At 74.9% G+C, this 56195-nt stretch carries 56 protein-coding genes and 2 pseudogenes (2 of these 58 only partly in view); 29 read left to right on the forward strand and 29 right to left on the reverse strand.

The window, feature by feature from the left end:
• The 4 genes from WHI96_RS03795 to WHI96_RS03810 form a co-directional block, all read left to right on the forward strand.
• A protein-coding gene (locus tag WHI96_RS03795; protein WP_345647113.1) for a reverse transcriptase family protein crosses the window boundary here: on the forward strand, positions 1-700 show its 3' portion. The gene continues 572 nt to the left of window position 1, outside the view; 700 of the gene's 1272 nt are visible here — the last part of the coding sequence; the start codon falls outside the window, past its left edge; its stop codon occupies positions 698-700.
• A gap of 189 nt (positions 701-889) precedes the next feature.
• On the forward strand, positions 890-2044 hold the full coding sequence (locus WHI96_RS03800; protein ID WP_345647116.1) for a Cmx/CmrA family chloramphenicol efflux MFS transporter: 1155 nt from the start codon (positions 890-892) through the stop codon (positions 2042-2044).
• Positions 2045-2072: 28 nt separating this feature from the next.
• Complete coding sequence (locus tag WHI96_RS03805) at positions 2073-2210, forward strand: hypothetical protein (protein WP_345647119.1); 138 nt, start codon at positions 2073-2075, stop codon at positions 2208-2210.
• A gap of 78 nt (positions 2211-2288) precedes the next feature.
• Positions 2289-3581 (forward strand): HNH endonuclease signature motif containing protein, encoded by a 1293-nt coding sequence (locus WHI96_RS03810; RefSeq protein ID WP_345647122.1) that lies wholly within the window; start codon positions 2289-2291, stop codon positions 3579-3581.
• 22 nt (positions 3582-3603) lie between these two features.
• On the opposite strand, the gene WHI96_RS27805 is transcribed toward WHI96_RS03810, so the two are convergent.
• The 9 genes and pseudogenes from WHI96_RS27805 to WHI96_RS03850 all read right to left on the reverse strand — a co-directional run bounded on the left by WHI96_RS27805 (position 3604) and on the right by WHI96_RS03850 (position 11947).
• Positions 3604-3927: an NUDIX hydrolase gene (locus WHI96_RS27805; protein ID WP_425571631.1), complete on the reverse strand. Its 324-nt coding sequence runs from the start codon at positions 3925-3927 to the stop codon at positions 3604-3606.
• Between the two features lie 30 nt (positions 3928-3957).
• Positions 3958-4287: pseudogene (locus tag WHI96_RS27810) on the reverse strand (NUDIX hydrolase); the annotation flags it as partial.
• Positions 4284-4670 carry a VOC family protein gene (locus WHI96_RS03820; protein WP_345647124.1) on the reverse strand — a complete coding sequence of 129 codons (387 nt, stop codon included), beginning with the start codon at positions 4668-4670 and terminating at the stop codon, positions 4284-4286. The pseudogene WHI96_RS27810 and the gene WHI96_RS03820, both read right to left, overlap by 4 nt.
• Positions 4671-4808: 138 nt before the next feature.
• Positions 4809-6131: an extracellular solute-binding protein gene (locus WHI96_RS03825; RefSeq protein WP_345647127.1), complete on the reverse strand. Its 1323-nt coding sequence runs from the start codon at positions 6129-6131 to the stop codon at positions 4809-4811.
• Entirely contained in the window at positions 6128-6955 is an 828-nt protein-coding gene (locus tag WHI96_RS03830) for a carbohydrate ABC transporter permease (protein WP_345647130.1), read from the reverse strand. The genes WHI96_RS03825 and WHI96_RS03830 overlap by 4 nt, the downstream gene beginning before the upstream one ends.
• On the reverse strand, positions 6952-7359 hold the full coding sequence (locus WHI96_RS03835; protein ID WP_345647133.1) for a carbohydrate ABC transporter permease: 408 nt from the start codon (positions 7357-7359) through the stop codon (positions 6952-6954). The genes WHI96_RS03830 and WHI96_RS03835 overlap by 4 nt, the downstream gene beginning before the upstream one ends.
• 462 nt (positions 7360-7821) lie before the next feature.
• Positions 7822-9216 carry a glutamate decarboxylase gene (gad, locus tag WHI96_RS03840; RefSeq protein ID WP_345647136.1) on the reverse strand — a complete coding sequence of 465 codons (1395 nt, stop codon included), beginning with the start codon at positions 9214-9216 and terminating at the stop codon, positions 7822-7824.
• A 33-nt stretch (positions 9217-9249) separates the two neighbouring features.
• Positions 9250-10641, reverse strand: a complete 1392-nt coding sequence (locus WHI96_RS03845; protein ID WP_345647139.1) for an acyl-CoA synthetase — start codon at positions 10639-10641, stop codon at positions 9250-9252.
• Between the two features lie 25 nt (positions 10642-10666).
• Positions 10667-11947, reverse strand: a complete 1281-nt coding sequence (locus WHI96_RS03850; RefSeq protein WP_345647142.1) for an ArsB/NhaD family transporter — start codon at positions 11945-11947, stop codon at positions 10667-10669.
• A gap of 119 nt (positions 11948-12066) precedes the next feature.
• On the opposite strand from WHI96_RS03850, the gene WHI96_RS03855 reads away from it, so the two are divergent.
• Positions 12067-12816 carry an IclR family transcriptional regulator gene (locus tag WHI96_RS03855; protein ID WP_345647145.1) on the forward strand — a complete coding sequence of 250 codons (750 nt, stop codon included), beginning with the start codon at positions 12067-12069 and terminating at the stop codon, positions 12814-12816.
• A gap of 76 nt (positions 12817-12892) precedes the next feature.
• On the opposite strand, the gene WHI96_RS03860 is transcribed toward WHI96_RS03855, so the two are convergent.
• A complete protein-coding gene (locus WHI96_RS03860; protein ID WP_345647148.1) occupies positions 12893-15700 on the reverse strand; it encodes an aconitate hydratase in 2808 nt (935 codons plus the stop codon).
• Between the two features lie 319 nt (positions 15701-16019).
• On the opposite strand from WHI96_RS03860, the gene WHI96_RS03865 reads away from it, so the two are divergent.
• Entirely contained in the window at positions 16020-17387 is a 1368-nt protein-coding gene (locus WHI96_RS03865) for a C40 family peptidase (protein WP_345647151.1), read from the forward strand.
• Here WHI96_RS03865 and WHI96_RS03870 read toward each other — a convergent pair.
• Entirely contained in the window at positions 17371-18279 is a 909-nt protein-coding gene (locus WHI96_RS03870; protein ID WP_345647154.1) for a LysR family transcriptional regulator, read from the reverse strand. The genes WHI96_RS03865 and WHI96_RS03870 overlap by 17 nt on opposite strands.
• Before the next feature lie 72 nt (positions 18280-18351).
• Between WHI96_RS03870 and WHI96_RS03875 the strand changes: the two genes are divergently transcribed.
• Together WHI96_RS03875 and WHI96_RS03880 are read left to right on the forward strand one after the other, a co-directional pair.
• Positions 18352-19248 (forward strand): EamA family transporter, encoded by an 897-nt coding sequence (locus WHI96_RS03875; RefSeq protein ID WP_345647157.1) that lies wholly within the window; start codon positions 18352-18354, stop codon positions 19246-19248.
• Positions 19245-19607, forward strand: a pseudogene (locus WHI96_RS03880) (VOC family protein); the annotation flags it as partial. The gene WHI96_RS03875 and the pseudogene WHI96_RS03880, both read left to right, overlap by 4 nt.
• 30 nt (positions 19608-19637) lie before the next feature.
• Here the strand turns inward: WHI96_RS03880 and WHI96_RS03885 are convergent.
• Positions 19638-20216, reverse strand: a complete 579-nt coding sequence (locus WHI96_RS03885) for a hypothetical protein (RefSeq protein ID WP_345647302.1) — start codon at positions 20214-20216, stop codon at positions 19638-19640.
• Between the two features lie 302 nt (positions 20217-20518).
• On the opposite strand from WHI96_RS03885, the gene WHI96_RS03890 reads away from it, so the two are divergent.
• The gene (locus WHI96_RS03890) at positions 20519-22096 is read left to right on the forward strand and encodes an HNH endonuclease signature motif containing protein (protein ID WP_345647160.1); all 1578 of its coding nucleotides are present in this window, start codon (positions 20519-20521) and stop codon (positions 22094-22096) included.
• 7 nt (positions 22097-22103) lie between these two features.
• On the opposite strand, the gene WHI96_RS03895 is transcribed toward WHI96_RS03890, so the two are convergent.
• On the reverse strand, positions 22104-22502 hold the full coding sequence (locus WHI96_RS03895) for a VOC family protein (protein WP_345647163.1): 399 nt from the start codon (positions 22500-22502) through the stop codon (positions 22104-22106).
• Positions 22503-22745: 243 nt separating this feature from the next.
• Between WHI96_RS03895 and WHI96_RS03900 the strand changes: the two genes are divergently transcribed.
• Positions 22746-24356, forward strand: coding sequence for an ATP-binding cassette domain-containing protein (locus WHI96_RS03900; RefSeq protein WP_345647166.1), 1611 nt, complete (start codon positions 22746-22748; stop codon positions 24354-24356).
• Here the strand turns inward: WHI96_RS03900 and WHI96_RS03905 are convergent, their stop codons facing one another.
• A complete protein-coding gene (locus tag WHI96_RS03905) occupies positions 24357-25028 on the reverse strand; it encodes a TetR/AcrR family transcriptional regulator (protein ID WP_345647169.1) in 672 nt (223 codons plus the stop codon).
• Positions 25029-25123: 95 nt separating this feature from the next.
• Between WHI96_RS03905 and WHI96_RS03910 the strand changes: the two genes are divergently transcribed.
• From WHI96_RS03910 to WHI96_RS03945, 8 genes are all read left to right on the forward strand, one after another.
• Positions 25124-25876: a sulfite exporter TauE/SafE family protein gene (locus WHI96_RS03910; RefSeq protein WP_345647172.1), complete on the forward strand. Its 753-nt coding sequence runs from the start codon at positions 25124-25126 to the stop codon at positions 25874-25876.
• A 40-nt stretch (positions 25877-25916) separates the two neighbouring features.
• Positions 25917-26210 (forward strand): hypothetical protein, encoded by a 294-nt coding sequence (locus WHI96_RS03915; RefSeq protein ID WP_345647175.1) that lies wholly within the window; start codon positions 25917-25919, stop codon positions 26208-26210.
• The gene (locus tag WHI96_RS03920) at positions 26207-27283 is read left to right on the forward strand and encodes an AAA family ATPase (protein WP_345647178.1); all 1077 of its coding nucleotides are present in this window, start codon (positions 26207-26209) and stop codon (positions 27281-27283) included. Before WHI96_RS03915 ends, WHI96_RS03920 begins: the two co-directional genes overlap by 4 nt.
• Positions 27280-28194: a DUF58 domain-containing protein gene (locus WHI96_RS03925; protein ID WP_345647181.1), complete on the forward strand. Its 915-nt coding sequence runs from the start codon at positions 27280-27282 to the stop codon at positions 28192-28194. The genes WHI96_RS03920 and WHI96_RS03925 overlap by 4 nt, the downstream gene beginning before the upstream one ends.
• Positions 28191-29180 (forward strand): VWA domain-containing protein, encoded by a 990-nt coding sequence (locus WHI96_RS03930; RefSeq protein ID WP_345647184.1) that lies wholly within the window; start codon positions 28191-28193, stop codon positions 29178-29180. Before WHI96_RS03925 ends, WHI96_RS03930 begins: the two co-directional genes overlap by 4 nt.
• A 52-nt stretch (positions 29181-29232) precedes the next feature.
• Entirely contained in the window at positions 29233-29943 is a 711-nt protein-coding gene (fabG, locus tag WHI96_RS03935; protein ID WP_345647187.1) for a 3-oxoacyl-ACP reductase FabG, read from the forward strand.
• A gap of 71 nt (positions 29944-30014) precedes the next feature.
• Positions 30015-30791, forward strand: a complete 777-nt coding sequence (gene fabI, locus WHI96_RS03940; RefSeq protein ID WP_345647190.1) for an enoyl-ACP reductase FabI — start codon at positions 30015-30017, stop codon at positions 30789-30791.
• Positions 30792-30834: 43 nt separating this feature from the next.
• The gene (locus WHI96_RS03945) at positions 30835-31893 is read left to right on the forward strand and encodes a ferrochelatase (RefSeq protein ID WP_345647193.1); all 1059 of its coding nucleotides are present in this window, start codon (positions 30835-30837) and stop codon (positions 31891-31893) included.
• Here the strand turns inward: WHI96_RS03945 and WHI96_RS03950 are convergent, their stop codons facing one another.
• A complete protein-coding gene (locus WHI96_RS03950; RefSeq protein WP_345647196.1) occupies positions 31894-32535 on the reverse strand; it encodes a class I SAM-dependent methyltransferase in 642 nt (213 codons plus the stop codon).
• Positions 32536-32677: 142 nt separating this feature from the next.
• On the opposite strand from WHI96_RS03950, the gene WHI96_RS03955 reads away from it, so the two are divergent.
• Positions 32678-34243: an alanine/glycine:cation symporter family protein gene (locus tag WHI96_RS03955; RefSeq protein WP_345647199.1), complete on the forward strand. Its 1566-nt coding sequence runs from the start codon at positions 32678-32680 to the stop codon at positions 34241-34243.
• Positions 34244-34261: 18 nt separating this feature from the next.
• On the opposite strand, the gene WHI96_RS03960 is transcribed toward WHI96_RS03955, so the two are convergent.
• The 5 genes from WHI96_RS03960 to WHI96_RS03980 all read right to left on the reverse strand — a co-directional run bounded on the left by WHI96_RS03960 (position 34262) and on the right by WHI96_RS03980 (position 38381).
• The gene (locus WHI96_RS03960; protein ID WP_345647202.1) at positions 34262-35275 is read right to left on the reverse strand and encodes an MsnO8 family LLM class oxidoreductase; all 1014 of its coding nucleotides are present in this window, start codon (positions 35273-35275) and stop codon (positions 34262-34264) included.
• Positions 35276-35919: 644 nt separating this feature from the next.
• Complete coding sequence (locus tag WHI96_RS03965) at positions 35920-36552, reverse strand: alpha/beta hydrolase family protein (RefSeq protein ID WP_345647205.1); 633 nt, start codon at positions 36550-36552, stop codon at positions 35920-35922.
• 2 nt (positions 36553-36554) lie between these two features.
• Positions 36555-37574, reverse strand: coding sequence for a site-specific integrase (locus WHI96_RS03970; protein ID WP_208820836.1), 1020 nt, complete (start codon positions 37572-37574; stop codon positions 36555-36557).
• Between the two features lie 4 nt (positions 37575-37578).
• Positions 37579-38250 (reverse strand): class I SAM-dependent DNA methyltransferase, encoded by a 672-nt coding sequence (locus WHI96_RS03975; RefSeq protein ID WP_345647212.1) that lies wholly within the window; start codon positions 38248-38250, stop codon positions 37579-37581.
• Positions 38251-38252: 2 nt separating this feature from the next.
• The gene (locus WHI96_RS03980; RefSeq protein ID WP_345647215.1) at positions 38253-38381 is read right to left on the reverse strand and encodes a hypothetical protein; all 129 of its coding nucleotides are present in this window, start codon (positions 38379-38381) and stop codon (positions 38253-38255) included.
• Between the two features lie 465 nt (positions 38382-38846).
• Here WHI96_RS03980 and WHI96_RS03985 point away from each other — a divergent pair, with 465 nt between their 5' ends.
• A complete protein-coding gene (locus tag WHI96_RS03985; protein ID WP_345647218.1) occupies positions 38847-39146 on the forward strand; it encodes a hypothetical protein in 300 nt (99 codons plus the stop codon).
• 187 nt (positions 39147-39333) lie between these two features.
• Here the strand turns inward: WHI96_RS03985 and WHI96_RS03990 are convergent, their stop codons facing one another.
• Positions 39334-39555, reverse strand: a complete 222-nt coding sequence (locus tag WHI96_RS03990) for a hypothetical protein (RefSeq protein WP_345647221.1) — start codon at positions 39553-39555, stop codon at positions 39334-39336.
• 391 nt (positions 39556-39946) lie between these two features.
• On the opposite strand from WHI96_RS03990, the gene WHI96_RS03995 reads away from it, so the two are divergent.
• Both WHI96_RS03995 and WHI96_RS04000 read left to right on the forward strand, forming a co-directional pair.
• Complete coding sequence (locus WHI96_RS03995) at positions 39947-40990, forward strand: coiled-coil domain-containing protein (protein ID WP_345647224.1); 1044 nt, start codon at positions 39947-39949, stop codon at positions 40988-40990.
• 79 nt (positions 40991-41069) lie between these two features.
• Positions 41070-41603, forward strand: a complete 534-nt coding sequence (locus WHI96_RS04000) for a hypothetical protein (protein ID WP_345647226.1) — start codon at positions 41070-41072, stop codon at positions 41601-41603.
• A gap of 2 nt (positions 41604-41605) precedes the next feature.
• On the opposite strand, the gene WHI96_RS04005 is transcribed toward WHI96_RS04000, so the two are convergent.
• Positions 41606-43186, reverse strand: coding sequence for an alpha/beta fold hydrolase (locus WHI96_RS04005; RefSeq protein ID WP_345647229.1), 1581 nt, complete (start codon positions 43184-43186; stop codon positions 41606-41608).
• 143 nt (positions 43187-43329) lie between these two features.
• Between WHI96_RS04005 and WHI96_RS04010 the strand changes: the two genes are divergently transcribed.
• Both WHI96_RS04010 and WHI96_RS04015 read left to right on the forward strand, forming a co-directional pair.
• Positions 43330-44481: a sensor histidine kinase gene (locus WHI96_RS04010; RefSeq protein ID WP_345647232.1), complete on the forward strand. Its 1152-nt coding sequence runs from the start codon at positions 43330-43332 to the stop codon at positions 44479-44481.
• Positions 44478-45152, forward strand: a complete 675-nt coding sequence (locus WHI96_RS04015) for a response regulator (RefSeq protein ID WP_425571627.1) — start codon at positions 44478-44480, stop codon at positions 45150-45152. Before WHI96_RS04010 ends, WHI96_RS04015 begins: the two co-directional genes overlap by 4 nt.
• 19 nt (positions 45153-45171) lie before the next feature.
• Here the strand turns inward: WHI96_RS04015 and WHI96_RS04020 are convergent, their stop codons facing one another.
• Entirely contained in the window at positions 45172-46374 is a 1203-nt protein-coding gene (locus WHI96_RS04020; RefSeq protein ID WP_345647238.1) for an FAD-binding oxidoreductase, read from the reverse strand.
• A 71-nt stretch (positions 46375-46445) separates the two neighbouring features.
• Between WHI96_RS04020 and WHI96_RS04025 the strand changes: the two genes are divergently transcribed.
• Entirely contained in the window at positions 46446-47330 is an 885-nt protein-coding gene (locus WHI96_RS04025; RefSeq protein ID WP_345647241.1) for a LysR family transcriptional regulator, read from the forward strand.
• A 14-nt stretch (positions 47331-47344) separates the two neighbouring features.
• Here the strand turns inward: WHI96_RS04025 and WHI96_RS04030 are convergent, their stop codons facing one another.
• On the reverse strand, positions 47345-48139 hold the full coding sequence (locus WHI96_RS04030; protein ID WP_345647244.1) for an Rv1486c family protein: 795 nt from the start codon (positions 48137-48139) through the stop codon (positions 47345-47347).
• A gap of 145 nt (positions 48140-48284) precedes the next feature.
• Between WHI96_RS04030 and WHI96_RS04035 the strand changes: the two genes are divergently transcribed.
• From WHI96_RS04035 to WHI96_RS04045, 3 genes are all read left to right on the forward strand, one after another.
• Positions 48285-49124 (forward strand): DUF3097 domain-containing protein, encoded by an 840-nt coding sequence (locus tag WHI96_RS04035; RefSeq protein ID WP_345647247.1) that lies wholly within the window; start codon positions 48285-48287, stop codon positions 49122-49124.
• A gap of 112 nt (positions 49125-49236) precedes the next feature.
• Positions 49237-49686, forward strand: coding sequence for an NfeD family protein (locus tag WHI96_RS04040; protein WP_208820850.1), 450 nt, complete (start codon positions 49237-49239; stop codon positions 49684-49686).
• A gap of 88 nt (positions 49687-49774) precedes the next feature.
• A complete protein-coding gene (locus tag WHI96_RS04045; RefSeq protein WP_345647251.1) occupies positions 49775-51028 on the forward strand; it encodes an SPFH domain-containing protein in 1254 nt (417 codons plus the stop codon).
• A 396-nt stretch (positions 51029-51424) separates the two neighbouring features.
• Here WHI96_RS04045 and WHI96_RS04050 read toward each other — a convergent pair whose 3' ends face one another.
• The 5 genes from WHI96_RS04050 to WHI96_RS04070 all read right to left on the reverse strand — a co-directional run bounded on the left by WHI96_RS04050 (position 51425) and on the right by WHI96_RS04070 (position 55068).
• Entirely contained in the window at positions 51425-52177 is a 753-nt protein-coding gene (locus tag WHI96_RS04050; protein WP_345647254.1) for an energy-coupling factor ABC transporter ATP-binding protein, read from the reverse strand.
• Positions 52174-52938: a cobalt ECF transporter T component CbiQ gene (cbiQ, locus tag WHI96_RS04055; RefSeq protein ID WP_345647256.1), complete on the reverse strand. Its 765-nt coding sequence runs from the start codon at positions 52936-52938 to the stop codon at positions 52174-52176. Before cbiQ ends, WHI96_RS04050 begins: the two co-directional genes overlap by 4 nt.
• Positions 52938-53288 carry a PDGLE domain-containing protein gene (locus tag WHI96_RS04060; protein ID WP_345647259.1) on the reverse strand — a complete coding sequence of 117 codons (351 nt, stop codon included), beginning with the start codon at positions 53286-53288 and terminating at the stop codon, positions 52938-52940. Before WHI96_RS04060 ends, cbiQ begins: the two co-directional genes overlap by 1 nt.
• The gene (locus WHI96_RS04065; protein ID WP_345647262.1) at positions 53285-53998 is read right to left on the reverse strand and encodes an energy-coupling factor ABC transporter permease; all 714 of its coding nucleotides are present in this window, start codon (positions 53996-53998) and stop codon (positions 53285-53287) included. Before WHI96_RS04065 ends, WHI96_RS04060 begins: the two co-directional genes overlap by 4 nt.
• 188 nt (positions 53999-54186) lie before the next feature.
• Positions 54187-55068, reverse strand: coding sequence for a glycosyltransferase family 2 protein (locus tag WHI96_RS04070; protein WP_345647265.1), 882 nt, complete (start codon positions 55066-55068; stop codon positions 54187-54189).
• Positions 55069-55627: 559 nt separating this feature from the next.
• On the opposite strand from WHI96_RS04070, the gene WHI96_RS04075 reads away from it, so the two are divergent.
• A protein-coding gene (locus WHI96_RS04075) for a glycosyltransferase family 2 protein (RefSeq protein ID WP_349302343.1) crosses the window boundary here: on the forward strand, positions 55628-56195 show its 5' portion. The gene runs 518 nt beyond the window's last position; only the first 568 of its 1086 coding nucleotides appear in the window; it begins with the start codon at positions 55628-55630; its stop codon lies beyond the right edge, outside the window.

Here is a 56195-nt window from a genome sequence, read left to right on the forward strand (position 1 = left end):
GCCGATGGTGCTGCGCCTGGACCTGGAGGGCTTCTACTCCCACGTCACCGGTGGCCGGGTCGCCGGACTCCTGCGGGTCGCGGGGTACCCGCCCGCCGTCGCCGCCGCCGTCGCCGGGCTTCTCGTCACCACCACCCCGCCCGGGGTGCTGCGCGCCTGCCCGCACCGGGGCGACCCCGCCCCGCGACGACGGCTGCTCGACCGCCTCGCCGCACCGCACCTGCCGCAGGGGGCGCCGTCGTCGCCGACGGTCGCGAACCTGCTCACCTACGGGCTGGACCGGCGGCTGAGCGGCCTGGCCGCCGCGGTCGGCGCCGCCTACGGCCGCTACGCCGACGACCTCGTGTTCTCCGGCGACGCGACGCTGCCGGTGCAGGGCCTGGCGCAGCGGGTGGCCGCGATCGCCACGGAGGAGGGCTTCCGCGTCCGCCCGGACAAGACCCGGATCATGCCCGCGCACCACCGCCAGCGGATCGTCGGGCTCGTCGTGAACGGCAGCGAGCCCGCGGCGTCGCGCCGCGACCACGACGAGCTCCGCGCGATCCTGCACAACGCGGCCCGCACCGGCCCGGACGCCCAGAACCGGGCCGGGCACCCCGCGTTCCGCGAGCACCTGCTGGGACGGATCGCCTGGGTGGGGCACGGGCGCCCGGCCCGGGCGGCGCGGCTGCGGGAGCTGTTCGACCGCATCGTCTGGTGAGCGGCCCGTGAGCGGAAACGGCGGGCGCCGGGGGAGCGCGGCGGCTACGGTGACGGCCGTGAGCAGCCCGGAGTCGAACAGGCGGTAGCCACCGGTCCCCACCGGTGGCGGCGACCTCCCCTGCCCGCTCCCGGTGACGAGGCCGGACCGGCGTCCGTTCCACGACCCCGTCACCCACGGAGTTCCACCGTGCTGCTCGTCGTCCTCGCCTGCGCCGTCCTCGCGCAGGCCACCTCGGAGTTCATGCTCGCCGGGCTCGTCCCGGACATCGCCGCCGACCTCGGCGTCACGCCGCTCGCCGCCGGGTCGCTGACCTCGGCGTTCGCCGTCGGGATGGTCGTCGGCGCGCCGCTCGTGGCGCTCGCCGCCCGCCGGCTGCCACCGCGGCTCGCGCTGCGGGGGTTCCTCGCCGCGTTCGTCGCCGTGCACGTCGCCGGGGCGCTGGCACCCGGACTCGGGGTCCTGCTGGTCACCCGGGTGCTCGCGGCGCTGTGCACCGCCGGGTTCCTCGCCGTCGCCCTGTCGGTCGCGGTCGCCGCCGTGCCCCCGGAGCGCACCGCCCGCGCGACCGCGACCCTGCTGTCCGGCACGACCCTCGCCCTGATCGCCGGCGTCCCGGCCGGCGCGCTGGTCGGGCAGGCGTTCGGCTGGCGGGCGACGTTCTGGTCGGTCGCGGCGGTCGCCGCCGTCGCGCTGGTGGGGGTCGTGGCCGGGGTTCCGGCCGACGAGGGCGGCCGGGCACCCGCGCCCGGCCTGCGGGCCGAGCTGACGGTGCTGCGCCGGGGCGCGGTCGTACGGACACTCGCGCTCGGCGCCCTGGTGAACGGATCGACGTTCGCCGCGCACACCTACCTGGCCCCGCTGCTGGCGACGGCGGGCGGCCCGCCCGCCGTACCCGCCGGGCTGCTGCTGTTCGGGGTCGGCGCCGCCGCCGGGGTGGGCGTCGCGGGCCGGTTCGCCGACACCCGCACCCGTCCGCTGCTGCTCGTCGCGGGCGGCGCGCTGCCGCCGGGCTGGGCGGCGCTCGCCGTCGGTGCCGGGCACCCGGTGGCGGTGCTCGCGCTGGTGGGCCTGCTGGGTGCGCTCGGGTTCGCGGTCGGCTCGACGCTGATCGCCCGGGCGCTGACCCTCGCCCGTGAGGCGCCGACCCTCGGCGGCGCGGTCGCCACCGCGTCGCTGAACGCCGGGGCGACGGTGGGCCCGCTGCTGGGCGGTGCGGGACTCGCCGCCGCCGGGCCCACCGGTCCGGTGTGGACGGCGGCGGCGCTGGCCCTGGTCGCCGCGCCACTGCTAGCGACCGTCGCACGGCCGCCACGCGCCGCACCGGAACGCGTCGTCTCGTGAGCAGGCGCGGCGGGAGTACCTGGAGCAGTTGCAGGCCGAGCAGTCCGAGGTCGTCGGCGACGGGCTGGAGGTCGCCTGCTCCGACCCGTCCAGCACGTACTACGGCACCGCTGCCTGCGGCTCGGACCTGGACGGCGACGGTGTCATGGACGGCTTCACGGGCTGAGCCGCCGCTCGTCGTACTCGGATCGCCGCCCAGCTCAACGACCTGTAATCGAACACATGGTCGAGTAGAGTCAGGTGCGTGGACGAGCTCCGGCAGACCGACGACGAGGCACTCCTCGTCGCGGTCGCGGCCGTCCAGGAACGGATCAACCGCGAGTCCGCGTCCCTGGTCGCACTCGTCGCGGAGGTCGTCACCCGCGGGCTGGCCGGGGCGAAGGGGTTCCGTGACACCGCGGACCTGCTGCGCACGGTGCAGAACGTCGCGCTGTCCACCGCCCGCGCCCGCGTCGACGCCGCCCGGAAGCTCTCGCCGCTATTCCTGATCACCGGCGACCAGGTGGACCCCGAGCTGCCGGTGCTCGCCGAAGCTTTCGAGGACGGTGCGGTCACCGCGGAGCACGTGCGCGTGATCATCCGGGTGCTCGCCTCGCTGCCCCCGCACCTCGGCGAGCACCGGCCGGTGCTGGAGGCCGACCTCGTCGCCCACGCCCGGACCCTGGATCCCGATGCGGTGGACACGCTCGGCAGGCGGGCCGTCGCGCTGCTGGATCCCGACGGGCCGCGTCCGCGGGAACCGAAGCCGACCCGCAACCGGCTCGCGTTGCGTCCGCGGGGGTCGGGGTTCGAGGCGCGGGGCTGGTTGGACACCGAGTCCGCCGCGGTCCTGCGCAGCGCGCTGTCGCCGCTGACCGCCCCGGTCCCGCCCGACGGCGCCGGGCAGCCACGGGACGAACGCTCCACGGCCGAGCGCAACGGGGACGGCCTGGTCGAGCTGGCCCGTCGGTTGCTGGCGGTGGGGGATCTCGGCGTCGAGAACGGACAGCCGGTGGCGCTGACCGTGACGGTGCCGCTGGAGACCCTGACCTCGGGTGCCGGGGCCGGGTTGCTCGGGTTCGGTGCGGGTGGGTCGTCCGCGGCGATCGCGGCGGAGGATGCGTTGCGGCTGGCGTGTGATGCGCGGGTGGTGCCGATCGTGCTGGCGTCGACGGGGGAGCCGTTGTTCGTCGGGCGCGAGCAGCGGCTGGCGACGCGGGCGCAGCGTCGGGCGCTGGCCCAGCGCGACGGCGGGTGCGCGTTCCCGGGGTGCGAGTCGCCGCCGCAGTGGTGCGTGGCCCACCACGTGACCCGCTGGGCAGCGGGTGGTCCCACGGCTCTGGACAACTTGGTGCTGCTGTGTCCGCACCACCATCGCATGATCCACATCGGGGACTGGGTGGTCGAGATCGACGGCGGGTTCCCGGTGTTCCATCCACCGCCCTGGGTGCCGGGCGGGCCCCGGCGCAACCCGCTCCACCGGCCCGACCTGCTCGCCCCACGAACCCCTCGGCACAGTGCTCCGGTGCTGCTCGACGCCGTCCTGGCCTCGTCGTGAGTGGCCTACGCGCGCGCCGCGGTCACAGCGACTCCCACTCCAGCTCCGGGCCGGGCGGCCACGGCCGCTCCCACCCGCCCAGGCGCAGCACCGCGTCGACGACGTCGCCGGTGAACCCCCACACCACGTCGTCGCCCACCCGGAACCCGGGACCCCGCCAGACGCCGCCGCCGGCCCGGAGCCGGAACCGGTGCGCCGGGTCGGCCAGCACCGCCAGCGGCACGTGCAGCACCGCGTCGGTCTCGGCCGGGTCGACCGCGTGCAGCCGGGTCGGCGTCCGCCAGTGCCCGAGCACCGCGGTCACGTGGAACCCGGTCAGCAGGATCAGCCGCGGCAACATCGCCACGACGTCCACACCGGACGGGTCGAGCCCGGTCTCCTCGGTGGCCTCCCGCAGCGCCGTCGCGGCCGGGTCGGCGTCGCCCGGGTCCGCGCGGCCCCCGGGGAAGGAGATCTCCCCGGAGTGGTGGCGCAGCCGTCGGGCCCGCCGCTGCAGGACGACCTCCGGGCCGTCCGGGCCCTGCCCGAGCAGTACCAGTACGGCCGACTGCCGGGGCCCGAGGGTGGTCGGCGGGCAGGTCGTTCGTGCTGATGTCGCGCGGCCCGGCGTGCTCCAGCCCGCGCAGCAGCGGCCCCATCCAGTCCGGGGCCCGGCCGGGGTCGGGCCGGGCGGCGCCGAGCCAGCGCCGGGCCGCGGCGACGTCAGACATACGGCCGGGTGATCATCTCCAGATAGTGACCGGCCGGGTCGAGGAAGTACACCCCGCGCCCGCCGTGCCCGTGGTTGATCTCCCCGGGACGGGTGCGCTGCGGGTCGGCCCAGTGCTCCGTCCCGTCCTCGACGAGGCGGGCGTACGCGCGGTCGAACAGCGCGTCGTCGACGAGGAACGCGTAGTGCTGCGGCTGGATCTCGGGCACCACGTGGAGGGGCAGATCGGCGAACTGGACGAGGACACCGCCGTCGAGGGCGATGTTGGTGAACGGCCCCCCGGACGGCGCCTCGGCCGCCTCCAGGACGTGCCGGTAGAACGCGGCGGAGGCCACCCGGTCCCGGGTGGCGATGATCGTGTGGTTGAACGTGCAGGTCATACGGGTCTCCTGACGACAGCGGGGACCACGCGAACGACCTGCGGAAGGAGCTGCGCCCGCGGGCCCGTGCGGGACTGGCGAGAACTCCTTCCGGCTGGGCCCATCGGGGGCGCACCGCGGAGGTTATCAGCCCCCGGGTCAGCGCAGCGCCGCGTTGCCGATGTCCTGCGCGGCCCGCAGCCCCGGGCCGACCGGGACCCGGCCGGCGAACAGCTCGTCGAGCGCGGGCTCCATCGCCGTCGTCGCCGCGCCCACCTTCGGGCCGGACGGGGCCGGGGTCGTCGGGCCGTCCGCGACGAACTCCCGGGTGTCGACGCCGCGCCGCGCCCAGTAGTCGAACCAGCCCCGCTGGGCCGCCGTCACCGCGGGCAGCCCGGCGCCGCCGTCGCCGACCGGGGCGGCGCCCTCGGGGGATCCCAGCCAGCGCAGCACCCGAAGGATCTCCGGGCGCTTCGGGCTGTCGGCGTTGCCGGCGGCGACGATGCTCGACACCACGCTCACCCGGCCCCGCGGGCCCTCGACCATGGGGGCGACGCCCCAGTCGAACGTGGCGCCCTCGGCGATGTTGGCGAGGTTGTAGGTGCCGCTCTGGAACAGCGCCATCCGGCCCTGCAGGAACTGGTCGCGGCTGAAGTCCGGATTCTGGTTCGTGTCCGCCGCGGACGGCGCCACCCGCTCGGTGTTGATCATGTTCACGAGGTAGCCGAACGCCTGCTCGCCCGCGGGCGTCGCGACGTCGAAGGTCTCGTCGGGCGCCTGGAGCCGGCCACCGGCCGAGCCGAGGAAGTCCAGGTAGATCGCCTGCAGGTCCCGGCCGGCGTTGAAGCCGTACTGGCGCACGGTGCCCGGGTCGAACCCGGGCGTGCCGGCGCTGCGCCCGGCGGCGTCGCGGGTCAGCCTCCGGGCCGCGGGGAGCAGGGTGTCGCGGGCCGGGTCGGTGGGGTCCCAGCGCAGCGCGGCCGGGTCGACGCCCGCCGCGCGGACGAGGTCCCTGTTGTAGAACACGGCGATCCGGCCGTCGGTCACCACCGGGACGCCCCACAGGGTCCCGCCGCGGGTGTACTGCGCGACGGCGGCGTCCACCCAGCCGGCGCGCTGGTCGGCGAGCGCGGCACCGACGTCGATCAGCTTCCCGGCGTCGGCGAACGCCCCGAAGTTCGACGAGTTGACCCAGTAGACGTCGGTCGCGGTGCCGGACGCGACGTCCAGCGGCAGCGAGGTGAAGTAGTCCTCGAACGGCACCTGCACGAGCTCGACCCGGATGTCCGGGTTGGCCTGGGAGAACGCCGCGAACGAGCGCTCGTAGGCCGCCGCGATCTGGGTGTCCCACAGCCGCAGCGTCACCGTGGTGACGCCGTCCGTGCCGTCTCCGGTGGAGTCGTCGAAACGGGACGCCGGTGAGCACGCCGCCAGCAGCAGCACCCCGACCAGCGCCAGGGCGGCGCCGAGCCGCCGTCTCACCGGAACCCCGTGATCGTGATCGAGCGGACGACGCTGCGCCGGAACACCAGGAACAGCACGATCAGCGGGACGATCGCGACCGTCGTCGCCGCCATCACGACCGGCCAGTTCCCGTTGTACTGCGTCTGCAGCCCGGCGGTCGCCACCGTCATCACCTGCCAGGTCCGGCCGGAGGTGATGACCAGCGGCCACAGGAAGTTGTTCCAGTGCGTCACCACGGTGATCACCGCCAGGGTCGTGAGGATCGGCCGGCTCACCGGCACGACGACGTGCCGCAGGATCCGGACCGTCCCGGCGCCGTCGAGCCGGGCGGCGTCGATCAGGTCCTGCGGGATGGTCCGGAAGTGCTCACGCAACAGGAAGATCGCGAACGGCGACCCGAGCACGTAGGGCAGGACCAGCGCCCAGAACGTGTTCCGCAGCCCCACCTCGGTCATCATCAGGTACAGCGGGATCACCGTCACCGCCTGCGGCACCATCAGCGTCCCCAGGTACACCCAGAACAGCGCGTCCCGGCCGGGGAACTCCAGGCGGGCGAACGCGTACGCGGCCAGCACCGAGAACAGCAGCTGCCCCACCAGGACGACGACCACCACCTGGGCGGTCACCGCGATCGGGGTCACGAAGTCGTAGTCCCGGCCGAACAGGGTCACGATGTTCTCCACCGTCGGCGGGGCCGGCGGTGACAGCACCGGCGTCGACGCGAACTGCCGGGTCGTCTTCAGCGCCGTCGACACGCTCAGCACGAACGGCGCCAGCGTCGCCACCGCGCCCACCAGCAGCGCGACCAGCACGGCCGCGTCGACCAGCCTGCCCCGCCTCACGTGTCGAGCTCGTAGGTCGTGCGACGGCTGAACCACCGCTGCTGGGCCACGGTCACCACCACCAGGATCACGAACAGCACCATCGCCATCACCGCGGCCTGCCCGACCGCGCGGTTCTCGAACGCCTCGTAGTAGATCCGCCCGGCGACGACGTCGGTGACACCCTGCGGGCCGCCGTTCGGGGTGAGCGCGTACACCGAGTCGAACACCTGGAAGCTGGAGATCACCCCGGTGACCAGCACGAAGAACAGCGTCGGGCGCAGCAGCGGGAGCCGGATCCGCCACAGCAGCTGCCACGCCGACGCCCCGTCGAGCCGGGCCGCCTCCACGATCGTGTCGGGGATGGCGCGCAGCCCGGCCAGGAAGAACAGGGCGACGTAGCCGACCTGGGTCCAGGCGGTCACCGCGGCGACCGACGGCAGCGCCAGCGCCGGGTCGGCCAGCCACTCGACGCGGATCCCGAGCAGCGCGTTGAGCGCCGTCGGTGGGGGACAGGATCCACCGCCACACCACGCCCAGCACCAGCGGCGCGCAGATCCACGGCAGCACGAACACCACCCGGAACACCGTCGTCCCGGGGAGCCCGCGGTCCAGCAGCAGCGCGGCCGCCAGCCCGAGCACGGTCTGCACCGGGATGACGATGAGCACGAAGAACGCCGTCACCAGCAGGGACCGGGCGAACCGGCCGTCGGCGGCGACCGCGGCGACGTTGTCCGGCCCGACGAAGGTCCGCGGCCCGACCAGGTCCCACCGGAACAGTGCCAGCCCCGCCACGATCAGCACCGGGACCAGCAGGAACAGCACCACGCCCACCAGGCTGGGCGCCAGCAGCAGGTACGCCGTGCGGGTGTCCCGCCGGGCCCGGCTCACGTGCCGTGCGCGAAGCCCGCGGCCTCGCTCCCGCGGACCGGACCGGCCTGGCGGCGCAGCCGCTCCAGCACCCGCGCCAGGTCGTCGAGCAGCAACGCGGCCAGGTCGTGGCTGAACCCGTTGCGCACCACGATCCGCAGCGCCGCCAGGTCCTCCCGGTTCTCCGGGAACGTGTACGCCGGGACCAGCCACCCCGTCTCGCGCAGGCCGGCCGACACGTCGAACACCGAGAACGGCTCGCCGTCGGCGACGGTGAACGCGAACACCGGCAGCTGCGAGCCGTCGGTGAGCAGCCGGAACGCACCCGTGGCCTCGATCCGCCGGGCCAGCCCGGTCGCGATCTCCCGGCAGGTGCCCTGCACCCGGGCGTAGCCCTCGTGCCCCAGCCGCAGGAAGTTGTAGTACTGGGCGATCACCTGGCCGCCGGGGCGGGAGAAGTTCAGCGCGAACGTCGGCATGTCACCGCCGAGGTAGTTCACCCGGAACACCAGGTCCTCGGGCAGCGCGTCGGTGTCGCGCCACACCGCCCACCCGACGCCCGGGTGCACCAGGCCGTACTTGTGGCCGGAGGTGTTGATCGACGCCACCCGCGGCAGCCGGAAGTCCCACTCCAGGTCCGGGTCGCAGAACGGCGCGACCATCGCCCCGGAGGCGCCGTCGACGTGCACCGGCACGTCCAGCCCGGAGCGGGACTGCAGGTCGTCCAGCGCCGCGCACAGCTGCGCGACCGGCTCGTAGCTGCCGTCGAAGGTGGACCCGAGGATCGCGACGACGCCGATGGTGTTCTCGTCGCAGAGCGCGACGGCCTCCTCGGCGCCCAGGTGCAGCCGGTCGCCCTCCATCGGGACCAGCCGCGGCTCCACGTCCCAGTAGTTCGCGAACTTGTCCCAGCAGATCTGGACGTTCACGCCCATCACGATGTTCGGCCGGTCCGTCGGGAGGCCCGCCGCCTTCCGCCGGTGCTGCCAGCGCCGCTTGAGCGCCAGCCCGCCCAGCATGCACGCCTCCGACGAGCCCGTCGTCGAGCAGCCGACGGCGCGCCCCGGGTCGGGGGCGTGCCACAGGTCGGCGAGCATCCGCACGCACCGCTGCTCCAGGTCCGCGGTCCGCGGGTACTCGTCCTTGTCGATCATGTTCTTGTCGAAGGACTCGGCCATCAGCCGCTCGGCCTGGGGCTCCGCCCACGTCGTGACGAACGTGGCCAGGTTCAGCCGGGCGTTCCCGTCGAGCATCAGCTCGTCGTGCACGACCTGGTACGCGATCTCCGGGCGCATCCCGGTGTCGGGGAGGCGGAAGCGGGGGATGTCGACGGGCTCCGCGGCGAAGACCGGGTTGACCGGGACCGCGCGGTCGTCGCCGCGGTCCTCCGAGGGTGAGTGCGCACCGGGCATGATCCGAACCTAGGACCGATCGGCCCGGTCCGCTCAGGTTCCGAGCAGCTTCTTCTGGACCTTGCCCATCGGGTTGCGGGGCAGGGCGTCGAGGAAGACCACCTCGCGGGGGCGTTTGTGCCAGGACAGCTGTGCGGCGACGTGGTCGATCAGGGCCGAGGCGTCGTGTCCGTCGCCGACGACGTAGGCGACGATCTTCTGGCCGAGGTCGGGGTCGGGTGCTCCGACGACGGCGACCTCGGACACGGCGGGGTGGTCGAGGAGGACGGCCTCGATCTCGCCGGACCCGATGCGGTAGCCGCCGGACTTGATGAGGTCGGTGGACTCGCGGCCGACGATGCGGTGGAACCCGTCGGGGGCGCGGACGGCGAGGTCGCCGGTGCGGAACCAGCCGTCGCCGGCCCAGCACTCGTCGTTCGCGTCGGGGCGGTGGAGGTACCCGTCGAACAGCATCGGGCCGCGGACCTCGAGGCGTCCGACGGTCTCGCCGTCGTCGGGGACGGTGTCGGCGTCGGTCGCGTCGTCGGAGGCGGGGAGCAGCCGGGTCTCGGCGCCCGGGACGGGGAGTCCGACCCAGCCCGCGCGGCGCTCCCCGGACGCGAGCGCGGACAGCGTGATCATGGTCTCGGTCATGCCGTAGCGCTCGACGGGTGCCTGCCCGGTCAGCGTGGCGATCCGGTCGAACAACGAGGCGGGCAGGGGAGCGCTGCCGGAGACCAGCAGCCGGGCCCGGGACAGTGCGCGGGCGGAGTCGGGCTCGTCGACGATCCGGTTCCACACCGTCGGCACCCCGAAGTACATCGACGCGTCGACGGCGGCGTAGCGGGCCGGCTGCGGCTTGACGGTGTGCACGACCCGCGACCCGCGGCGCAGCGAGCCCAGCACGCCCAGGATCAGCCCGTGCACGTGGAAGAGGGGCAGCCCGTGGGCGACGGTGTCGTCGGGCGTCCAGTCCCACACCTCGAACAGGGCGTCGAGGCCCGCGGCGATCGCGGCGCCGGACAGCTGGGCGCCCTTGGGGCGGCCGGTGGTGCCGGAGGTGTAGAGCAGCATCGCGGTGGCCGTGGGGTCGACCGGGCGCGGGCTGATCGGCTGCGGGCCGGGGACCGCGACCGGGAGGTCGACGTCGTCGGGTCGTTCCCCGGCCCAGGCGGTGGCGCCGGAGTCGGTCAGGACGTGGCCGCGTTCGGCGGGTCCGGAGTCCGGGGGGACGGGCACGACCGGGACGCCGGCGAGGATGGCGGCGGTGACCGCGACGACGGTGTCGATCGAGGCGGTGGCGTGGACGGCGAGGGGGCCGTGGTCGGGGATCCCGGCGGCGAGGCGCCCGGCCCGGTCGAGGAGCTCGGCGCGGGACAGCACGTCGTCGCCGATGGTGACGGCACGCTCCAGATCCTGGGTGCCGGTGAGCGAGGTGAGGAACAACGTCGTTCTCCTGGTGGTGACGGGGTCAGACCGCCATGGCGGGCAGCACGAGGGCTCCCACCAGCGCGATCGGGCCGATGACGACCATGGACAGGCCCCAGCGGGTCAGCAGCGCGGTCATGCGGGGACGTTCCTGCTCGTCGACGGTGGTGGCGACCAGCGTCGCACCCACCGTCGAGAAGGGTGACACGTCCACGATGGACGAGCAGACCCCGAGCGCGCAGATCAGTGCCCAGCCCGGGACCCCGCCCTGCTGGACCAGCGGGATCGCCAGCGGCACGAGCGCGGCGAGGATGCCGGTGGTCGACGCGAACGCCGACACCAGCCCGCACACCGCGCAGATCACCAGGGCGGCGAGCAGCGGGACGGTGAGGCTCGCGGCGAGGTCGCCCAGCAGGTCGACCGAGCCGATCTCCTGCAGCACACCGACGTAGGTGATGATCCCGCCGACCAGCAGGACGGTGGACCAGTCGATCTCCTTCAGGGCGCCGCGGCCGCTGTCCGGGTCGATCAGGGTGAGCACCGCGCCGAAGGCGAAGGCGAGGACCCCGACGTCGGGCTCGGCGTCGAGCACCGCCAGCACGACGACCGCCGCGACCAGGCCGAGCATCGCGACGACGGTGATCCGGTGCGTCGCGCGGAACGGCTCGTGGGCGGGGGGCTCCTCGTCGCCGGTCACCTCGGGCCCGGCGCCGCCCGGGGTGACCGGGACGCGGCTGCGGGCGGAGAACATCAGGTAGGACGCGGCCAGCAGCACCAGGTTCGCGATGATCGCGACCGCGAACAGGGTCAGCGGGTTGAGCGCGATGCCCGCGGCCGACGCCGTCCCCCAGGTGACGATCCCGAACAGCGACGTCGGCGCGAACCCGCCCGCCGACAGCCCGGTCCCGATCGCCAGCGCCATCAGCATCGGGTCGATCCCGCGCCGGTGCGCCACCGTCATCCCGATCGGCGCCATGACCAGCCCGCCCAGGGGCGACCCCATCGCCGACACCACGCCGGTGAGCACGAAGAACGTCAGCGGAAGCGCCCCGGTCCGGTCGCCGACGACGACCAGCGCCCGGTCCACCAGCCGGCCGATGGTGCCGTTGGACTTCGCGATCCCGAAGAAGAACGTCACCCCGACCAGCAGGACCAGGATGTCGACGGGGAAGCCCGCGACGATGTCGTCGAGCGGCAGGCCCGCGACGAGCAGTCCCATGCCGGCGGCGGCCGCGAACATGACGATCCCGATGTGGGACCGGCGGACCTCGGCGATCACGAAGACCGCCGCGAACACCACCAGCGTGATGACCTGCACCGCCATGCCTACCCCCATTGGTACGCGCTTGTCGTATCGGTCCATCTGGTGGCACAGTGGTTCGTAGAGTGGACCGTCTGGTGGCGGACACTAGGTCGCCCGAACGGGGGAGCTCAACACCGGCCATGGCTCCGACCCACAGCGTCGTCTCCGCGGTCCGCGTGCTGGAGGCGGTGGGGGAGCGGCAGCCCGTCGGGCTGTCCGACCTCGCCCGCACCGTCGCGCTGCCCAAGTCCACCGTGCAGCGGATCCTGCGCACCCTGGCCGAGGTCGGCTGGTGCGTCGCCGACGACACCGCGCGCTGGCGGCTCACCTACCGCGCGTTCGCCGTCGGCAACCAGGCCCGCGACGCCGGTGGCCTGCGCGCGGTGGCGGTCCCGGTGCTGCACGAGCTGCAGCTCGCGACGGGGGAGACCGTGCACCTGGCCGCCCCGGGCGGCCGCGAGCTGGTCCTGCTCGAACGGCTCGACACCGCGCACCGGCTGCGCGCGTTCCTGCCGCTGGGCCACCGCATCCCGCTGCACGCCTCGGCCACCGGCCAGGCCTACCTCGCCGCCTGCACCCCGGCGGAGGTCGACGCCTACCTCGCCGGCCCGCTGGACCCCTCCACCCGGCACACCGTCGTCGACCCCGACCTGCTTCGGGCGCGGATCGCCGAGGTCCGCGAGCGCGGGTGGTCGGTCAACCCCGAGGGGCTCTCCGACGGCATCGCCGCGGTCGGCGCCCCCGTCCTCGGTCCCGACGGCCGCCCGGTCGGGGCGCTGTCGGTGTCCGGCCCCACGGTCCGCATGACCGAGGAGGTCTTCGAGGACCACGGCCGCGCCGCCGCCGACGCCGCCCGGCGCATCTCCCGCGACCTGGCGACCCGCCCGTAGGGGCGACTCCGCAGCGACGACGGAGCCCGCCCCCTGGAGAGGGGACGGGCTCCGCGTGGTGGTGGTACTGCGCGCGTCAGCTCTTCAGCATGCCCCGCAGGACGTACTGCAGGATGCCGCCGTTGCGGTAGTAGTCCGCCTCACCGGGGGTGTCGATGCGCACCGTCGCGTCGAACTCCACGGTCTCGCCGGAGGACTTCGTGGCGGTCACGTGCACCGACTTCGGGGTCTTCCCCTCGTTCAGCCCGGTGATGCCGGCGATGTCGAAGGTCTCGGTGCCGTCGAGCCCGAGGCTCGTCGCCGACTCGCCGTCGGGGAACTGCAGCGGGACGACGCCCATGCCGATCAGGTTCGAGCGGTGGATCCGCTCGAAGGACTCGACGATGACGGCGCGCACACCCAGCAGCGCGGTGCCCTTGGCCGCCCAGTCACGCGAGGAACCGGAGCCGTACTCCTTGCCGCCCAGCACGACCAGCGGGGTGCCCTGCGCGGCGTAGTTCTGCGCGGCGTCGTAGATGAACGACTGCGGGGCCCCGTCCTGGGTGAAGTCGCGGGTGTAGCCACCCGAGACGTCGTCGAGGAGCTGGTTGCGCAGCCGGATGTTCGCGAACGTCCCGCGGATCATCACCTCGTGGTTGCCGCGCCGCGAGCCGAAGGAGTTGTAGTCCTTCTTCTCGACGCCGTGGGAGTCCAGGTACTCCGCGGCCGGGGTGCCCGGCTTGATCGCACCGGCCGGCGAGATGTGGTCGGTGGTGACCGAGTCGCCGAGCAGCGCGAGCACGCGGGCGCCGGAGATGTCGGTGACCGGGTCCGGCTCGCCCTTCATGCCCTCGAAGTACGGGGGCTTGCGGACGTAGGTGGACTGCTGGTCCCACTCGAAGGTCCGGCCCTCCGGGGTGGGCAGCGCGCGCCAGCGGTCGTCGCCGCGGAACACGTCGGAGTAGCTCTTGGTGAACATCTCCGAGGTGATCGAGGAGTCCACGACCGCGTTGATGTCCTCGGTCGAGGGCCAGATGTCGCGCAGGAAGACGTCGGCGCCGTCCGAGTCCTGGCCCAGGGGCTGGTTCTCGAAGTCGAAGTCCATCGTCCCGGCCAGCGCGTAGGCGATGACCAGCGGCGGGGACGCCAGGTAGTTCATCTTGACGTCGGGGTTGATCCGGCCCTCGAAGTTCCGGTTGCCCGAGAGCACCGACACGACGGTGAGGTCGTTGTCGTTGACCGCGGCCGAGATCTCCTCCGGCAGCGGGCCGGAGTTGCCGATGCAGGTGGTGCAGCCGTAGCCGACCAGGTTGTAGCCGAGCTTGTCGAGGTAGGGCCAGAGACCGGCCTTCTCGTAGTAGTCGGTGACGACCTGGCTGCCCGGGGCCATCGAGGTCTTGACCCACGGCTTGGTGGTCAGGCCCCTGTCGACGGCGTTCTTGGCGAGCAGTGCCGCACCGAGCATGACGCTCGGGTTCGAGGTGTTGGTGCACGAGGTGATCGAGGCGATCACCACGGCGCCGTGGTCGAGCACGAACTCACCGCGCGAGTCGGACGTCACGGTGACCGGCTTGGACGGGCGGCCCTCGCAGCCGTCCGCGGCCGACATGACGACCGGTGCGGCGTCGTCGTCGGCGAAGGAGAGCGCCGGGGCGTCGCTGGCCGGGAAGGACTCGTTCGACGACTCGTCGACGCCGGCGAGCGGGCTCGGGGCCACGCCGTCGTCGGTGTAGTCGTGCACGGTCTTGCGGAACGCCGGCTTGGCGTCGGTCAGCTCGATGCGGTCCTGCGGGCGCTTCGGGCCGGCGATCGACGGGACGACCGTCGACAGGTCCAGCTCCATCGTCTGGGAGTAGACCGGCTCGTGGTCCGGGTCGTGCCAGAGGCCCTGCTCCTTGGCGTAGGCCTCGACCAGCGCGATCTGCTCGGCGGAGCGGCCGGTCAGCTTCAGGTAGCGGACGGTCTCGTCGTCGATCGGGAAGATCGCCGCGGTCGAGCCGAACTCCGGGCTCATGTTGCCGATGGTGGCGCGGTTGGCCAGCGGCACCGCGCCGACGCCGGCGCCGTAGAACTCGACGAACTTGCCGACGACGCCCTGGCGACGCAGCATCTCGGTGATCGTGAGCACCACGTCGGTGGCGGTCACGCCGGTCGGGATCTCCCCGGTCAGCTTGAAGCCGAGGACCTGGGGGATGAGCATCGAGACCGGCTGGCCGAGCATCGCGGCCTCGGCCTCGATGCCGCCGACGCCCCAGCCCAGCACGCCCAGACCGTTGACCATGGTGGTGTGCGAGTCGGTGCCGACCAGGGTGTCCGGGTAGGCCTGCCCGTTGCGGGGCATCACCACCCGGGCCAGGTTCTCGATGTTGACCTGGTGCACGATGCCGGTGCCGGGCGGGACGACCTTGAACTCGTCGAAGGCGCCCTGGCCCCAGCGCAGGAACTGGTAGCGCTCCTTGTTGCGGCCGTACTCGAATTCGATGTTCTTCTCGAACGCGTCGGCGGTGCCGAAGAAGTCGATCATCACCGAGTGGTCGATGACCAGTTCGGCGGGCGCGAGCGGGTTGACCTTGGACGGGTCGCCGCCCATCTCGGTCACGGCCTCGCGCATGGTCGCCAGGTCGACGACGCAGGGCACGCCGGTGAAGTCCTGCATGATCACCCGGGCGGGGGTGAACTGGATCTCGGTGTCCGGGTCGGCCTGCGGGTCCCAGTTCGCCAGGGCGTTGATGTGGTCCGCCGTGACGTTCGCACCGTCCTCGGTGCGGAGCAGGTTCTCGAGCAGGACCTTCAGGCTGAACGGCAGGCGCTTCGAGCCCTCCACCGCGGAGAGCCGGAAGATCTCGTAACCGGTGCCCCCGACGTCGAGCTGTCCTCGGGCGCCGAAGCTGTCGGTGCTGGCCACTTGGTGGTCCTCCCGTGGTGGTGGGCGGTCGCTTGTCCGGTGCGGTGAGCCCGCCCCGCCTCGCGGGGGAGGAGGTGCTCACCTGCGTCGTGCCGGAGTCTCGCGCACCGCCGTGTCGGCAGCAGCGCGGACCCTCGTATCGCAAATAGTACGCCTGTCCTATAAGCCTGGCGAGGCCGGTGTGGCCGGGGTCGCGGTGCCGTCGGGCGGCCGGGGTCCTCCGTGCGGTGGACGGGTCCGGTGTGTCGCACGGGGTTCGGGTGACACGAGTGGCACTGTTCCCAGTCGATCCCGCCCCGCTCCCCGGAAGGACCCTCCCGTGACGCGCCAGCCGTCGGCGACCCTCGTCGTGGTGGCCGTGCTCGTCGCGGTCGCGCTGGCCTCGCCCGGGGTGGGCGCGGCCGCGACCGCCGTCGTGCCCGCCGCGGCGGTGCTCCCGGCACAGCCGCCGCCCCCGCCGCCGCCCAACCCCGGCGACGACGAGCTGGAGCGCAGCCGCCGGTCGGTGCAGGACCGGGCGGCCGAGGTCGGCCGGCTCACCGCCCGCCTCGCCGAGCTCGACGCGCAGGCCGAGCAGCTGCAGATGGAGGTCGCGGGGCGCAACGAGGAGGCACTCGCCGCCCGGGACACCGCCGACGCCGCCGGCCGCGAGGCCGAGACCGCCGCGGCCCGGGCCGCCGACGCCCGCGCCGCGACCGAGGCCGCGGGCCACGCCGTCGACGACGCCCGGACCCGGATCGACGCCTTCGTCGGCGACGTCTACGCCCACGGTCTCGACCTGGGCCCGCTCGGCCTGCTCTCGCGGGCGACCGACCCGCAGGACCTGATGGACCGGGCCCGGCTCACCGACGCGCTGAGCGAGGACCAGGCCGCCGTCCTGGAGCAGCTCCAGCAGGCCCGCATCGCCCAGGCCAACGCCGACTCCCTCGCCCGCGCGGCACAGGAGGAGGCCGACCGGCGTCGCGCCGACGCCGAGCAGGCGTCCGCTGCGGCCGACTCCGCCGTCGACGAGGCCGTCGCGGCCGCCGACGCCCAGCAGACCCGGCTCGACGCGGTGCACACCGAACGCACCGACGTGCAGTCCCGGCTCGACGCCGCCGAGAACGCCGACGCCGGGCTGCGCGCCCAGCGTCAGCGCTACGAGGCGTGGCGGGCCGAGCAGGCCCGGCTCCGGGCCGAGGCCGACCGGCGGGCCCGGGAGGAGGCGGCGTCGCGGGTCGCGCAGGAGCCCGCGCCGTCGGACGGTCCCGCGCCGCGGCGCACCGGGTCGGCGGCGATCGAGACCGTGATCGACCGGGCGATGGCCCAGCTCGGCACCATCTACGCCTGGGGCGGCGGCAACTCGCGCGGCCCGACCCGCGGGATCCGCGACGGCGGCGTCGCCGACGCCCACGGCGACTTCCGCAAGGTCGGCTTCGACTGCTCGGGGCTGATGCAGTTCGCCTTCGCCGGGGTCGGCATCAGCCTGCCCCGCTACAGCGGCAACCAGGCCGACGCCGGCCGGCTGGTGCCGATCTCGGACATGCGGCGCGGGGACATGCTGTCCTGGGCCGAGGACGGCCGCACCCACCACATCGCCATCTACCTCGGCGACGGGACGATGCTCGAGGCCCCGTACTCGGGCGCGAGCGTGCGGGTCACCCCGGTCCGCTACGGCGGCCTGAACAAGGTCACCCGGCTGCTCTGACGGCCGCGGCCTCCCCGGCCAGCTCGTCGAGCACCCGCCGGACCGCGGGCCGGGTCACCGCACCGCGGGTCACCGCGCGCACCAGGCGGGCGGCCCGCACCCCGGCGAGCGGGCGCAGCGCGAGCCGGGTGCCGTCGCGGTGGTCGGTGGAGTAGCGGGGCAGGAGCGCGACGCCGTGGCCGTGCGCGACGAGCTCCTCGGTGACCGAGAAGTCGTTGATCCGCTGCACCACCCGCGGCACGGTGCCGGTGACCAGGGCGAGCGAGTTGAGCACGTCGTCGACCGGCCAACCGACGGCGACCGAGATCCAGTCGGCGCCGACGAGGTCGGACAGGTGCACCTCGGCGCGGTGGGCCAGCGGGTGGTCCGGGGGCAGCGCGACGTCGAGGGGCTCGCGCAGGAGCGGGTGCACGGTGAGCCGGCCCGTGCGCAGCGGGTCGAGCCGTTCGTCGTGGTGGGTGACGACGACGTCGGCGTCGGCCGCGGCGGCCGGTACCTCCTCCGGGCGCAGGTCGAGGTCACGGCACGACAGCGCCAGCCCGGGGTGGGCGGCCGCCCGGTGCAGCAGCCCGGGCAGCAGCAGCCGGGCCGCGGACGGGAAGAACACCACCCGCACCGTGCCCAGCGGCTCCTCGCGCAGCCCCGCGGCGGTCTCCTCCAGCCGGCCCAGCGCGTCGAGCACCTCCTGCGCCCCGTCGACGACGGCCCGCCCGGCCGCGGTGAGCCGCAGCCCGCGCCCGTCCGGTGCCGTCAGCTCCAGGCCCGCCTCCCGGGACAGTGCCTTGAGCTGCTGGGACACCGCGGACGGGGTGAAGTTCAGCGCCGCGGCGACAGCGGTGACCGAGCCGCGGTCGGCGAGCTCGCGCAGGATCCGGAGCCGCCGCACATCCATGCAGGAACGCTACAACATCGTTTCAGTTGTTGTCGCTGGTCTGCACGGTCTCGGGACGGCAGCGTGGACGCCGTGACCGTTCGTGACCGCCTGCTCGCCGTCGTCGTCGCCGTGTTGTGGGGCGCCAACTTCATCGCCATCCACGTCGGGCTCGAGCACTTCCAGCCGCTGTTCCTGGCCGGGCTGCGGATGCTCGTGCTGGCGGTCCCGACGGTGCTCCTCGTGCCGCGGCCGCGGGTTCCGCTGCGCTGGCTCGTCGGCTACGGGCTCGGGTTCGGCACGGTGCAGTTCCTCTTCCTGTTCCTGGGGATGTACGCCGGGATGCCGACCGGGCTCGCGTCGCTGGTCCTGCAGGCGTCGGGACCGTTCACGCTCGTGATGGGTGCGCTGCTGCTGCGCGAGAGGGTGACGCCGCGGCAGTGGGCCGGGATCGGCGTCGCCGTGCTCGGGCTGGGGTGCATCGCGCTGGCCCGAGCCCAGTCCGCGGCGCTGCTGCCGGTCGTGCTGACCCTGCTCGGCGCGCTCGGCTGGGCGGCCGGGAACCTGTGCAGCCGCCTGGCCCAGCGCGACGGCGAGGCGGTCGACGCGCTGCACCTGACGCTGTGGATGACCGTCGTCCCGCCGGTGCCGCTGCTGGCCGCCTCGGCCGTGGTCGAGGGGCCGGGGGCCTGGGGCGACGTCGTCGCGACGGTGACCCCCGACGGCGTCGCCGGGCTGGTCGCGCTCGTGTACCTGTCGCTGGTCGCGACGGTGCTCGCCGCCGGCATCTGGACCGGGCTGATGCGCCGCTACCCGGCCGGGCTCGTCGCGCCGCACTCGCTGCTCGTGCCGGTGGTCGGGATGAGCCTGGCGATGGTGCTGCTCGGGGAGCGGCCGTCGGTGACCGAGCTGGTCGCCGGGGCGGTGGTGGTCGGCGGGGTGCTGGTGGCGTCCGCGCCGGCCCGGCGTCGGGGACCGGTGACGGTATGAGGCTGCGCTGCACCACGTTCGTGGTCGCCGACCACGACGCCGTGATCACCTGTCTCGTCGACGTGCTCGGCTTCGAGCTGGTCGAGGACTCGCCCGCGACGACCTCGACGACCGGGGCGGCGAAGCGCCGGGTCGTGGTGCGTCCGCCCGGCGCCGACACCGGTCTGCTCCTGGCCCGCGCCGACGGCGACCGGCAGCGGGCCGCCGTCGGTGACCGGTTCGCCGGGCGGGTGGGCACTTTCCCGGAGGTCGACGCCTCCGCGGAGTGCGAGCGGCTCGTGGCGCCCGGGGTGGAGTTCGAGGGACCCCCCGCACGGGAGGCCTACGGCACGGTCGCAGTGTTCCGCGACGTCGCCGGGAACCGGTGGGACCTGCTGTCCGGGCCGGAGTCAGGTCCGCCGGCGCCGTCGGCGGTTGCGGCGACGGCGGCTCGGGACGAGGAACGCCGCCACGGTCCCGACCAGGGCGACGACCCCGAGCGCGACGAGGGCGGTCACGAACGCGCCCGTCGACACCGTGGTCGCCGGGGGCCCGGGCGGTGCCGCGAACGCGGCCGCGACCTCGTGGGTGGCGGTGCACAGGTCGTCCTCGTACGGGCTCGCCGGGTTCAGCGGGTGGAACTCGTAGCGGGTCCCGGTCGCGTACGACCGGTCGACCGAGGTCGCGGTGTTCGGCCGGGGGGTGGGGGAGCCGACGACCTGGACGTCGCGGCCGTCGTCGGTGCGGACCTGTGCGACGCGGCCGTCGGTGGAGGTCGAGGCGACGGTGCCGGTGAACGCGTCCTCGGAGCGACGGGGGTCCGGGACGCACGACGCTGTGGCCGCCGGGTTCGGCGCCGCGCTGGACCGGCTTGCCGCGCTCGACTGGCCCATCCCGGTCGTCCCGCCCGCCGCGCCCGCCGCGCCCGCCGCGCTCGTCGGGGCGAGGAGCGCCAGTGTGGCGAGCAGTGGGACGGCGAGAGAGGGCACGGGGTCATCCTCGCGCGTGCGGGGGTCGCGCGCCTCCGCCGTCCAGTCGAGCGGTCGGGTGCGGGGCGATCGCGACGGCCTCCTCGGCGCGGACCCGGTAGCGGGCGGCGGCCCCCCCGATCCCCGCGGCGCCCGCGGCCCACCGCACCGGCCCGCGCGCGGTGGCGGCCTGCTCTCGCGGCGCCGTGTGCCGCGCTGCGTCGGTGAGCCGGCGAGCGTCCGCCGGACGGATGCGTCGGACGGCCGGAAGTGAGCGCCGAACGACCTGGAGAAGGCCAGCTCGGACGCCTATCATCGAACGTATGATCGAACTTGTGGCCGTACTGGACCACGCCGACCCCGGTGACGACCCGGCCTGGCTCGAACACCGTCGCCGCCGTGAGGCGGTGGAGGAGGCGACCCGGTGTCCGCACGGTCTCGCGCTCGACATGTGCGGCGAGATGTGCGGTCCCGAGCCCCCACCCGCCCCCTCCGGCGGGATCGACGACATCGCATGGGCGGCGCTGCGGTGCCTGGTCGCCGGGATCCCGACCGACCGGCTCACCGACCTGCAGGTGCTCGACGTCCTCGAGGGTGCCGAGCACCGGGTGCGGCGCGCGTCCGCCCTGCGGATGCGGTCGGTCTCGGAGATCGCGGAGCGCCACCCCGCCGGAAGCAGTGCCTCGCCGCCGGGAGCGGACCCGCGTGCGGTGCAGCCCGTCTCCCGGTGGCTGCCGGACCAGGTCGCGATCGTGCTCCGGATCCCGCGCGACCACGCCCGGTCGTTGATCGGGCAGGCACAGCGGTTCGCCCGGGTGCTCCCCGAGACCCTGGCCGCGTGGGAGTCGGGGCGGATCGACGAGGGCGCCGCCGAGGCGATCTCGTCGTCGACCCTCGTCCTCGACGACGAGCGCGCCCGCCGGGTGCAGGCCGCGGTCCTCCCGGGCGCTCCGGAGGCGCACCGCCGGTTGCTGCGGGACCGGCTGCGCCGCCACATCGCCCGCGTCGACCCGGACGGGGCCCGCGAGCGCCACGAACGGGTCCGGTCGGATCGGCGGATGTCGATCTCCCCGGGAGACGACGGCATGGGCTCGCTGTGGCTGGGCGGCACCGCCGCGCAGGTGGAGGCGTCGTGGCAGTGCGTCGACCGGCTCGCGCGCTCCCTGGACGACCCGTGCGACGACCGCACCCTGGACCAGAAGCGCGTCGACCTCGCCCACCAGCTGCTGCAGGGCACGCTGACGCTCACCGACGTCGGCACGGTCCGGGACGCACTCGGTGCGGACGGTGCGGACGGGGCGGGCACCGACGAGGACGGCCTGCTCACCGCGGTCGCGCGGGTGCTCGCCGCGAAGCCGGACCCGCAGGAGGCGGTGGGTCGCCGTCCGCTGATCCAGGTCGTCGTCCCGCTCAGCACGCTGATGGGTGGTGCGGCACCGGCCGAGCTGGTCGGGCACGGCCCGATCCCCGCCGACCTCGCCCGTGCCCTCGCCGCCGGCGGTGTGTGGCAGCGGCTGGTGACCGACCCGCTGTCGGGCACGGTGCTCGACGTCGGACGCACCCGCTACCGCCCACCGGTCGCGATGGCCGACCACGTCCGGGCGCGGGACTGCACCTGTCGCGGCCCCGCGTGCAGCCGCCGGGTCCGCGACCTCGACCACCATCAGCCCTGGGCGGCCGGGGACGGGCCGACCAGCGCGGAGAACCTGTTCGGGCTGTGCCGGGCCGACCACGTACTGAAGGACGCGCCGGGCTGGCAGGTGCTCGCCGGGGCCGACGGCAGCCTGACCTGGGTGGCACCGTGCGGCCGCCGGGCGACGACGCGGCCGTTCGACTACCGGGTCTTCACCGATCCGCTGCCGGACGGGGCCGACCACGACACCGTCGAGGTGCCCTTCTGAGCGCCGCTCAGGCCGCCGGGGCGGCGAGCTGCCAGGAGACGCCGAAGCGGTCCTCGACCCAGGCGAAGGGGCCGAAGCCGTAGTCGTCGAGCGGCATGAACTCCCGCCCACCGGTGGCGAGGGCCGCCAGCAGCCGCTTCTGCTCGTCGCCGGACTCGCAGTCCACCCACAGCGAGACGGCGGGGGAGAAGTCCCACTGGTGCACCGGCGGGCTGTCACTGCACCGCAGGCGCTGCCCGGCGACGACGAACTCGGCCAGCACCACCGCGGTCGGGTCGTCGGGGCGGTGGGTGACCGAGACGACCTCGCCGTCGTCGAACAGGGAGGTCCAGAACTCCATCGCCTCGCTCGCGCTCGGGCCACGCGGCGGCTGGAAGGTCAGGAACGGCAGAGCACGGGCGGGCATCGGTCCTCCGGCGGGACGGGGCGGGTGGGCGTGTCCGAAACCTGACGACACGGACACCTGCCGGTGGGTAGGCTCGAACCATGGCACGAGGCATCTGGTCGCAGAAGGTCCGCACCGCCCGCTGACGGCGGCGCCCACCCCTTCGTCCCCGCGACGTCGCACGCGCGTCCGCCGTCCCGGTCCCCGCCGGGCGGCGCATCCCGTGCTGCCCGGCTCCGATCTCGGATGCCGCGGAGCCCTCTCGTGCACACCACCCCCGAACCGTCCTCACCCCTGCCCGCCCTCGACGCCGGCGCGGCCGCCCACGTGCGTGCCGAGGACGTCGTCCTCACCCGCGGGTCGCACCGCGTCCTCACCGGCGTGACGCTGACCGTCTCCGCCCGCTCGCGGCTCGCCGTCGTCGGGGAGAACGGTCGCGGCAAGTCCACGCTCCTGCACGTCCTCGCGGGCCTGCTCGCCCCGGACTCCGGGGTCGTGCACCGCGCCGGCACCGTCGCCCTGGCCCGCCAGGAGGTGCCCGCCCGCGACGGCGAGACCGTCGGCACCCTGACCGCGCAGTCGCTCGCCGCCCCGCGGGCGGCGCTGCGCGAGCTCGACGCGGCGACCGCGGCGCTCGCCGACGGTGCGCCCGGTGCCGACGACCGGTTCGCCACCGCCCTGGACACCGCGACCCGGCTCGACGCCTGGGACGCCGAACGCCGCGTCGACGTCGCCCTCGGCGCGCTCGGCGCCTGCACCGACCGCGACCGGCCGCTGGCGACGCTGTCGGTGGGGCAGCGCCACCGGGTGCGCCTGGCGTGCCTGCTCGGAGCCCGCCACGACGTCCTGCTCCTCGACGAGCCCACCAACCATCTCGACGCCGACGGGCTCGACTTCCTGACCCGGACCCTGCGCGCGCACCCGGGCGGGCTCGCCGTGGTCAGCCACGACCGGGCCCTGCTGCGCGACGTCGCCGAGGAGTTCTGTGACCTCGACCCGACCCGCGACGGCACGCCCCGGCTCACCGCGGGCGGCTACGACGGCTGGCGGACCGCGCGGGACCGGGCCCGCGCCGCCTGGGAGGCCGAGCACGCCGAACAGCAGGCCGAGCACCGCCGTCTCGCCGACGCCGTCGCCACCGCCCGGGACCGGCTCTCGACCGGCTGGCGACCGGACAAGGGGACCGGCAAGCACGCCCGCCAGTCCCGGGCCCCGGGAGTGGTGCAGGCGCTGCACCGGCGCCGCGCCGAGCTCGACGCCCACCGGGTCGACGTCCCGGCGCCGCCGTCGTCGCCGCGGTGGCCCGACCTCGACGTGCGACCCGGTGCGCCCCAGCTGCGTGCGCACGGGGTCGGCGTGCGGGGCCGGCTCGCCGGTCCGGTCGACCTGGTCCTCGACGGGGGCGACCGGCTGCTCGTGACCGGGCCGAACGGGGCCGGCAAGTCGACGCTGCTCGCGGTGCTGGCCGGGGCGCTCGCTCCGGACACCGGGGCGGTGCGCACCGCGAGCGGCGCCCGGGTCGTCCGGCTGGGGCAGGAGACCGCGGAGCCCGACCCGCGGCGGCCCGCGCGTGCCGTGCTGGAGCAGTCCGCTGGTGGCGCCCACGGCCTGCTCGACGCGGCGGCGCTGCGGAGCCCGGTGGGCCGGCTGTCGGAGGGCCAGCGGCGCCGGCTCGACCTGGCCCGCGCCCTGGCGGAGCGCCCGACGACGCTGCTGCTCGACGAGCCAACCAACCACCTGTCCGCGCGGCTCGTGGACGAGCTCACCGGGATGGTCCGGGACACCTCGGCGGCCGTCGTCGTCGCCACCCACGACCGCCAGCTGCTGCGCGACCTGGCCGACTGGCCGCGGCTGGAGCTCGACCCGGCCGGGTGATCAGGCCCGGAGCCCGGCCTCGACGGCGTCGAGGGTGCGGCGCAGCCCCGAGTCGAACAGCGGCTCGCCGCCGCCGGGCCCGCGCACCACGGCGCCGCCGAGCAGCCGGGACAGCACCGGCAGCCGCTCCGCCCGGCCGGAGCGGCGGACGTCGTCGAGGGTGGGCAGGCGGTCCCCGGCCAGGGCCGCCGCGCCCCGGACGTAGCCGTGGAGCAGGTGCAGCACCTCCACGGCCGCCTGCAGGGGGTGCCCCGCCCCGACGACGTGGGACAGCAGCGCCTCCGACCACGCACACTCGGCGGGACCGGTGGCGCGGGGACCGGCGAGCAGCCCCACGGTCCACGGGTGCTCGTCGAGCACGTCGCGCAGTGCGGCCGCCCAGATCTCGCAGCCCAGCCGCAGCCCGCAGCCCGACAGGTCCGGTGGCTCGTCCAGCGCGGCGTCCAGGACGAGGTCGACCAGCGCGTCCTTGCCGGGCACGTGCCGGTACAGCGACATCGGCGCCGACCCCAGCTCGCGGGCCAGCCGCGGCATCGACACCGCGGCCAGCCCGTCGACGTCGGCGAGGCGCAGCGCCGTCGCGACGATCGACCCGCGGTCCAGCGTCCGGCGCCCCGGGGCCGGGGGAGCGGCCCAGCGGGGGTCGTCGGCCGCGGTCACGGCGTCGATCATGCCACGCACCTCGTAGTGCGGTCTACGCATCAGGCGTAAGCCCTACGCGCACCGCGACGGCGGGAACGCCGCGGATCGGTTCGTAGGGTGTCCCGATGGAGTTGTGGGAGGTCGGGGTCGTCGCGCTGGCCGGGCTCTGGGCGGGGTTGATCAACACCGTCGTCGGGTCCGGGACGCTGGTGACCTTCCCGGTGCTCGTGGCGCTGGGCTTCCCCCCGGTGACGGCGACGACGTCGAACGCCATCGGCCTGATCACCGGCTCGGTCACCGGCGCCGTCGGCTACCGCAAGGAGTGGGCCGGGCACGGCCGCCGGCTCGCGACGTACGGCGTCGCGTCGTTCCTGGGGGCCGTGGTCGGTGCGGCGCTGCTGCTCTCGCTGCCGCCGGACGCGTTCGAGACGATCGTGCCGGTCCTGGTCGGCACCTCGGTGCTGCTGGTCGCCGTGCAGCCCCTGCTGGCCCGCCGGCTGCGCGACCGCCCGCGCCCGGACCGGACCGGCTCGCCGGTGCTCTACGTGCTGGTGTTCCTGGTGGGCGTCTACGGCGGCTACTTCACCGCGGCCCAGGGGATCATGCTGGTCGGGGTGATGGGGCTGCTCGTCGCGGACCCGCTGCAGCGGCTCAACGCCTTCAAGAACACCCTCGCCTCGGTCGTGAACATCGTCGCCGGGGCGATCTACGCCGTCGTCGCGCCGGTCGACTGGACCGTCGTCGGGATCATCGCGGTCAGCTCGATCGTCGGCGGGCTGCTCGGGGCGAAGGTCGGCCGCAGGCTGCCGCCCGCGGTGCTGCGGACCGTGATCGTCGTGATCGGGGTCGCGGCGATCGTGTTCCTGCTGGTGGAGTGAGCGCCCGGAACTGTCGGGGGTGTCTGCTCTCCTGGGGGTCGTGGACGACGACCGCGCCGCCGAGCTGGCCGTGGCCCTCGCCGCGCTGGCCGGTCGCGAGATCGGTCCGGCCGAGGCGCGGGCCGTCGTCGCGCACGCCCACGACCTGACCCCGGCCCGGGCGAACACGGTCTGGACCCGGCACCGGGCGGCGCCGCGGACCGTGTCGCTGCGCGACTACCTGGCGATGACGATCCGGTTCACCGCGCAGGACCCCGCCGCGGGCGGGCCCGACGGCCCGGGGCCGCACGCCTCACCGGATCCACACGGCCGACACGGTGGGATGGGACCGTGAGCACGACTGCCTCGACCGGTCCGGACCCGATCACCCCCGCCCGCGACGCCGAGCGGCTCGAGCGTGCGGTGCTCGAGGTGAAGCGGGTGATCGTCGGTCAGGACCGTCTCGTCGAGCGGATGCTGGTGGGGCTCCTCGCGAAGGGGCACCTGCTGCTGGAGGGCGTCCCCGGCGTCGCGAAGACCCTGGCGGTGGAGACCTTCGCGACGGTCGTGGGCGGCAGCTTCTCCCGCCTGCAGTTCACCCCCGACCTGGTGCCCGCCGACATCCTCGGCACCCGCATCTACCGGCAGGGCCGCGAGGAGTTCGACGTCGAGCTCGGTCCGGTCGTCGCGAACTTCGTGCTCGCCGACGAGATCAACCGCGCCCCGGCCAAGGTGCAGTCGGCGATGCTCGAGGTGATGGCCGAGCGCAAGCTCTCCCTTGCCGGTCGCGACCACCCGATGCCCGACCCGTTCCTCGTGCTCGCCACCCAGAACCCGATCGAGAACGAGGGCGTCTACCCGCTGCCCGAGGCGCAGCGCGACCGCTTCCTGTTCAAGTTGATCATCGAGTACCCGGGCGTCGAGGAGGAGCGGGAGATCATCTACCGGATGGGTTCCACCCCGCCGGTGCCCTCCCGGATCCTCACCCCCGAGGAGCTGGTCCGGCTGCAGCGCACCGCGGCGGACGTGTTCGTGCACCACGCCCTGGTCGACTACGTCGTGCGGCTGGTCGTCGCGACCCGGCTGCCGTCCGAGCACGGCCTGTCCGACGTCGCGTCCTGGATCGCCTACGGCGCCTCGCCGCGCGCGTCGCTGGGCATCGTGTCCGCGGCCCGCGCGCTGGCCCTGGTCCGCGGCCGCGACTACGTCCTCCCGCAGGACGTGCTGGAGGTCGCCCCGGACGTGCTGCGTCACCGCCTGGTGCTGTCCTACGACGCGATCGCCGACCAGGTCCCGGTCGACCACATCGTCACCCGGGTCCTGCAGACCGTGCCGTTGCCGCAGGTCAGCGCCCGGCCCGGGGGAGGGCCCGAGGGTGCGTCGACGGCGTGGCCGCCCGCACCGGGTGCCGGCCAGGGCCCGGCGTGACGGCGGGGTCCGCCGACCTCGTCCGGCTCGAGGCGTCCCTGCGGACCCTGGAGCTCACCGTCCGGCGCCGGCTGGACGGGCTGCTCCAGGGCAACCACATCGGCCTGCTGCCCGGGCCCGGCACCGAGCCCGGTGACGCGCGGCCCTACCAGCCCGGCGACGACGTCCGCCGGATGGACTGGTCGGTCACCGCCCGCACCACCGCGCCGCACGTGCGCGAGACCGTCGCCGACCGCGAGCTGGAGACCTGGGCGGTGATGGACCTGTCGCGCAGCATCGACTACGGCACCGCCCGCACCGACAAGCGGCACCTGGCGCTGGCCGGGCTCACCGCGGTCGCCCAGCTGACGACCGGCGGCGGGAACCGGCTCGGCGCCGTCGTCGCGAACGGGGAGTCGACGCTGCGGCTGCCCGCCCGCGGTGGCCTGGCGCACGCCCGCGGTCTGGTCCGCCGGGTCGCGACGATGCCGTCGGCACCCGAGGGCACCCGCGGCGACCTGTCCGGTGCCCTCGACGAGCTGCGCCGTCCGCCGCGCCGGCGCGGGCTGGTCGTCGTGGTGTCGGACTTCCTCGGCGAGCCCACCTGGGAGCGGTCGCTGCGGGCGCTCTCGGCGCGCCACGAGCTGCTCGCGATCGAGGTCGTCGACCCGCGGGAGCTGGAGCTGCCCGACGTCGGGACCGTCGTGCTCGCCGACCCCGAGACCGGGCGCCAGCGCGAGGTCGACACCACGCCGCTGCTGCGTCGCGAGTTCGCCGCCGCCGCCTCCGAGCACCGCGACCGGGTGGCCACCGCGCTGCGCCGCTGCGGGGCCGGGCACCTGACCCTGCGCACCGACACCGACTGGGTGGCCGACATCGTGCGGTTCGCCGTCGCCCGCAAGCACGCCTCCGCTCCGCGGAGGCCCGCATGACGTTCACCGCCCCCTGGTGGCTGCTCGGCCTGCTCGTCGTCGCCGCGCTCGCGGTGGCCTACGTGTGGCTGCTGCGGCGGCGCCGTCGCGACGTCGTGCGGTTCACCAACCTGGAGCTGCTGGAGTCGGTCGCCCCGAAGCGTCCGGGCCGGTGGCGGCACCTCCCGGCGATCGCGCTGATCGCGGCGCTGGCGGTGCTCACCGTGGCGCTCGCCGGGCCGCAGGCGATGGCGAAGGTGCCGCGCAACCGGGCCACGGTGATGCTGGTGATCGACGTGTCGCTGTCGATGAAGGCCACCGACGTCGCCCCGACCCGGCTCGCCGCCGCGCAGGCCGCGGCCAAGCAGTTCGCCGACCAGCTGACCCCCGGCGTCAACCTGGGGCTGGTGTCCTTCGCCGGGACGGCGGCGGTGCTCGTCTCGCCCACGACCGACCGCAGCGCGGTCAAGAACGGCGTCGACAACCTGCAGCTCGCCGAGTCCACCGCGACCGGTGAGGCGATCTTCACGGCGATGCAGTCGATCGACACCTTCTCCCGGTCGCTGCAGGGCGGCCCGGACGCGGCGGGCGTGCCACCACCGGCGCGGGTCGTGCTGCTCTCCGACGGCACCCAGACCGTGCCGGGGCCGGACGGGGAGAACGAGCCGCGCGGCTCGTTCACCGCGGCCGCCGAGGCGAAGAACCGCGGCGTCCCGGTGTCCACGATCTCCTTCGGCACCAGCTACGGCACGATCGAGCTCGACGGCGGGCGCACCCCCGTCGCCGTCGACGACGCCTCGATGGAGCGCATCGCGCAGCTCTCGGGCGGCCGGTTCTTCACCGCCGCCACCGAGTCCGAGCTGCGCGCGGTCTACTCCGACCTGTCCGAGGAGCTCGGCTACGAGGAACGCGAGGTCGACGCCAGCCGGCCCTGGATGATCGGCGGGTTCGTGCTGCTGATCGGCGGGCTCGGCGCGGGCATCCTGCTCGGTAGACGGCTGCCGTGAGGGTGATCTCCGCTCGCGGGTACCGGTCGGTAGTGCGTTAGGTTCACCCCCCGTGGGACGCAGCGTGCTCGTGACCGGAGGAAACCGCGGCATCGGCCTGGCGATCGCCCAGGCGTTCGCGGCCGAGGGCGACCAGGTGGCGGTGACCTACCGCTCCGGGAAGGACGACATCCCCGACGTCCTGCTGCCGGTGCACTGCGACGTCACCGACGCGGAGTCCGTCGACGCCGCGTTCACCGAGGTCGAGGCCGCGCACGGCCCGGTCGAGGTGCTGGTGTCCAACGCCGGCATCACCGACGACGGCCTGCTCATGCGGATGGCCGAGGAGTCTTTCACCAAGGTCGTCGACGCCAACCTCACCGCGGCCTACCGGGTCGCGAAGCGGGCCTCGCGCGGGATGCTGAAGGCCAAGAAGGGCCGGATGATCTTCGTCTCGTCGGTCGTGGGCCTCTCCGGCTCGGCCGGGCAGGTCAACTACGCCGCCTCGAAGTCCGGGCTCGTCGGCCTGGCCCGCTCGGTCGCCCGCGAGCTGGGCAGCCGCGGCATCACCGCGAACGTCGTCGCCCCCGGGTTCGTCGACACCGACATGACCCGCGCGCTGCCCGAGAAGCGGCGCGAGGAGATCCTGGGGACCATCCCGCTCTCCCGCTACGCCGACACCGGCGAGATCGCCTCGGTCGTCGCCTTCCTCGCCTCGCCCGGCGCCGGCTACGTCACCGGGGCGGTCGTCCCGGTCGACGGCGGACTGGGCATGGGGCACTGAGCGACGCCCGCGCAGCGGACATCGACACCGTGCCCACCGGCCCGGCCACGCGGAACTCTCGAAAGGACGTCATGGGACTGCTCGACGGCAAGCGGCTGCTGATCACCGGTGTGATCACCGACGCCTCGCTGGCCTTCCACTCCGCCAAGATCGCCCAGGAGCAGGGCGCGGAGGTCGTGCTCACCGGTTTCGGCCGGATGCGGCTGGTCGAGCGGATCGCGATGCGGCTGCCGAAGCCCGCACCGGTCGTCGAGCTGGACGTGTCGGACCAGGAGCAGCTGGACTCGCTCGTCGAGCGGATCACCCCGCACCTGGGCGACGAGCCCCGCCTCGACGGCGTGCTGCACTCGATCGGGTTCGCCCCGGCCGGCGCGCTCGGCGAGGGCGCGTTCCTCAACGCCCGGTGGGAGGACGTCGCCACCACGATCCAGGTGTCGGCGTACTCGCTGAAGTCCCTGGCGATGGCGTGCAAGCCGCTGCTCGGCCCGGGCAGCTCGATCGTCGGCATGGACTTCGACAACCGGCAGGCGTGGCCCGCCTACGACTGGATGGGCGTCGCGAAGTCCGCGCTGGAGTCGGTCACCCGCTACCTGGCCCGCGACCTGGGCCGCGACGGCATCCGGGTCAACCTGGTCGCCGCCGGCCCGGTGAAGACGATGGCCGCCAAGTCCATCCCGGGCTTCTCCGCGTTCGAGGACGTGTGGGACAAGCGCGCCCCGCTCGGCTGGGACATGAACGACCCGGTGCCGGTCGCCAAGACCGTGTGCGCCGCGCTGTCGGACTGGATGCCGACCACCACCGGTTCGATGATCATGGCCGACGGCGGGGTGCACGCCGTCGGCGTGTGAGGCCGGGGAGCGCGCGTACGGGGTGGCGTCGATAATCGGGACCGTGCCCGAACAGCCCTGCCCCGACCCCGATGCCATCCTGGTGCTCAGCTTCGGCGGCCCCGAGGCCCCCGACGAGGTCCGCCCGTTCCTGGAGAACGTGACCCGGGGGCGCGGGGTCCCGCCGGAGCGCCTCGACGCCGTCGAGGAGCACTACCAGCACTTCGGCGGGGTCTCGCCGATCAACGCGCGCAACCGCGAGCTGATCGCGGCGATCGCCGCGCGCACCGAGCTGCCGGTGTACTTCGGCAACCGCAACTGGCGGCCCTTCGCCGAGGACACGGTGCGCGAGATGACCGAGGCCGGCGTCGAGCGGGCGCTGGTGTTCGCGACGAGCGCCTACGGCGGCTACTCCGCCTGCCGCCAATACCACGAGGACATCTCCCGGGCCCGGGACGCGGTCGGTGACGCGGCCCCCGATCTGGTCAAGCTGCGCCACTTCTACGACCACCCGGACTTCGTGCGCGCCAACGCCGACGCCGTGCGGGCCGCGTGGGCGCAGCTGCCCGAGGAGCGGCGCGAGGCGGCGCGGCTGGTGTTCACCGCGCACTCCGTCCCGACCTCGGCCGACGCGGCGGCCGGGATCCCGGCCGACGGCGGGCACCGCTACTCCCGGCAGGTCGCCGAGGCCGCGGCGCTGGTCGCCGCCGAGGTGGGCGTCGACGAGTTCGACGTCGTCTGGCAGTCCCGCTCCGGTCCGCCGCAGGTGCCGTGGCTGGAGCCCGACATCGTCGACCACATCGACGACCTGCACGCCAAGGGCGTACCCGCGGTCGTCGTCGCGCCGGTCGGGTTCGTGTCCGACCACGTCGAGGTCGTGTGGGACCTCGACAACGAGGCGGCCGAGCGCGCCGCCGAGCACGGTATGGGCTTCGCCCGCGCCGCCACCGCCGGACCCGACCCCCGTTTCGCCGACATGGTGGTCGAACTCGTGCGGGAGCACTCCGACGGCGTGCCCGCCCGGCGGCTGGGCACCGGCCCGTCCGCCGGGTGCACCCGCAACGGGGCGCCCTGCGCGGTCGACTGCTGCGTGCCGCAGCGGCGGCCCGCCCGGCCGAGCTGATCAGCGGCGCCGCACCCGGGCCAGATGGGCGGGGACCTCGACCCTGGTCCCGGCCGGCTCGCCGTAGGCCCCGGCCAGGCCGGCGGTCACGACCCCCCGGTAGGACGCCGGCCCGACGGTCTCCACCGTCCAGTCCGGCCCGGTGAACGCGGCCCGGACGTCGGCCGCGTCGATCACCGGACCGAACTCGGCGGCGGCGGCGCCGGTCCGGGCCAGGGCGAGCACGTGCACCACGCCGCCGGGACGCACGACCCCGGCCAGCGCGCGGGCGTAGCGGGCCTGGTCACCGGGGTCGAACAGGTGGAACAGGGCGCTGTCGACCACCGTGTCGAACGGGCCGAGGCCGTCCGGGGCGAGGGCGTCGGCGACGACGAACCGGGCGTCCACCCCCGCGGCCGCGGCCCGCTGCCGGGCCCGGCGTACCGCGGTCGGGGCGGCGTCGGCGCCGAGCACGTCGTACCCGAGCCCGGCGAGCAGGATCGTGTGCTCGCCGGTGCCGCAACCGGGATCGAGGACGGTCCCGGTGACCGCCCCCGAGTCGACGAGTGCGACGACCGCCGGCTGCGGTTCGTCGATCACCCAGGGCGGGTCGCCGTCGCGGTAGGCCTGCTCGAAGCGGGAGACGGGCGGGGTCAGCTCCATCGGATGCTCCTCTCGGGGGACGTCCCGGGAGCATCCGACCTCCACCTCGGTCGAGGTCAAGGTCCCGGCCGACATCGACGATCCGGTAACCGTTTGTCCGTATTCTTGTGGTTCGTGTCGACATGGGGTGAAGTTCCGCCCCATGACCTCCGTACCGACCACGGCACCGCCGCAACCCGGCGTGCTCGAGAGCATCGAGCTGTCCATCAACTCGGTGTTCGACCCGATCTCGACCGGGCTGTCGAACATCGTCTTCTACGAGGTGACCGTCCTCGGAGCGGACTTCCCGCTGATCGTGGGCTGGCTGATCCTGGCCGGGGTGCTGTTCACCCTCTACTTCGGGTTCGTCCAGTTCCGCAGCATCGGGCTCGCCCTGCGGATCGTCCGTGGCCGCTACACCCGGCGCGACGAGCCGGGGGAGATCACCCACTTCCAGGCCCTGGCCTCCGCGTTGTCGGGCACCGTCGGTCTGGGCAACATCGCCGGCGTCGGTGTGGCGGTCACGATCGGTGGTCCCGGCGCGACGTTCTGGATGATCGTCGCCGGGCTGCTCAGCATGGCCACCAAGTTCGTCGAGTGCACCCTCGGCGTGAAGTACCGCGAAGTGCACCCCGACGGCACCGTGTCCGGCGGTCCGATGCACTACCTGCGGATCGGTGTCGCCGAGCGCATCCCCAACGCGTTCGGCCGCGGCCTGGGCAAGGTCCTGGCCGCCGGCGCGGCGGTGATGATCCTCTTCTTCGGCGTCGCCGGCGGGAACATGTTCCAGGCCAACCAGACCTTCGCCCAGCTCCGCAACGTCACCGGGGGCGAGACCGGTCTGCTCGGCAGCGGCGGCGCCGCGTTCGTCTTCGGTCTGCTGCTGGCCGCGCTCGTCGGGGCGGTCGTGTTCGGGGCCATCAAGTCCGTCGGTGCGGTCACGGGTCGTCTCGTCCCGGTGATGGCGATCGTCTACGTGACCGCCTGCCTCGTCGTGATCGCCGTGAACATCGCGCAGGTCCCGACGGCGTTCGGGCTCATCCTCTCGGGAGCGTTCTCCGCCGAGGGTGTGGTGGGCGGTGCGCTCGGCGCCATGATCGTCGGTTTCCAGCGGGCGGCGTTCTCGAACGAGGCGGGCCTGGGCTCCTCGCCGATCGCGCACTCGGCGGTCCGGACGAGGAACCCGGCCACCGAGGGGTACGTGGCCCTGATCGAGCCGTTCGTCGACACCGTGGTCATCTGCACGATGACCGCGCTGACCATCGTGATCGCCGGTACGCCCTTCTGGCAGCAGGCCCAGGCGACCGCCTTCGCCAGCGGCGGCTCCGACGTGGCCGACGGCGTGCTCATCACCTCCGACGCGTTCGCCACGGTGCTGCCGTGGTTCCCCTACGTGCTCGCGGTCGCGGTGTTCCTGTTCGCCGTCTCCACGATCATCACGTGGGGCTACTACGGGCAGAAGGCCTGGACCTACCTGTTCGGCAAGAACGTGGTGTCCGAGCGCGTCTACCAGACGGTCTTCTGCTTCTTCGTGGTCGTCGGCTCGGTGCTGACCCTGGGCAGCGTGCTCGACTTCGCCGACGCGGTGCTCTTCCTGCTCGCCTTCTTCAACATCCTGGGCCTCTACGTCCTGGCCCCGGTGGTCAAGAAGGAGGTCCGGGCGTTCCGCGCGAAGCTCGCCTCCGGCGAGGTCACCGAGGTGGAACCGTCCGAGCGGGCGATGCTCTGACCCGTCGCGTGGGCCCGGTCAGATCCGGGCCCACGCCCGGGCGAGCAGCTCGTAGGACCGCAGGCGGTCGTCGAGGGTGGGGGCGACGGTCTCGACGACGAGCTCGTCGGCCTCCGCGGCCTCGACGATCGCGGCGAGCCGGCTCGCCACCGCGTCCGCCCGGCCGACGACGCGGGTCCGCAGGCGGTCGTCCAGCGCGACCTGCTCGTCCGGGTCCAGCGGGGGGAGGCCGGCCCGCTCGTCGGCGGTGGGGTAGTGGTGCGCGCCGGCGTCGAGGGCGAGCCCGCGCAGCCAGACGTCGTAGCCGGAGCCCAGTGCGGCGGCCTCGTCCTCGGTGTCCGCGGCCAGCGCCGACACCGCGATCGCGACGTGCGGGCGGTCCCGGTAGGGGCCCGGTACGAACCGCTCGCGGTACAGGTCGATCGCCTCGAGCACGGTGGTCGGCCGGGAGAAGTAGGCGACGCCCATCGGCAGCCCGTTGCGCGCGGCGTACTCGGCGCTCTCGCCCGCGCCCGCTGCATGCACCCAGACCTGCGGGGTCACGGCGGCGAGCAGGTCGACCGGCGTGCCCTGCAGTCCCGGCTCCTTGCCTGCGAGCAGGCGCAGGAGCTGGTCGCAGCGCCCGCTGAAGGTGCCCAGGCCGCGTTCGAGCAGCCGGGCCTCGACGTGCGGGCGGTCGTGGTCGAACCCGACGGTGCGCGGCGTGCGGGCGGCGACCGACCGGCCCAGCCCGAGGTCGGTGCGGCCACCGGACAGGGCGGACAGCAGCGTCGCGTCCTCGGCCAGGCGCAGCGGCGGGTGGTAGGCGACCAGGGTGGCGGCGACGCCCAGCCGGATGCGCTCGGTCCGGGCCGCGAGGTGCGAGAGCAGCACCATCGGGCTGGTCGACCCGAGCGCCGGGTTGAGGTGGTGCTCGCCGACCCAGTAGCGCAGCATGCCGAGCGACTCGGCCTGGCGTGCGAGCACGATCGCGTCGGAGACGACGTCGGTGGCGGTTCCGCCGGGCCGGACCGGGTTCAGGTCCAGGCACAACAGCGGGATCGTGGACAGGGTGCACTCCTGCGACAGGCGGGGTGCACGGAGTCGGCACCGGGGCTCGTCCGAATCTAGAGCCGCCGCGGGCAGGGGGTCAACGCGCCGGGAGCCGGAGCGCCGCGACTCACCTTGTCAAGGAATCATTGACGCCTACGCGCGGTCAACCGAGCGGCGACACCCGCCGGCCGCGGAGACGGGGGAGGGGAGGCCGGCTCGCGCTGTCGGCCGGAACGACCGTGGCCGGGCCGGTCGTGCCGGCGGTACCCCGGCCGGCGCGGATCATCAGGCGGTCCGGTGCGAGGCTGGCGGCCGGTCCGGCCTCGGCTCCCCGGCCCGGCCGGTCGTCGACGCCCCGTGCCCGTGCGTCGACAGGACACGTGGTCGGGCCGCCGGGGTGGACGGGTTCTCGCGCCGATCGCGTCCAGGGCGGGGGCGCGGTCCGGGCGGCCGTGCGGACGAGGGGTCGCCGGCGACTCCCCCCTCGTAGCCCTCCTCTGTCAATGAAGCATTGACGTCAGCGAATCGTCGCCGAAACGACGACAACCGAACCGCCAGGACCGGAGGACGCCGACGCCGGCCGGGGAGGTCCGGTGGCCCGGGCCGACGACCGGCGTGCGGTGCGGTCCGGTGCGGCCCCCGGGTCAGCGGGGCCGGTCGGCGGCCCGGTCGAGCGCGTCGACGACGGCGTCGGTGAACGCCCCGGCACCGCCGTGCCCGGCGTCGTCGATGATCCGCAGCTCGCTGCCCGGCCAGCGCCGGTGCAGGTCCCAGGCGATGTCCGGAGGGCCGGAGACGTCGTACCGGCCGTGGACCAGGGTCCCGGGGATCCCGGCGAGCCGGGTCACGCCGCGGAGCAGGGCGTCGTGGGGGAGGAACGCGGCGTGCCGCCAGTAGTGCGTGACCAGCCGGGCGAAGACGAGCCGGAACGCCGGGTCCTCGTAGCGTCGGCTCGGCCGGTGGCCCGGTGCGAGGGAGACGTGGGTGTCCTCCCAGCGGCACCAGTCGCGGGCGGCGTCCTCACGTACGGCCGGGTCGGGGTCGGAGGCGAGCGGCCTGCTGCGGCCGCAGCCGCGCTGGTCGAGCAGCACGATCCGGTACCGCTCGGGGTCGTAGTACCGGCGGGCCCCGGCCGAGGCACCCGAACCGGGGCCGCCGTGCAGGTCCAGCGCGGGTCGCCCGTCGGGGTTGCCGCAGGTCTCCCAGTGGAGGGTCTGGCCGTCGTCGGTGGTGAGGGTGCCGGCGTCGTAGGGCTCGATCGGCGGGTGGAGGGGCACGGCTACAGACCTGCCAGCAGGGCGGCGGAGTTGTCCTCCCAGGCGTTGTCGATGCGGATGTAGGCGCCGACGGTGGCCAGGGAGCGGTGCCGGGTCTGGTGGGCGATGGCCCGGTCGGAGGCGCCGCGCTGGTGGGCGTAGGTGACGTGGCCCGCGCGCAGGGAGTGCGCCGACCAGGGGCCGGGGCCGATGTCGGCCCGGGCCACCGCGCGCTGGACGATCTCGTTGACCGACTCCGGGTGCAGCGGCCGGTCGGTCACCCGGTTGCCGCGGGTGACCTTGCGCAGCACCGGGCCCTCGGTGATCCCGGCTGCGTCGAGCCAGGTCCGCAGCGCGGTGACCGGGCAGCGCGCGGCCCGGTGCGCGTGCGGGAGGACGACGAGCTCGGGCTCGGTGCCGTACGGGTTGGTCTTGGACCGGGGGATCGACAGGACGCGGCCGCGCGGGTGGTCGGCGACGTCGGCGACGGTGAGCGCGGCGAGCTCGGAGCGGCGCAGCGCGGAGAAGAACCCGACCAGCAGCAGGGCCCGGTCGCGCAGGCCGGCGAGGTCGTCCTCACCCGGGCGGGTCGCGTAGCTGCGGGTGGTGGGGCAGGCGTCGACGACGTCGTCGAGGTCGGGGGGCATCAGCGGCCGGGCCTGGACCGGCGGGGCACCGTGGGTGCGGCGGATGCCTTCCCAGACGGCGGTGACGCGGCGGGCGTCGGTGGGGTCGGGCAGGTCGCGCATGACGTGCACGAACCGGATCGAGGAGAGCCGGCGGCTGATGGTCCCGACCTTCGCCCCGGCCCCGGCGAGCTCGGTGATGTAGCCGGACAGCGCCTCGGGGGCGGCGGGCAGCGCCTCGTGCCCGTGCCGGGCGCACCAGCCGCTGAACTCCCGCCAGTCCGAGGCGTAGCCGCGACGGGTGTTGGCCGACCGGGCGGCCGCGACGTAGGCGGCCTCCTGCTCGGTCAGTGGGAGGTCCACCTGCGGCGCGAGCAGCTCGGCGCCGGGGACGCCGGTGGGGGCGGGGTCGGTCACCGGGTCATCCTGCCGGTCCCGGTGCCCGCGCCACGATCACCACGCCCGGGCCGGTCCGTTCGTCGGGGTGCAGGAGGAGCTCGGCCTCGGGGTGCAGCCCGGCCCGCCCGAGGAGGTCGCGCAGCTGCTCGGGCCGCCACAGGTGGGTGGTCCAGCGGACGGGCACGCCGCCGTAGCACTCGGTGCGTTCGAGCTCGCCGTCGCCGACGTGGGTCGCCAGGATCAGCCGCCCACCCGGGGCGAGGGCGCGGGTGAAGGAGACCAGGACGTGCGGCAGGACGTCGCGGGGCAGGTGGAACAGCGACCACCAGCCCAGGACCCCGGCGAGCGAGGCGTCGGGGACCGCGAGCTCGGTGGCCGAGCCGACCGAGAACCGGCAGTGCGGGTACAGCCGCCGGGCGTGGGCGACCATGGCGGGGGAGAGGTCCATCCCGGACGCGTCGACACCGCGCTCCACGAGGTGGGCGGTGACCTGCCCCGGCCCGCAGCCGACGTCGAGGACCGGCCCGCGGCCCGCGACGGCGTCGGCGAAGGTGTCCATGGCGGCCCGGAGCCAGGGGTGGGTGCGGACGTCACCGAGGCCGGTGGTGACGACCATGTCGACGTAGTTGTCGGCGACGCGGTCGTAGGAGTCGCGGACGGCGTCGAGGTCGGCGGGGCGCGGGACCGGGGACACGCTCAGTGCACGACCGCGGCGACGACGAGCAGTGCGGCGGCCAACGCCGCCGTCAGCACCCGGCCCTGCCAGGTCTGCGGGCGCAGTCCCCACCCGGCCCGCTTCGGCCCGAACCACGGTGACCTGCCCATCGCTGCTCCTCCCGCCCGGTTCCCGGCCAGGCTATCGCCGGTGATCGGGGCCCGGGGCCGCGCGGCCACTCTCGACCCTCCGCCGCCGGGAGGGGGCCGCTGATGCGGCGACGACCTCCTGCCTCCCGATCAGGTCGCCGCCGTGCTCGGCTACGCCGACGCGTCGGTCATCCGTAGCCACCTCGCCCGAAACCCCGGCTATTTCCCCGCCCCGACCAAACGGACCCCGACGGCCGACAGCACGACCGCCGACGCGAGATCTGGACGTTCGCCGACAGTCGCACCAGGCCTGGGCGGGCCCCGGCCGACGCCCACCCGGAGACCGCCGAACGAACGGGCTCCGACCAGCACAGAACACCGGCACGGAGAACCACCGGTCCATCACCTCGGGAGGGCTCCCGAAACCGATGCCCGAGGATCCCATCACTGCCGCAGGAGCCGGTGGGATGGCGGCAGCCGACACCGATGTCCGGCAACGAGGAGGAACTCGTGGTGAACAGAAGGCACTCCATCCGTCGGATGGCGACCCTCGCCGTCGCATCCGTGGCGAGCGTCGGCGCGCTCGGCTTCGCCGGTGTCGGCGTGGCTCAGGCCGGCGAGCACATCACGTCCGCGGGCACGTTCCAGAGCAGATCGGCATGCGAGTCGGCGATCGCTTCCTTCACTGCGACCCCGGTCGGGGGGAAGTACGTCTGCGCCTCGAACGGCAACCCGGCGTCGCAGGCCGAGCCGACGTACACCGCCTACTACCACTACTGGGACTGATCGACGCAATCCCGCCTGCGACGCGGTGCCGGGGTCACGTTCCCCAGGGGGATCGTGTCCCCGGGTCGTCGCGTGGACAACCGCACGGGCCGGAGCGTGTTCGACGTGAAGGTCGATCGGGTCGCGCCCGGACGGCGTCTCCGAGTGCTGCCTGCCACCCGGCCGAGGCGCTGGAGGCGCCGGCCCGTCAGCAGGTCCCGCGGTGGACGACACGCCCCCGCTCGCGGTCGGGGCGGTCACGGCGCCGGTCGAGCAGGTCGGGCGGTGCCGGGTCGTGGCGCACCGCCGGGGTGGCGGCATCGCCGTCGCGGCCGCGGCGGCCACGCCCGCGCTCGTCGAGTCGCTCGTGCTCGTCGAGCCGCACGGCCTGCCCGACGACGGGGGACCGGGCGGGGTCCCTCGTGTCCAAGGACTTCCTCGACCGGCCCCCGTCGTACCGGCAGCTCCGGACCCGGTGGCAGGCCTGCGTCGGGGGAGCGGCCGGGCCCGTCGAGCGCCTGGACCTGCCCGCCGTCGACCGGGAACAGCCACATGCCGATGACGGACACGAGCAGCGACGTGGTCGCGGCGATGATCGCGGAGTGGCCCGGCGCCTCCGTGCCGGCCCGACCGCACACCGCCCCGGCGGTCCCGCTCCACCACGGTTCCCCGCGTGCCCCCGCGTGCCCCGGCGACGGTCGGTGCACCCGTGGCCCGGACAACCCGGGATTCTCTGCATTATCCAGTGTTACAGAGGTTCGATTATGTAAAACTCAAAACCTGGTATCAGTTCAGAAAACAAAACTGCTACCATGCCTGGCGTGACGGACACGGTGGTGCGGTGCGGATACAGCCGGTGCCGGGCGGAACTGCCCCCGCCCGGCCCGCAGGGTGGCCGTCCGCGGTCGTTCTGCCGAGACACCCGGTGGGAGCAGGGGCGGACGTGCGCGCAGATGGCCCGCGCCGAGCGGGAGGCCCTCGGTGCGCTCGGCCTCGACACCGGGACCGGCGCGTTCGCGCTCGACGCGGACCGGCTCCGCGAGCACGTCGGCGCGCTCGCCGGGCCGGTGGCCGAGCTGTCCGGGGCGCTGACCTCCGTGCTGGACCGGCTCGACGAGATCGAGCGCGACGCCCTGGCCGCCACCGAGGCCGCCCGCGCGGGCGCCGCGGAGTCCGACGCCGCCCGTCAGCGGGCCGACACCGCCCGGGAGACGGCCGAGCGCCGGGCCCGCGAGGCGGACCGGGCCGCCACCGAGGCACGGCAGGAGCGCGCCGAGGCGGTGACCCGGGCCGAGGAGGCCGCCGCCACCGCGCTCACGGCGACCGAGGCCCTCGGTGCCGCGCGGCAGCAGGCCGCCGACGCCGTCGCCGCCCGGGACGCCGCCGTCGCCGACGCCCGCGAGGCCCGGGACTCCGCCGCGAGGGCCACCCGGGGCCGGGAGGCCGCGGTGCTCGCCGCCCGGACCGCCGAGCACGAGCGCGACGCCGCCCTCACCCGCGCCGACGCCGCCGCCCGTGACCGGGACCGCCTGGACGCCGACCTGACGGCCCTGCGGGCCGATCACGCCGCGATGGTCGCCGACCGCGCAGGTCTGGTCGAGTCCGTCGTCGAGCAGCGCAGCCGGCTCGCCGCGCAGCGCGACCTGCTGACCGAGGCCCGCGCCGTCGCCGAGGGGCTGCGCGCGCAGCACGAGACCGCCCGCACCGCGGCCGACGAGCTGACCCGCCGGCTCGACGACACCCGCCGGGAGCGGGACGGGCTCGTCGCGGAACGGGACCTGCTGCGCGCCGCGGCACCGGAGCCGGGCCCGGCCCGGATGCACCCCGACGATCTCGCGGCCCTCGAGGCCGCGGTGCGCAGGTGAGGCCGGGCGGTCGGCGAACCGTCGCCGGGGCTGCGGCCGTGGTGACCCGCCGTCGTTGCGGCCTGGCACGCTCGGCGCCATGACCTCCCGTGTCCCCTCCCGTCGCCGCCCCGACGGCGAGGCTCCCGCCCCGGTCGTGGTGACGGTGCTGCGGGAGCGGCTCTACGGCACCCTGTCCTGCCTGTCGACCCTGCTGGTCCTGCTCGGCCACGGCGGCGGGGGCTCCTCGGCCGGGTCCGCGATCGTCGACGTCGTGGTGGCCGCGGGCGCCCTGTGGGCGGCGAGCCTGCTCTCCGACGTCGTCGCCCACCTCGCCGTGCACGGACAGGGGCCCCGCGGCCACGAGCTCGTCGCCGCACTGCGCAGCTCGGGGCAGATCCTCCAGGCCTCCGCCGCGCCGGTGGTGCTGCTCGCCGCCGCCGCGGCCGGGCTGCTGGAGCTGACCACCGCGCTGGAGCTCGCGACCGGGGTGACGGTGCTGGTGCTGGCCCTGTTCGCCGTGCTCGCGGCCCGGCGGACCCCGCTGTCGTGGTGGCGACGGGTGCTGCTGGTCGTCGCGCTCGTCGGGCTCGGTGCACTCGTCATCGTGGTCAAGCTGCTCGCGCACGGCTGATCTCAGCCGCCCGGCACCGCCCCGGGACGGGTGGTGGCCTGCGGCGGTGTGCACACGGTGCCCGCCGCCGGCAGCGTGGTGTCGAGCAGCGTGGCCTCCACCGCGGCGTCGACGCAGGGGTCGGTGCCGTACGAGCCGTGCCCGACACCCTCGCGGGTCAGCAGGACCGCCTGCTCCAGGGTGTCGGCCGTCCGCTCGGCCCAGGTGTGGGGGGTGACCGGGTCGAGGCGGCCGCCGACCACCAGCGTCGGCGGGGCGCCCGCGCCGGTCAGCGGCGCGATGACCCGGTCGGTGTTCGGCGCGGGCCACACCGCGCAGGCCAGCGCGCTGTAGGCGGCGCGGGTGCCGATCCGCGGTGCGTGCCCGACCGCCCGCTCGGCGGCCGCGGTGTGCGCGGCGACGTCGGCCGGGGTGGTCCAGTCCGCGCAGCGCACCGCGGTGTGCTGCTCCTGCGTCGCGGTCGGGACACCGAACGGCGAGACCGTCAGGTTGCGGTACAGCAGGTGGGCGAGGGTGCCGTCGCCCTGCTGCGCGGTCGCCAGCGCCGTCGTGAGCACCGGCCACAGGGTCCGGTCGCCCGCCGCGCCGCGGGCGGTCTCCAGCAGCATCGCGCCGTCGACGACGCCGGCCGGGGCGAGGCCCTCCACCGCCCGGGCCGGGGCGGGGCGCCGTTCCAGACCGGCGACGAGTGCGTCGAACGCGGCGGCCGGGTCGCCGTCGCCGACCGGGCAGACCGCGGTGCCCTCCGTGCGGCAGGCGTCGAACCAGGCGTCGAGGGTCCGCTCGCTCGCGACGGCGACCTCGTCGAGGAACTCCAGGGGGTCCCCGGTCCACAGCGTGGTGTCGACGGGTGCGTCGAGGACCATCTGCCGGACCCGGTCCGGGAACAGGGTGGCGTACATCGGGCCGACGACGGTGCCGTAGGAGATGCCGTAGTAGGTGATCGTCTCCTCGCCCAACGCGGCGCGCAGCCGGTCGAGGTCGCGGGCGACGTTGTCGGTGGACAGGCTCGCCAGGAACGCCGGGGCCTGGTGCGCCGCGCAGCCCTCGGCCAGCGCCGTCGCCTCGGCGAGCAGGGTGGGCAGCGGGGCGCCGCCGGGGAGCGCGGGGTCGGCGGCGGTGCTCGCGGCGGCCTCGGCGCGCTCGGCGTCGGTGCGGCAGCGCACCCCCGACGAGGCGCCGACGCCGCGCGGGTCCATCGCGACGACGTCGAAGCGCGCCAGCACGTCCGGTCCGAACGTGCCCGGGGCCCCCGGGGTGGCGGGCATCGCGCGCAGCGTGTCGGTCGCGGCGACCCCGGGCCCACCCGGGTTGAAGAACAGGGTGCCGATCCGGCGCTGCGGGTCGGTGGCGCGGTGGCGCATCACCGCGAGGGCGACGCGGGGGCCGCCGGGGTCGGTGTACTCCTGGGGGACCTCGAGGGTGCCGCACTCCAGGCCGGGGCCGCACCCGGTCCAGGTGACCGGGTCGGGCGGCGGGACGGCGGGTGCGGCGGGTACGGCCGCGGCGCAGCCGGTGAGGGCCAGTGCGACGGCGGCGGCGAGCACGGCGAGCGGTCGGAGGCGTCGGTACGGGGCGGGCATGCGGTCGATGCTGCGGCGGCCACCCGGCCGTCCGGATCGGTCCGGAGGAGTGTCCTGCCCGGTCGGGGTCCGTCCGAAGGATGAGTGCGTCCGGGCCGCCGGACGGAGGCGTCCGCGCCGGGACGGGCCCTAGCCTCGGCGGCATGACCGATGTCGCGACGTACCGGCGGTGGGTCGTCGACGGCCTGGTGGTCGTGGTGACGGCCCTGATCGGGCTGCTCATGGCCCGGTTGCGGGTGGTGGCGTCGCCGGACGGGCCCGAGGTGCTGCTGGGTGTCGACGTCGCGGCGGGGATGCTCGCCTGCGTCGCGCTGTGGTGGCGGCGCCGGCACCCGCTGCCGGTGGCCGTGGGCATCGTCGTGCTGTGCACGTTCTCGGAGGTCGCGTCGGTCCCGGGGCTGGTCGCGCTGTTCGCGGTCGCCGCCCGCCGCCCGGCCCGGGTGTCGGCCGTGGTGTTCCTGGGCAGCTTCGCGTCGTTCGCGGTGTACTACTCCTGGCGCCCCGCGCCGGAGGCCCCGCTGTGGCTGCTGGTCGGGGCGGTCGTGGCCGTGCACGCGGCGGTGTTCGGCTGGGGGCTGCTCGTGCGCAGCCGCCTGCTGCTGGTCGCATCGCTGCGGGAGCGGGCCGCGATGGCCGAGTCCGCGGCGGCGCTGCGGGCCGAGCGCACCGCGCACGAGGCCCGGGAGGCGCTGGCCCGGGAGATGCACGACGTGCTCGGGCACCGGCTGTCGCTGCTCAGCGTGCACGCGGGGGCGCTGGCGTTCCACCGCGACGCGCCGGCGGAGGAGACCGCGCGGGCCGCGGAGGTCGTGCGGGAGAACGCCCACCGCGCGCTGCAGGACCTGCGCGAGGTCATCGGGGTGCTCCGGGCGCCGGTGGGGGAGCTGCCGCTGCCCGGGATCACCGACGTCGGGGAGCTGATCGAGGAGACCCGCCGGACCGGGACCGCGGTCGTCCTGCACGACGGCCCCGGCGTCACCACCGGGGAGCACCCGGTGCCCGAGACCGCGGGGCGCACCGCCTACCGGCTGGTGCAGGAGGCCCTCACCAACGCGCGCACGTACGCGCCGGGTGCCCCGGTCACGGTGACGGTGACCGGCGGGGCCGGGGACGGGCTCGTCGTCGAGGTGGCGAACCCGGCACCGGTCCGGCCCGCCCGCGCCGACCGGCCGGGCGCCGGGCAGGGGCTGCGGGGGCTGGCCGAGCGGGCGACGCTCGTCGGGGGCCGGCTGGACCACGGCCCGACCCCGGACGGCGGGTGGCGGACCGGGATGCGGCTACCGTGGCCGTCGTGACCAGCTCCGACCCCGTCGCGGTGCTCCTCGTCGACGACGACCCGGTCGTCCGCTTCGGACTGTCGATGATGCTGCGCGGCGCCGACGGCCTGACCGTCGTCGCCGAGGCCGGGGACGGCGCCGAGGGGATCGCGCTGGCCGAGCGGCACCGGCCCGACGTGGTGCTGATGGACATCCGGATGCCGGGCACCGACGGGCTCACCGCCACCGAGACGCTGCGCCGCCGCCCCGGCGCTCCCCAGGTCGTCGTGCTCACCACCTTCGACGCCGACGCCCACGTGCTGCGGGCGCTGCGGGCCGGGGCCGCCGGGTTCCTGCTGAAGGACACCCCGCCCGACGAGCTCGTCCTCGCCGTCCGGCACGCCGCCGCGGGCCGCCCGGTGCTCTCGCCGGAGGTGACCCGCCGGCTCATCGACCGGGTCGCCGAGACCGACCGGGACAGCACCCGGACCGCGGCCCGGCGACGGCTGGAGCGCCTCGCCGAGCGGGAGCGCACCATCGCCCTCGACCTCGGCGCGGGCCGGTCCAACGCCGAGATCGCCGCCCGGAACCACATCAGCGTGGCGACGGTGAAGACCCACGTCTCGGCGATCCTGACCAAGCTCGACCTGAACAACCGGGTCCAGGTGGCGCTGCTGGTGCACGACGCCGGGTTGTCCCCGCCGGTCTGACCCGGGGCGGGGCACGGGCTCAGCCGGCGTCCGGGCGGGGCGGCCCGAACCGGAACGCCGGGTGCGACCGCTCGCGGGTCGCGCGTGCGGCGAACCCGTCCAGGACGTGGTCGACCTCCCGCCAGGCGACCGGCGCGGGGACGGCGTCGTCGCCGAACGGGGCCAGGACGTTCACGCAGTGGGCGGCGTCGCGGCCGCGGACGGTGTCGGCGACGGCCGGGGCCCGCCCGGCCGCGCCGCCGAGGTGCCGGATCCCGGTCACGACCATCGGCCCGGTGCGGGAGACGACCCGGTCGAGGCCGTCGGGGTCGAGCCCGTCGACGAGCAGGTCGTCGCCGAGGTAGGCGTGCGGGAACTCCGGCTCGGCGTACACCCGGGCGGATTCGCGCGGGTCCAGCGGGGCGACGGTGTCGTCGTCCCAGGCGACGGCGGCGCGCAGCGGTGCGAGCAGCGCGTCGGTGCGGCCGGGTCCGCCGGTGCCGACGACCCCGACCCGCAGGACGCGGCGTCCGCGCAGGTGGGCGGGCAGGAACGGCAGGTCGGGGTAGGGGACCACGGACACGCCGGAGGTGACGTCGTCGGGCAGGGTCGCGGTCCAGTCCGCCCAGGCGTGCAGGGCGGCCGGGTCGCCGGGGGAGTCGGCGGCGCCGAGGACGCGGACGAGGCCGCCGCCGACCAGGCCGTCGGAGCCGAGCAGCCCGACGACGACCGCGGTGACGACGTCGCCGTCGTCGGGGCCGGTGCCGCGCAGCCGCGCGAAGTAGCGCGGGTCGGACGCCGCGGACACCCGGACGGTGCCGCCGGCGCGGGCGAGCTCGACGGCGTGGACGTGGTCGGCGGCCCAGCCGTCGGCGCGGACGGTGAGGCCGAGCCCGCCGCCGGACAGGTACCCGGCGACACCGACCGACGGTGCGCTGCCGTGCGGCGGGCGCAACCCGTGCGGCGCGGCCGCGGCGACGACGTCGCCCCAGGTCGCACCGGCCCCGGCGCGGGCGGTGCGGGTACCCGGGTCGACCGTCACCCCGGCCATCGCCGCGGTGTCGATCAGCAGGCCGCCCTCGCACGGGTGGCGCAGGCCGTGCCCGGTGGAGTGCACGGTGACGGTGAGGCCGTCGCGGCCGGCCCGCGCCAGCGCGGCGACGACGTCGTGCGCGCCGGTGGCGGCCACGACGGCCGACGGACGGTGGGTGATCCCGGTCTGGAAGCTGCGTGTGCTGGTCATGGCACCGAGCCTGGGCCCGGCAGCGGCAGAAGTCGAAGAGATGGATCGTCTACCGGTTAGCATCTCTGGTTATGGAATTACGGCACCTGCGCTACCTGGTCGCGGTCGTCGACTCGGGGACCGTCACCGCGGCCGCCGCGGCGCTGCACGTCGCGCAGCCCGGGGTGAGCGCGCAGCTGCGGCAGCTGGAACGCGAGCTCGGCGCACCGCTGGTCGAACGCGGCCCGCGCGCGGTCACCCCGACCGAGGCCGGCCGGGCGGTCCTGCCGCACGCCCGCGCTGCGCTCGCCGCCGTGGAGGACGCGCGCGACGCCGTCGCCGCGCTGCGCGGGCTGCTGCGCGGCCGGGTCGCGGTCGGCATGGCCACGTCGCTGCCCGACACCGTGCTCGCCGACCCGGTCGGCGACTTCGCCGCCGCACACCCGCAGCTGGAGGTGACCCTGCGGGAGGGGACGACCGACGAGCTGGTCGACGAGCTGCGGGCCGGGCGGCTCGACGTCGCCGTGCTGGGGTTCCCGCACGCCCCGCCCGACGGCCTCGACGGGCGGGTGCTGGTCGAGTCCCCGCTGGTCGCGGCGGTCGCGGCGGACGACCCGTTCGCCGGGCGGGCCGCGGTGAGCCTGGAGGACCTCGCGGCCCGGCCGCTGATCTGCCTGCCCCGCGGGCACGGCCTGCGTGCCGCGCTGGACGCGGCGCTGGCGGCCCGGTCGCTCACCGCGCGGGTGGGGTTCGAGTCCGGCGCGATGACGCTGCTGCTGCGCCTGGCCGCGCGCGGGGCGGGGGTGGCGGTGGTCCCGGAACCGGCGCTCGGCGCGGCCGGGGTTGCGGCGCTGGCCCGGCCGCCCGTCGCGGTGCCGATCACCCCGGAGGTCCGGACCCGGCTGCACCTGGTGTGGCGCTCGGGCGGGCCCGGCGGGCCGGCGGCGCGGGCGCTGCTGGAGTCCCTGCTCCGGTAGCGCCCGGCGCGGGATCAGCGGGGGACCGACACCAGGACCCGGACGGCCTCGGCGACGGCGGCGCGCCGCGCGACCCGCACCGCGGTGGCGATGGGGCGCAGCGCGTCGGAGCGGGCGACGGCCGCCGACGCCGACAGCGCACCGCCGGGCTCGTCGCCGGAGGCGGCGGACAGGATCGCGTCGACCTCGTCGGCCTGCTGCAGCACCCGCAGCGCCTGCGGGGGCATCCCGCCGGGCCACAGCGCGTGCGGGCGGCGGCGCAGCCAGGCCGCGATCTCCTCGCGCACGCCGGGCCGGTGCCGGGCCACACCCAGGTCGGTCAGGGCCGCGGCGGCGGCCCGCACCTGGCCGCGCAGCTCCCGCTCGGCCTCGTTCAGTGCCACGTACTCGGGGACCGGGCCGGGGTCGGCGACGGCGTGCGCGGTCCAGCGGACCACCCCGTCGGCGATCGGCGACGGCACGACGCCGAACCCGGCGTCGGCGAACAGCACACCCTCGCCCGCGGTGATCGCGGCGTCGGAGAACGGGCCCGGGCCGGGCAGGCCGCGCACGTCCCCGGGGGCCGGCAGCACCAGCCGGGCCTGTCCGCGCGGGGCGCCGCGGCGGACGGCGGCGAGCAGCATCGCCGTCGAGGTCGGCGCCGACCCGGGGCCGGGCAGTCCGGTCGTGGCGGCGGTGACGTCGTCGGCGGCGAGCACGTCGTGCGCCTCCGACCACGGCGCGAGCGCGTCGAGGACGTCGTCGGGTGCGGCGGACCCGGCCAGCCAGGCCGAGGCCCACACGGCGAAGGTCGTGGAGGCACAGGACACGGCGGTCAGGCTAACGGCCCGTCCCGCGTCGCACACCCGGCACGTGGGTGACGCAGCGCTACGAGGTTCACGCTGAGCGTGACCACCGGAGTGTGGGCGTGTCGTGACCCGGTCACCGACCGGCGTCGACCGATACTGGCTCACCATGAGCCGGACCCACGACTACCGGGGCATGTTCGACACCGCGGGGACCCGTGCGCCGCGGGAGAGCCGGGTGACCGAGGTCGCCGCCGAGCCGGGCCTGGTCGTCGAGGACCCGGCCAGCGGGTTCTGCGGCGCCGTGGTGACCGTCACCGCCTCGGAGGTGACGCTCGAGGACCGCTTCGGCGGCCGGCGGATCTTCCCGCTGCGCCCCGCCGGCTTCCTGTACGAGGGCCGCCCCGCGACGCTGGTCCGGCCGCGGGCCGCCCCCGCGGGCCGCACGCTGTCCGCGTCGGGCTCGGTGCACGTCGCGAACCTGACGGCACGCACCGCGCGCGCCGCCCGGATCTGGGTCGAGGGACTGCACGACGCCGCGCTCGTCGAACGGGTGTGGGGCCACGACCTGCGGGTCGAGGGCGTCGTCGTCGAGCCGCTGCACGGCGTCGACGACCTGGCCGCGGCCGTCCGCGACTTCGACCCGGGACCGCACCGGCGCCTCGGCATCCTCGTCGACCACCTGGTCGAGGGCACCAAGGAGACCCGGCAGGCCCGCGAGGCCTACCGCGCCACCCGCGACGCCCAGCGATGCGTGCTGGTCACCGGCCACCCCTACGTCGACGTCTGGCAGGCCGTGAAGCCCTCGGTCGTCGGGATCCGCGAGTGGCCGGTGGTCCCGCGCGGCACCGACTGGAAGACCGGGGTCTGCGCGGCACTGCGGTGGGGCGAGCCCGCCGACGGTGCCCGCCGGGTGCTCGGGGCCGTCCGCAGCTACCGCGACCTGGAGACCCCGATGATCGGCGCGGTCGAGCGCCTCATCGACTTCGTCACCGCCGAGGGGGCCTGACCCCGACTCGGCGGGCGAACTCCGGCACGGACCGGTAACGATCTGGTCGACCGGTGTGGAGCATCCCGACGAAACGCCGACGGGGAAACGGACATTCTGGCACCCTGGAGCCATGGATCCGGCACTGATCTGGCTGCTCATCGGTCTCGTACTGATCGGCAGCGAGGTCGTGTCCGGGGAGCTGTTCCTCGTCATGCTCGGCGGCGGAGCGCTCGCCGCGGCGGCCGGGGCGGCACTCGGGTTGACGCTCCTGCCGGCCGCCGGTGTGGGCGGCGCCGTCGCGGTACTGCTGCTGCTGGCCGTGCGACCGGTGGCGAAACGCAGGCTGGCCGAGCACATGGGCACGCTCGAACGCCACCAGGACCGGTTCGTCGGCGCCTCCGCCGAGGTCGTGCAGCGTGTCGACGGCGAGCGCGGGCAGGTGCGGATCGGACGCGAGGTGTGGTCGGCGCGGTCGATGGACGGGGTGGAGGTCCTCGAGGCCGGTGCCACCGTCACGATCCTGCAGGTGACCGGGGCGGCCGTGCTCGTCACCGGTCGGGGGGAGCTACCGCCGTCCTGACCCGCCACCGCGGTGGGACGGCACGACGCCCCGGGGACTCCGGGGCGACACGGGCGCCGGTTCTCCGGCGCGCAGGAGGGGAGAGCACATGGGCGCCGAGTTCATCATCGGCATCGTCCTGCTCGTGCTGGTCGTGACGATCGTCGTCAAGTCGGTCGTCATCGTCCCGCAGGAGTGGGCCTACATCATCGAACGGCTGGGCCGCTACCACAGCATCCGGGAGGGCGGCCCCGCCATCCTGGTGCCGTTCGTCGACCGCACCCGCGAGCGGGTCGACCTGCGTGAGCAGGTCGTGTCGTTCCCGCCGCAGCCGGTCATCACGCAGGACAACCTGACCGTCAACATCGACACGGTCGTGTACTTCAAGGTCAACGACGCCAAGGCCGCGGTCTACGAGATCGCCAACTACATCGCCGGTGTCGAGCAGATCACCACCACGACGCTGCGCAACGTGGTCGGTGGCATGACCCTGGAGCAGACGCTGACCTCGCGGGACCGGATCAACACGGCGCTGCGCGGCGAGCTGGACGAGGCCACCGAGCGCTGGGGCATCCGGGTCGCCCGGGTCGAGATCAAGGCGATCGACCCGCCGCCCTCGATCCAGAACTCGATGGAACAGCAGATGAAGGCCGACCGCGAGAAGCGGGCCATGATCCTCACCGCGGAGGGCCAGCGGGAGTCGGCCATCCGCAGCGCCGAGGGCAACAAGCAGTCCCAGATCCTCACCGCGGAGGGCGCCAAGCAGGCCGCCATCCTCGCCGCCGAGGCCGAGCGGCAGTCGGAGATCCTGCGGGCGCAGGGCCGCCGGGCCGCGCTGTACCTCGAGGCGCAGGGTGAGTCGAAGGCGATCGAGAAGAAGTTCGCCGCGATCAAGGCCGGCAAGCCCACCCCGGAGCTGCTCGCCTACGAGTACCTGCAGACGCTGCCGCAGATGGCCGAGGGCGAGGCCAGCAAGCTGTGGGTCGTCCCGTCCGACTTCGGGAAGGCACTGGAGGGCTTCACCCGGATGCTGGGTGCGCCCGGCGAGGACGGCGTCTTCCGCTACGAGCCCAGCCCGGACGACGGCACCGTCTCCAGGCCCGCCGAGGACGACGGCGTCGAGGACTGGTTCGACACCTCGTCCGACCCGGAGATCGCCAAGCAGGTCGCGGCGGCCACCGCGGCGGCCCAGCAGGAGGTCCCGCCGGTGGGCTCGGAGGTCCCGCCGGTCCCCGGCACCGAGGCCGGCAACGGCGGCAGCGGTGTGGCCCCGGCCCAGCTGGAGGCCTCCCGCGAGGTCCCCGGCATCGGCGGCCCGGGCGTGGTGCAGGGCCACCCGAACGGCCAGGAACAGCGCGGCTGACCCCCCTCGGCCGCACGTCACCTCCTACGGTGACCGCCCCGCCCCATCCGGCTCGCCGGGTGGGGCGGTGTCGCGTGCGACGGCTCGACCAGCCGGGCGCGAAGGGGACCGACAGTGGTCACGGCCTCGACACCCGGCCACGCGGGCGCGGCTCCGGGCGACGACCGCCCGGGCCCTGACCTTCACCGGGGCCCTGCCGGTCGCCACCCCCCTGGTCGGGTTCGCCGAGGAGCTCCTGTTCCGTGGGGCCGAGTGCAGGTCGTCCGCCGCAGCGTGCCGAGCACGCAGGTCGACCCGGCACGACCGACGCCGATGGAGCTCGTCGCCTCGGCGTCCCTGGCCGTGATCCTGCCGGCGGTGCTCGTGCTGCGCCGCAGGGTGGGCCGGGGCCACGAGTCACGGCCGGGCGAGCACGAAGCCGTACGGCAGCTCCAGGCGGTGCCGGGCGAGCAGCTCGGCGTCGGCCAGCAGGTCGCGGGTCGGCCCGTCGGCGACGACGGTCCCCCCGTCCAGCACGACGCTGCGCGGGCACAGCTGCAGCGCGTAGGGCAGGTCGTGGGTGACCATGAGCATGGTCCGGCCCAGCCCCAGCAGTACCTCGGCCAGCTCGCGGCGGGCCACCGGGTCCAGGTTCGACGACGGCTCGTCGAGCACCAGGATCTCCGGGTCGCACGCCAGCACCGTGGCCAGGGCGACCCGGCGGCGCTGTCCGCCGGACAGGTGCAGCGGGGACCGGTCGGCGGCGTCGGCCATCCCCACCGCGGCCAGGGCCTCGTCGACCCGCTCGCGCAGCGCGGGCCCGCGCAGCCCGAAGTTCGCCGGGCCGAACGCCACGTCCTCGGCGACGGTCGGCATGAACAGCTGGTCGTCGGGGTCCTGGAAGACGATCCCGACCCGGCGACGGATCTCGCGCAGGTGCCGCTTCTCCACCCGGAGCCCGCCGACCTCGACGGTGCCCGCCGCGCCGTCCCCGGTGCCGCCGAGGATCCCGTTGAGGTGCAGCACCAGGGTGGTCTTCCCGGCGCCGTTCGGGCCGAGCAGCGCGACCCGCTCGCCGGGGGCGATCGTCAGGTCGACGCCGAACAGCGCCTGGTGGCCGTCGGGATAGGCGAAGGCGAGGTCGGTCAGCCGCAGCGACGGCGGGCTCATGCGGCCACCCAGCCCGACCCGGCCAGCAGCACCGCGACCCCGGCCACGGTCAGCCCGGCCAGCCACTGCCGCGAAGTGGTCGCGACGTCGCCCGACGGCGGCATGGTGCCGGTCCAGCCGCGCGACAGCATCGCCAGGTGCACCCGCTCGCCGCGCTCGTAGGACCGCACGAACAGCGAGCCGATCCCGCGGGCGGTCGCCCCGGCCTGCCACAGGAACCGCGGGTCGTGGCCGCGGGAGATCCGGGACAGCCGCATCCGGCGGGCCTCGCCGGTGATCACGTCGGCGTAGCGCAGCATCAGGGTGGCGATGGTGGTGACGATCGCCGGGGCGTGCAGGCGCTGCAGACCGACGAGGAGGTCGCGCATCGGCGTCGTCGCGGCGAGGGTCAGCGAGGTCAGGACGCCCAGGGTGCCCTTGACGAGGATGTTCCACGCCCCGAGCAGCCCCGGCTGGGACAGCGTGAGGCCGAGCCAGTCCAGCGTCGGAGCCGGGCCGGTGAACGGCAGCAGCACCGCGAGCACCACGAACGGCAGCTCGATCACCGAGCGCCGCAGGATCCAGCCCGGGCGCACCCCGGCCAGGCCCCACACCGCGGCGAGCAGCAGCGCGAACCCGCCGAACACCGCGAACGCCTCGCGCGGGGTCGCGACCACGCAGACCACCACCAGCAGCGCCGAGACGACCTTCACCTCGGGTGGGAGCCGGTGGACGGGGGAGTCGCGGTGCAGGTACAGCGGGTGCGAGTGCCCGGCGCCCATCAGCCGTCCCGGCGGCGCAGCAGCAGGAACACCCCGCCCGCGACGACGACCGTCACCAGCACCCCGGCCACCCCGGCGACGCCGGTGGTGCCCTCGCCGCCCACGACCGAGTACCCGGCGAGCGGGCTCGACGCCATGGCGTGGTCGCTCTCGTGGGCCGCGATGCAGGTGCCCTCCAGCCGCTCCCCGCCGTCCGGGGTCGCGACGGCGGTGCAGCCGTCCCGGGCGACGGTGTCCAGGCCGTCGGGGTCGGGGGAGGCGAAGGAGGAGACCAGCCCGGCCACGACCAGGGACACGATCAGGAACCCGGCGAAGAACAGCAGCGGGCGACGGCGGTCGGTGGCGTTCATCGCGCACCCTCCTCGGAACTCGAGCGGCGGGCCAGCGGGCGCCCGGTGCCGCGCAGCAGGTACACCAGGTCCGGCCGGGCGGAGGCCACCGCGCCCACGGTGGCCGCGGTGATCACGCCCTCCCCGATGCCGATCAGCACGTGCAGCCCGCCCATCAGCACGAACACCGTGCCGAGGGTCGCGCCGCCGGCGCCGCCGATCGCGTACTCCAGGACGAAGCCCATCGCGGCGACGACGGTGTTGAGCAGGGCGGCGACGAAGGCGACGGCGACCAGCCCGCCGCGGGAACGCGCCGCGAACCGGCGCAGCGAGCGCGCCACCAGCCAGCCGACGACCACCCCGATCACGGCCATGTTCGTGATGTTGAGGCCCAGCGCGGTGATGCCGCCGTCGGCGAACAGCAGCGCCTGCACGACCAGCACGATCGAGATCGCGATCATGCCCACCCACGGGCCGACCAGGATCGCGACGAGCGCCCCGCCCAGCAGGTGCCCGCTGGCCCCGGGCAGGATCGGGAAGTTGATCATCTGGACGGCGAAGACGAACGCCGTGACCAGTCCGGCCATCGGCGCGGTGCGATCGTCGAGGTCCGCGCGGGCGCGCAGGACGGCGACCGTCAGCGCGATCACCGCGACGACGGCGAACAGCAGCGCCGTCGGGCCGTTCACCAGTCCGTCGCTCATGTGCATGGCGACCGCGTGCGTCTGCATCGCGCCCCCTCACCGGTCGTACCGGCCGCCACCCGGCCGGGTGAGGGAATTCAACGCGACGACAGTGCTGCCGCACAGACCTGGCAGTAGATAGACGACTGCATGTCCCGGATGTCCGGTATCGGCCTCGCCGATCGGAGAGTCCGGGATGCCGTCCGTCCGGGCGGCCCGCGGTCGGGCGCCCGCGGTCAGCGGGCGTCGGCCGCCGCGGCCTCGTCGCGCTCGGCGATCAGCTTGTCGTCCTTGCGAGCGGCGATCCGCGAGACCTTGAACAGCGCCTTGCGCCGGGCCCGGCCCAGCGGCAGGGCGAGCCGGCCGATCCGCACGTCGACCGGGCGGACGTCGAACACCCCGGAGTCGCCCAGCTCGTCGAACAGCAGCTGCTGCTCCTCGGAGATCTGCTGCTCGAACTCCGAGGAGACCGAGCCTCGGGCGATCCGGAACGCGGCCAGGGTCTCCGGCACGCCGAGGAAGTCGCCGTACTGGAGCAGGCGCATCCAGAGGTCGAGGTCCATGATGAAGCGCCGCTCCGGGCGCCACCCGCCCGCGGTGACGAACTGCTCGCGCCGGAACAGGACGTTGCCCGGCTCGCCGATCGGGTTCGCGCCGTTGCGGATGACCCGGCGCGCGACCTCGCTGCCCGAGTGCAGCCCGACCAGGCCGCCGCCGAGACCGCGGCGCGGGACGATGACCCTGCTCTGCTCGTCGATCATGTGCCGGCGCGAGGCCACCACCGCCAGCGACGGGTCGTCGCGCATCGGCGGCACCTGCAGCTCCAGGCAGCGCGGGTGCAGCAGGTCGTCGGCGCAGACCAGCTTCACCAGCGATGCACGGCACAGCTCGACGGCGCGGTTCCAGTTGTCGCCCTGCGGCAGGGTCGACCGGTTGCGCTCGACCCGGACCCGCGGATCGTGGAACGAGGTCGCGATCTCCCAGCTCGCGTCGGTGCTGCCGTTCTCCAGCACGACGAGCTCGAAGTCCCGCCAGGTCTGCTCCAGCACGCTGCGGATGGTCTCGGCGAGATAGGCCTCGCCGTTGTAGACCGGGATGCAGACGGACACGCTGGGCACAAAGCCGCCGGGCCTCATCGGGTACCTCGCAGGGGTGGAACGGATCGGACGAGCAGGCGGCGACCCACGCTACCCGCCCCGGTCGGCGGGCCGGACGGCGGCGCGGACGAGCGACGTCCGACCGGGACCATCGGGACGCAACGGGTACGTACCGCGATCGCGGGCCCGGGGGTACCGCCGTTCGCCGCCCGACGATCACCGCTCGTCGGCCGGGGCCCTGCAGGGCCGGTCCCGCGCCGCGGCGGCCCGGACGACGTCCGTAGTATCCGTCGTCGTGTTCGCGTGGTCGGTCCACGCCGTGGCGACGGAGCCCGGAGGCCTTGCGTCGTCCGGGCGACACCCGATGCGGTTCGGGTCACGTAACGCGACCGACGGCGCCGGAGATATGCCGGATGACCCCCGTTGTGGGGTAACGGATCCGGTCGAGGTCGGCATCGTCGTCACGACTGGACACGCACTGCTCGCCAACCGCGCGCCAGGACCGATCGATTCGGGGGAGAGACCGGTGAACAAGCGCCCTGACCACGGACCACGTCGTCCGAACCAACCGAGGGTGTCGGTGATCGTGCCGACCCGCAACGAGGCACGGAACCTCGAGGTGGTCCTGCCGGCCGTCGCGGCCGTGCGTCCCGCCGTGTACGAGGTGATCGTCGTCGACGGCGACTCCAAGGACGGCACCGTCGAGACCGCACGCCGTGTCCTGCCCGGCGTCCGGATCGTCCGCCAGACCCGCAAGGGCAAGGGCAACGCGATGGCCTGCGGGTTCGCCGCGGCCACCGGCGACGCCATCGTCATGTTCGACGCGGACGGCTCGGCCGACCCGCAGGAGATCCCGCGCTTCGTCGCCGCGCTCGTCGAGGGCGCCGACTTCGCGAAGGGCAGCCGGTTCACCAAGGGGGGCGGCAGCGACGACATCACGTTGCTCCGCAAGGGTGGCAACGCCGGTCTGAACCTGATCGCGAACACGCTGTTCGGGACCCGCTACAGCGACCTCTGCTACGGCTACAACGCCTTCTGGGCCGACATCCTGCCGCTGCTGGAGCTGCCCGCGGTCGACATGCCGCCGCACCCGGACGGCGGGATGTACTGGGGCGACGGGTTCGAGATCGAGACGGTTCTGAACTGCC

Origin of the sequence: Pseudonocardia tropica (assembly GCF_040105315.1) — a bacterium.
Lineage (GTDB): Bacteria > Actinomycetota > Actinomycetes > Mycobacteriales > Pseudonocardiaceae > Pseudonocardia > Pseudonocardia alni.

Bases quoted from the DNA above. Each gene is read 5' to 3' on its own strand.
- WHI96_RS04040 (WP_208820850.1), top strand. From the start codon at position 49,237: ATGGATCCGGCACTGATCTGGCTGCTCATCGGTCTCGTACTGATCGGC.
- WHI96_RS03890 (WP_345647160.1), top strand. From the start codon at position 20,519: ATGATCGAACTTGTGGCCGTACTGGACCACGCCGACCCCGGTGACGAC.
- WHI96_RS03955 (WP_345647199.1), top strand. From the start codon at position 32,678: ATGACCTCCGTACCGACCACGGCACCGCCGCAACCCGGCGTGCTCGAG.
- WHI96_RS03930 (WP_345647184.1), top strand. From the start codon at position 28,191: ATGACGTTCACCGCCCCCTGGTGGCTGCTCGGCCTGCTCGTCGTCGCC.
- fabI (WP_345647190.1), top strand. From the start codon at position 30,015: ATGGGACTGCTCGACGGCAAGCGGCTGCTGATCACCGGTGTGATCACC.
- WHI96_RS04050 (WP_345647254.1), bottom strand. From the start codon at position 52,177: ATGAGCCCGCCGTCGCTGCGGCTGACCGACCTCGCCTTCGCCTATCCC.
- WHI96_RS03850 (WP_345647142.1), bottom strand. From the start codon at position 11,947: ATGGCGGTGCAGGTCATCACGCTGGTGGTGTTCGCGGCGGTCTTCGTG.
- cbiQ (WP_345647256.1), bottom strand. From the start codon at position 52,938: ATGGGCGCCGGGCACTCGCACCCGCTGTACCTGCACCGCGACTCCCCC.
- WHI96_RS04025 (WP_345647241.1), top strand. From the start codon at position 46,446: ATGGAATTACGGCACCTGCGCTACCTGGTCGCGGTCGTCGACTCGGGG.
- WHI96_RS04060 (WP_345647259.1), bottom strand. From the start codon at position 53,288: ATGAACGCCACCGACCGCCGTCGCCCGCTGCTGTTCTTCGCCGGGTTC.
- WHI96_RS03950 (WP_345647196.1), bottom strand. From the start codon at position 32,535: ATGGAGCTGACCCCGCCCGTCTCCCGCTTCGAGCAGGCCTACCGCGAC.
- WHI96_RS04045 (WP_345647251.1), top strand. From the start codon at position 49,775: ATGGGCGCCGAGTTCATCATCGGCATCGTCCTGCTCGTGCTGGTCGTG.
- WHI96_RS03905 (WP_345647169.1), bottom strand. From the start codon at position 25,028: ATGATCGACGCCGTGACCGCGGCCGACGACCCCCGCTGGGCCGCTCCC.
- gad (WP_345647136.1), bottom strand. From the start codon at position 9,216: ATGCCCGGTGCGCACTCACCCTCGGAGGACCGCGGCGACGACCGCGCG.
- WHI96_RS03985 (WP_345647218.1), top strand. From the start codon at position 38,847: ATGTCCGGCAACGAGGAGGAACTCGTGGTGAACAGAAGGCACTCCATC.
- WHI96_RS03820 (WP_345647124.1), bottom strand. From the start codon at position 4,670: ATGACCTGCACGTTCAACCACACGATCATCGCCACCCGGGACCGGGTG.
- WHI96_RS04010 (WP_345647232.1), top strand. From the start codon at position 43,330: ATGACCGATGTCGCGACGTACCGGCGGTGGGTCGTCGACGGCCTGGTG.
- WHI96_RS03980 (WP_345647215.1), bottom strand. From the start codon at position 38,381: ATGGGCAGGTCACCGTGGTTCGGGCCGAAGCGGGCCGGGTGGGGACTG.
- WHI96_RS03870 (WP_345647154.1), bottom strand. From the start codon at position 18,279: ATGGATGTGCGGCGGCTCCGGATCCTGCGCGAGCTCGCCGACCGCGGC.
- WHI96_RS04005 (WP_345647229.1), bottom strand. From the start codon at position 43,186: ATGCCCGCCCCGTACCGACGCCTCCGACCGCTCGCCGTGCTCGCCGCC.
- WHI96_RS04035 (WP_345647247.1), top strand. From the start codon at position 48,285: ATGAGCCGGACCCACGACTACCGGGGCATGTTCGACACCGCGGGGACC.
- WHI96_RS03910 (WP_345647172.1), top strand. From the start codon at position 25,124: ATGGAGTTGTGGGAGGTCGGGGTCGTCGCGCTGGCCGGGCTCTGGGCG.
- WHI96_RS04000 (WP_345647226.1), top strand. From the start codon at position 41,070: ATGACCTCCCGTGTCCCCTCCCGTCGCCGCCCCGACGGCGAGGCTCCC.
- WHI96_RS04020 (WP_345647238.1), bottom strand. From the start codon at position 46,374: ATGACCAGCACACGCAGCTTCCAGACCGGGATCACCCACCGTCCGTCG.
- WHI96_RS04065 (WP_345647262.1), bottom strand. From the start codon at position 53,998: ATGCAGACGCACGCGGTCGCCATGCACATGAGCGACGGACTGGTGAAC.
- WHI96_RS03855 (WP_345647145.1), top strand. From the start codon at position 12,067: ATGGCTCCGACCCACAGCGTCGTCTCCGCGGTCCGCGTGCTGGAGGCG.
- WHI96_RS03895 (WP_345647163.1), bottom strand. From the start codon at position 22,502: ATGCCCGCCCGTGCTCTGCCGTTCCTGACCTTCCAGCCGCCGCGTGGC.